The organism is Cupriavidus sp. 22TCCZM01-5 (assembly GCF_057798915.1).
This window is the reverse complement of the sequence record NZ_JBYOJR010000029.1, coordinates 1-56,071: the sequence shown is the minus strand read 5'-3', so window position 1 is coordinate 56,071 and position 56,071 is coordinate 1. Positions and strand designations below refer to the sequence as shown.

Sequence of the window (56,071 nt, the reverse complement as noted above, 5' to 3'; positions counted from 1 at the left end):
CACCAACACCAACTGGCAAGGCTACGCGGGCGAGTCAACCATGGGCTACCTGACGCAGATGCTGGCGCTCACGGTGCAGAACTTCTTTTCCGCGGCGACCGGCATCGCAGTGGTGTTCGCACTGATCCGCGGCTTCGCGCGCCAGAGCAGTGCGACCATCGGCAACTTCTGGGTCGACATGACGCGCAGCACCCTGTACGTGCTGGCGCCGATTGCCACCGTGATCGCGCTGGCGCTGGTCAGCCAGGGTGTGATCCAGAACTTCGACAGCTACAAGGAAGTCAGCCTGGTCACGCCGGTGGAGTACAGCCAGCCCAAGGTCGACGCGGCTGGCCAGCCGGTGCTTGATGCCCAGGGCAAGCCGGTCACCGAAGACCTGAAGACGGACAAGCAGACGCTGGCCATGGGCCCGGTGGCTTCGCAGGAAGCCATCAAGATGCTGGGCACCAACGGCGGAGGCTTCTTTAACGCGAACTCGGCGCACCCTTACGAGAACCCGACCGCGCTCGCCAACATGATCGAGATGCTGGCCATCTTCCTGATTCCGGCCGCGCTGTGCTTCACGTTCGGCGAGATGGTGAAGGACCGGCGCCAGGGCGTGGCGGTGCTCGCCTCGATGACGGTGATCTTCGTCGGCATGGCGTGCGTCGCCTCGCTGTCCGAGTTGCAGGCCAACGCGGCGCTGGCCGGACTGCCGATCGATCATGCCGCTTCCGCGTTGCAGGCCGGCGGCAACATGGAAGGCAAGGAGACGCGCTTCGGCACGGCGGCATCGGCGCTGTTCGCGACCATTACCACGGCGGCCTCATGCGGCGCGGTCAATGCGATGCATGACTCCTTCACGGCTATCGGCGGGCTGGTGCCGATGCTGCTGATCCAGCTTGGTGAAGTTGTGTTCGGCGGCGTCGGTTCCGGTCTCTACGGCATGCTCGTGTACGCGGTGCTGGCAGTGTTCATCGCCGGCCTGATGATCGGGCGCACGCCGGAGTACCTGGGCAAGAAGATCGAGGCGTACGAAATGAAGATGACCGCGGTGGCCATCCTCGTGACGCCGCTGCTCGTGCTGGTCGGCACTTCCATCGCGGTGATGACGGAAGCGGGCAGGGCGGGCGTGTTCAACCCGGGCACGCACGGCTTCTCCGAGATCCTCTATGCGCTGTCCTCGGCGGCCAACAACAACGGCAGCGCCTTTGCCGGCCTGTCCGCCAACACGCCGTTCTACAACACCCTGCTGGCGGCCGCCATGTGGTTCGGACGCTTCTGGATCATCATCCCGGTCCTCGCGCTGGCCGGCTCGCTGGCGGCGAAAAAGCGGCTGCCGGTTACGGGCGGCACCATGCCTACTCACGGCGCGCTGTTCGTGGTGCTGCTGGTCGGCTCGGTGCTGCTGGTCGGCGCACTGACCTATGTCCCGGCTCTGGCGCTGGGCCCCGTGGCCGAGCAGCTGCAGGGCGCGGTGACGGCGATTGCCAAGTAAGCGTATTGCGGAGAAACGCATGCAACAAGAATCCATGGCGACGCGCAGCAAGGCTGGTGGCGCTGCATCCAGAACCGATGCATCGACGGCGAATGCCCCCACGACGTCGGGCGGTGCGCCCCGTGCGCATGAGCACCACCATCGCTCGCCACGCAGCGGCATGTTCGCCCCCGAACTCGTCAAGCCGGCCCTGCTGGCCGCGCTGAAGAAGCTGTCACCACGCGAGCAGGTACGCAATCCGGTGATGTTTGTGGTGTACGTGGGTAGCATCCTCACTTCCATCCTGTTCCTCAAGGCCCTGGCTGCGCCCAAGGCTGCAGGCGGAGAGAGCGCCGGCTTCATCCTGGCCGTTTCGGTCTGGCTGTGGTTCACGGTGCTGTTCGCCAACTTTGCCGAAGCGCTCGCGGAAGGCCGCAGCAAGCAGCAGGCGGAATCGCTGCGGGGACTGAAGACGACCGCCACGGCGCGCGTGCTGCTCGACGGCAGGCGCGGTGGCGCGACGGAAACGCGGGCGGCCACCACCCTGCGGCGCGGCGATATCGTGCTGGCCCAGGCCGGTGACATGATCCCCGGCGACGGCGAAGTCATCGAAGGCGTGGCGTCGGTCGACGAGAGCGCGATCACGGGCGAATCCGCACCGGTGATCCGCGAATCGGGTGGCGACTTTTCGTCGGTCACCGGCGGCACGCGCGTGCTGTCGGACTGGATCGTGATACGCATCACCACCAATCCGGGCGAAAGCTTCATCGACCGCATGATCAGCATGGTCGAGGGCGCCAAGCGGCAGAAGACGCCCAATGAGCTGGCGCTGACGATCCTGCTGGTGGGCCTGACCATCGTGCTGCTGCTGGCGACCGCCACGCTGCTGCCGTTCTCGCTCTACAGCGTGCTCGTCACCAAGGCCGGGCTTCCGGTGACCATCACGGTGCTGGTGGCGCTGCTGGTGTGCCTGATCCCGACCACCATCGGCGGACTGCTGTCGGCCATCGGCGTGGCTGGCATGAGCCGCATGATGGAGGCGAACGTCATTGCCACCTCGGGCCGCGCGGTGGAAGCCGCGGGCGACGTGGATGTGCTGCTGCTCGACAAGACCGGCACCATCACCCACGGCAACCGCCAGGCCTCGCGCTTCGTGCCCGCGCCGGGCATTCCGGCCCAGCAGCTCGCACAGGCGGCATGGCTGTCGTCGCTGGCCGACGAGACGCCCGAAGGGCGCAGCATCGTGACGCTGGCGCGCCAGCAGCAGGGTGTTGCGGCACCGGACATGGCGGCGCTGCGGCCGGTGTTCATCCCGTTCACGGCGCAGACGCGCATGAGCGGCGTGGACCTGCGCAACGGCGAAGGCGAGCGCATCGTGCGCAAGGGTGCGGCCGATGCGGTGCGGCGCTTCGTGGCCGAACGCGCCGGCAAGTTTCCCGAGGCCGTGATGCAGGCGGTGGATGACGTGGCCCGTGCGGGCAGCACGCCGCTGGTGGTGGCGGAGGAAGCCGACGGCAGCGTGCGCGTGCTTGGCGTGGTGGAACTCAAGGACATCGTCAAGACCGGTATCCGCGAGCGCTTCACGGAGCTGCGCAAGATGGGCATCAAGACCGTGATGATCACCGGCGACAACCGGCTCACCGCGGCGACCATCGCGGCCGAAGCCGGCGTCGATGACTTCCTGGCCGAAGCGACGCCGGAAGCCAAGCTCAAGCTGATTCGCCAGTTCCAGGGCGAGGGCCGCCTCGTGGCAATGACTGGCGACGGCACCAACGATGCGCCGGCGCTGGCCCAGGCCGATGTCGCGGTGGCGATGAACAGTGGCACGCAGGCGGCGAAAGAGGCCGGCAATATGGTCGACCTGGACAGCAACCCGACCAAGCTCATCGAGATCGTCGAGATCGGCAAGCAGATGCTGATGACGCGCGGATCGCTCACGACGTTCAGCGTGGCCAACGACGTGGCCAAGTACTTCGCCATCATCCCGGCCGCGTTTGCCACCACCTACCCGCAGCTGAACCTGCTGAACGTGATGGGGTTGAGCACGCCGGCGTCGGCCATCATGTCGGCGGTGATCTTCAACGCGCTGATCATCGTGGCGCTGATACCGCTGGCGCTCAAGGGCGTGGCCTACCGGCCGCTCGGCGCGGCGGTGCTGCTGCGGCGCAACCTGCTGGTCTACGGCCTGGGCGGCATCCTGGTGCCGTTTGCCGGGATCAAGCTGATCGACATGGCGCTGGCCCTGCTGGGCTGGGTCTGACCGTACCTCCGCATAGAGAAGGCAATCATGAATACGCAAGTGCAATCCACGCAATCCGCACCCATCGTGCCGCAGCAGGGCGGGCTGCTGCGGCCGGCGCTGGTCGTCTTTGCCGCGCTGTCGCTGCTGACGGGTTTGCTCTATCCCGGCGTGATCACCGCAATTTCGAAGGCGGTGTTTCCACAGCAGGCAGCGGGCTCGCTGATCGTCAGGGACGGCAAGGTCGTGGGCTCTGCCCTGATCGGGCAGCCGTTCTCGGACCCGAAGTATTTCTGGGGCCGCCTGTCGGCCACGGCGCCCATGCCCTATAACGCGGCAGCATCGGCTGGTTCCAACCTTGGGCCAAGCAACCCGGCGCTGAGCGATGCGGCGCGCGCGCGCATCGAGGCACTGCGCGCGGCGGGCCCGGACAACAAGGCGGCGGTGCCGGTGGACCTGGTCACGGCTTCCGGCAGCGGGCTGGATCCGCACATCAGCATCGCGGCGGCCGACTACCAGGCGCCACGCGTGGCGCGGTTGCGCGGGCTGCCGCCGGAGAAGGTGCAGGAGCTGATCCAGGCGAACACCGAATCGCCGTCGCTGGCCATGCTGGGCGACCCTGGCGTCAATGTGCTCAAGCTGAACCTGGCGCTGGATGCGGTATCTGGTAAATAGGCAGGCCGGGCGGGCGTGCGGCGCCGCGCGCGTGGCACAATCTGACAGCGCCTGCCCCTGCGCCGGGCGGCGCCGCTGACCATGCCCGAATTGCGATCTCCCACTGAACGTCCCGACCCGGACAGCCTGCTGCAGCGCATGCAGGAGGAAGGCGCGCGTGCCGCGCGGGGCAAGCTGCGCGTCTACTTCGGCGCCTCGGCCGGCGTGGGCAAGACCTTCGCGATGCTGATCGCCGCACGGTCACTGAGGGAGCAGGGCGCGGACGTGGTCATCGGCGTGGTCGAGACGCATGGCCGCGCCGAGACCGAGGCACTGATCGACGGCATCGAGCGCCTGCCGATGAAGGACGTGCCGTATCGGGACCGCGTGCTCACGGAGTTCGACCTCGACGGCGCGCTGGCACGGCGACCGGCACTGGTGCTGGTCGACGAACTCGCCCATTCGAATGCGCCGGGCAGCCGGCACCCCAAGCGCTGGCAGGACATCCAGGAGCTGCAATCGTCCGGCATCGATGTCTGGACGACCGTCAATGTGCAGCACCTGGACAGCCTCAACGAGGCCGTGGGCGGCATCACCGGCATCCGTGTCTGGGAAACCGTGCCGGACGCCGTCTTCGACAGCGCCGATGAGGTGATCCTGGTCGACCTGCCCGCCGATGAGCTGCTGCGGCGCCTGCGCGAAGGCAAGGTCTACCTGCCGGAGCAGGCGCGCCACGCAGTGCGCAATTTCTTCCGCAAGGGCAACCTGATCGCGCTGCGCGAACTGGCCCTGCGGCGCACCGCGGACCGGGTCGACGATGATGTGCGCGCCTATCGCCGCGCCGAGTCGATCCAGTCGGTCTGGCGCACGCGCGAGGCCGTGCTGGCCTGCATCGGCACCGGCAGCGATGCCGAGCAGGTCGTCAGGAGCGCGCGCCGCCTGGCCGGCCAGCTCGATTGCGACTGCCACGTGATCACCGTGGCCGCGCCGCGGCTTGCGTCCGTGCCCGATGGCGAACGCGCGCGGCTGGAGTCGGCGATGCGCCTGGCCGAGGAACTGGGCGCGCGCACCGAGACACTGGCCGGCAGCGACATGGTGCAGGCCGTTGCCGGCTATGTCCGGCGCCATAACCTGACCAAGGTGGTGCTGGGCCGCACGCCGACGCGATGGCGGCGCATGGACGAGTCGCTCGTGAGTCAGGGGCGGTCGTTGCTGGTCTGGGCGCTTTCGCCGTTTCTTGGCGCGCGGGCCTGGCTGTTCGGGCGCAAGAGCTTTGCCGATGCGCTATCGGCCGCGTGCCCGGAGATCGACGTCATACGCGTGGCCGCGGATACCACGCGCATGGACGTCAAGCCCGCGAGCGTATCGGCACCGGCCGAGGAAAGCGAGGCCGTGCAGGCGCAGGAGCGCCGTGTGCGCATGCAGTCCTACCTGTGGGCGGTGGCGTGGTGCGCCGGCGCGACGGCGGTATCGACGCTGGCCCGGCCGTGGTTCGACCTGGTCAATATCGCCATGCTGTTTCTCGTGGCGGTGGTTGGCGTGGCCTTGCGCCATGGCCGCGCGGCGGCGGCGCTGGCCTCGGTGGTTGCCGTCGCTGCCTTCGACTTCTTCTTCGTGCCGCCCAGGCTCTCCTTTGCCGTGAGCGATGTGCAGTACCTGCTGACCTTCCTGGTGCTGCTCTCGGTCGGGCTGGTGATCGGCCAGCTCACCGCCGGCCTGCGCGAGCAGGCAGAAGTGGCGGTGCAGCGCGAGACCGATGCGCGCACGCTCTACGAGCTCGCGCGCGAGCTGTCGTCGACATTGATGCCCGAGCAGATCGTCTCGATCGGCAGCCGCTTCCTGCGCGCGGCCTTCGACGCGCGCTCCGCCTTCTTTCTGGTAGGGCCCGATGGCCGCCTGCTGCCGCCCGCGGTCGAGCAGGGGCAAACCGACGCGCACAGTGACGCGATCGACCGCGTGCTTGCACAATGGGTGTTCGACCACGGCCAGCCGGCGGGCACCGGCACGCACACGCTGCCCGCCGGCACCGTGCTGTACCTGCCGCTCAAGGCGCCCATGCAGACGCGCGGCGTGCTCGCGGTGGAACCGCGCGCGTGGCGCGCGTTCGCCCAGCCGGCACTGCGGCGCCAGGTCGACGTGTTCGCGACGCTGATCGCCATCACCATCGAGCGGCTGCATTATGTGGACGTCGCCCAGCAGGCCCTGCTGTCGATGGAATCGGAGCGGCTGCGCAGCTCGTTGCTGGCCGCGGTCTCGCACGACCTGCGCACGCCGCTGACCAGCCTGATCGGCATGGCCGAGACCTTGCAGCGCGGCGATCCGCCGCTCGCGCCGCGTGTTGCCGATACGGTCGCCGCGATGCGCGACCAGGCCAGGCGCATGAGCACCATGGTGGTCAACCTGCTCGACATGGCGCGGCTGCAGGGACGCGACGTGCGCGTGCAGAAGGAGTGGCAGTCCTTCGAGGAGCTGGTCGGCGCGGCGCTGGGTGCCTTGCGTGATGCGCTTGCCGGGCATCGTGTCATGGTGGCCGACCTGTCCGCGATGCCGCTGGTGGAATGCGATGCCGTGCTGATGGATCGCGTGCTGTGCAACCTGCTGGAGAATGCTGCCAAGTACACGCCGGCCGGGACCGAGATCCGCATCCGCGCCCAGGCCATGGATGACGAATTGCGCCTAGTGGTGGAAGACGATGGCCCCGGCGTGCCGGCCGGCAGCGAACGGCAGATTTTCGAGAAATTCACGCGGGGCGAGCGCGAATCGGTGACGACGGGCGTGGGCCTTGGGCTCGCGGTCTGCGATGCGATCGTGCAGGCCCATGGCGGACGCGTCTGGGTCGAGCCAGTGCGCGAAGCGGCCGTGGCGGGCGCAGGCATCGGTGCGCGCTTCGTGGTGGCCCTGCCGCGCGGCAATCCGCCGGTGATAGAGCCGGAGGCGGCGGACATCCCCGCGTAATCCCATTCAGACGGAGAGCAACAGATGCCTTTCGAGTTTTCGCCCACGGTGCTGCTGGTCGAGGACGAACCCCATATCCGCCGCTTCGTGCGCACGGCCCTGCAGGCCGAAGGCTGCACCGTGCACGAGGCGGAAACGCTCAAGCGCGGCCTGATCGAAGCGGGCACGCGCCAGCCGGACCTGGTGGTGCTTGACCTTGGCCTGCCCGACGGCGACGGCGTCAACCTGATCCGCGAAGTGCGCACCTGGACCGAGGTGCCGATCCTGGTGCTGTCCGCGCGCAGCGGCGAGGAGGACAAGATCGGCGCGCTCGATGCCGGTGCCGACGACTACCTGACCAAGCCGTTCGGCGTGGGTGAACTGGTGGCGCGCCTGCGCGTGCTGCTGCGCCGGCATGCGCGATCGAATCCGCATGGGTCGACGCAGATTGCCTTCGGCGAGGTGCAGGTCGACCTGGCCAACCGCATGGTCACGCGCGCCGGGGAGGCCGTGCACCTGACGCCGATCGAGTATCGCCTGCTGTCGGTGCTGATCGCGCATCGGGGCAAGGTGATGACCCATCGCGAACTGCTGCGCGAGGTATGGGGGCCTTCGCATTCCGAGAGCAGCCAGTATCTGCGGGTCTATATGGGCCACTTGCGGCACAAGCTCGAAGCAGATCCCGCGCAGCCCGTGCATCTGCTCACTGAAGTCGGGCTCGGCTACCGCTTTGCAGGGTAAGGCGCGGGGCAGGGCGGAATCTTTATTCCAATTCCCTCATCACGCGCAAGTTTCTTGATACCGAATTTAGGTGCTGGTCCTTATCGTGGCAGACAGTCCCGCGGGGTTCCGCGGGCAGTTCCTCAACTCCGCCTCGATAACAATGACAGCTTTGCGCAAACCGGCCGCGTGGATTGCGGCCGCGATTCCTTCCTTCGCCTTCTTCAGCGCGAGTCCGGTGCTCGCCCAGTCCGCGCCTGAATCAGCGGACGGGCCCGCATCGGCGTGGACGGTCACCGCGAATGTGGCGCTGGCTACCGAGTACCGCTACCGCGGCCTGATGCAGACCAACCGCCGTCCGGCAATCCAGGGCGGCTTCGACGTCAGTCACGAATCGGGCTTCTACCTGGGCAACTGGAACTCGAATATCAGCTGGCTCGGTGACAGCAATCCTGATGTCTCGGCGCCGATCGAGATGGACTTCTATGGCGGGTTCAAGAACACCTTCGGTGGCGGTGACTGGAACTACGACGTCGGCGTGCTGCAGTACTACTATCCGGGCGACTATCCGGCTGGCTATGTGCGGCCCTATACCACGGAGTTGTATGCGGGCATCGGCTATGGGCCGGTGTTCCTGAAGTACTCCTATGCGCCGACCAACCTGTTCGGCTTTGCCGACAGCAAGAACAGCTGGTATGCCGACCTGTCGGCGAACGTGCCGCTCAATGTCTGGGGCCTGACGTTGAACGCGCACGTGGGCTACCAGAAGGTGCAGTTCACCGATGCCTCCTACACGGACTGGAAGCTGGGCCTGACCAAGGACCTCGGCAAGGGTTTCGCAGTATCGGTGGCCTACATCGACACCAATGCCGACAAGGCGGTCTACACCAACGCAAAGGGACGCTACATGGGCAAGGCTACGGCCTGGGCGTCAATCAGCAAGACGTTCTGAGCCGTACCACCGTGATGGGGATTTAAGGCTTGGGCCTGGCATTGCCGCATTACATCCGGGCCGCCAGGCCAAGCCTGGGCGCTGCCGCGCAAAGAGATGCCGGAGCGAGAAAAAGAAAAAGGCCGATGCTTGCGCATCGGCCTTCGTCTTGTATCGGATGGCTCCCCGACCTGGGCTCGAACCAGGGACCTACGGATTAACAGTCCGGCGCTCTACCGACTGAGCTATCGGGGAACAGCAGAGAAAGAAATTATAGCCAGCTTCTCGATTCCTCGTCAATACCCTCCGCCAATTTTATTGCTGCCGGCGAGTCTGGCGAAGCGGTTGGCTGCCGTGGGCTGCGTAGCAGGCACGAACTGACTGGTGGCGCTCCGGGGCTTGGCGTTCAACAGGGAGGCCGAATAGATACGCTCCTTGTTCAAGCGGCTTTGGTCTCGCGAGGCTTGGTTGCCCGTTCGGACCTGCTACGCATAGTGATTCAGAACCAGTGCCTGCGATAACCGGCTCTTGTACGATCCCCATGTAGGGCTCGGGTACAGCGTTTCAAAAGCGTCAGTGGTGGGACGCCTACGGCTGCGCTGCGCGCGCGTCCTAGTCGGTTTGCGACGGGCATCATCATCGCCAGTGCCGACGGTTCGGTTTCTCTGGTTCGGTTTCTCTGCTTTGCTGTGGCGCGGTTTGCCTGCGGCCTGGGTGCTCAGACTTTTGTCGCTCGGACAAAAAGTGACTCGCCGGCTACGCCGGCGAAACAGCAGCGCCCGCCAAGCACGACAACCCCATCTTCCCCATCCCCCGCCGTCCGGCGAAGAACCAAGAAAAAGCCGCCATTCCGGCGGCTTTTCATTCGATCGCTATTGTCCGGACGATGATCAGTCGAACACCGGCGACTCCACGCCGAGCACCTTGTGCAGCTTCGGCGAGGTGGTGGTGTACTGCATGTGGATCTTCTTCTCGGGGAAGATATACGGCGCAGCACCGAACGCGGCCAGCGCGGCCTCGTGGAAGCCAGACAGGATCAGCTTCTTCTTGCCGGGGTAGGTGTTGATGTCGCCCACCGCGAAGATGCCAGGGATATTGGTCTGGAACTTCTCGGTGTCCACCTTGATCTGCTTGCGCTCGAGGTCCAGGCCCCATTCGGCGATCGGGCCGAGCTTGGGCGACAGGCCGAAGAACACCAGCAGGTCGTCCACCGGCAGGCGGCGGGTCACGCCGTCGGCGCCCGTCACCTTGATCTCGGTGAGCACGCCATCCTTTTCTTCATAGCCGCCAATCTGGCCGACCAGGAACTGCATTTCCATCTGTTCGCACAGGTCCTTCATCTTGGCGACCGAGGCCGGAGCCGCGCGGAAGCCATCGCGGCGGTGGATCATCACCACCGACTCGGCCTTGCCGACCAGGTCCAGCGTCCAGTCCAGCGCCGAGTCGCCGCCGCCCACGATCACCAGGTTGCGGCCGTGGAAGCGGCTCGGATCCTTGACGCGATAGAACAGCTGCTTGCCGTCGAACTTGTCGATGCCATCGACCTTCAGCGTGCGCGGCTGGAACGAGCCCACGCCCGCAGCGATGAAGATGGTCTTGGTGATGAAGCGGGTTCCGAGCGAGGTCTCGACGAAGAAGCGGCCATCTTCACGGCGCTCGACCACGGAGACTTCCTGGCCCAGGTGGAAGGTCGGCTCGAACGGCTCGATCTGCTTGAGCAGGTTGTCGGTCAGTTCCTGGCCAGTGCAGCTGGGCACCGCCGGGATGTCGTAGATGGGCTTGTCCGGATACAGCTCCACGCACTGGCCGCCAACTACCTTGAGGGAGTCGATGACGTGCGCCTTGATTTCGAGCAGGCCCAGCTCGAACACCTGGAACAGGCCGACCGGGCCGGCACCGACGATCAGTGCATCGATTTCCAGCGGCTGGCCGCCGGCGGTGTTGCTGGCGGCGGCTTTGGTCGTGTCGGCAACGGGATTGGGAATGCTCAAGTCCATATTCGTCCTGATACGTTGTGGGCATCGCGTGCCCGGCATTGCGGAAAGCGCGTGGGGACGGCTTTCTAGTCGGTTCAGCGCTGCAGGTACTGCAGCTTGTCGGTCGCGTCCTTCCACTCTTCGGCCTCGGCCAGCGGGGCCTTGGTCTTGGTGATGGACGGCCAGTTGCGCGCCAGCTCGGCATTCAGGTCAATGAACTGCTGCTGGTCGCCCGGAACGTCTTCCTCGGCGTAAATGGCGTTCACCGGGCATTCGGCCACGCACACCGCGCAGTCGATACACTCATCCGGGTCAATGGCCAGGAAATTCGGGCCTTCACGGAAACAATCCACCGGACATACGTCAACGCAGTCTGTGTAGCGGCAACGGATGCAGGATTCGGTGACAACGTGAGTCATTTCGGTTCCAGGAAAACGGGTCGGCTTTTGATGGGAAACTGGTTTCGGACACTTGTTTGCCTGCGCCGCAACGAGCATTTCCGCCAATGGCGGTCTGCAGGGGGCGAGCGCGGGCCGTGGCCTTTCAGAAACCGATATTGTATCTGAGCCTTCTGGCAAGGATAGCGGGTCTATATAGCCAGATCAGATAGTTTTCTTATTTCTTTATGTATATTTGATTGCGAACAGGTCTGTGCCATTCGGGCCGGCAATGGCACGATGCGATGTGCCGGACGCACTTTCCGTCGCAGGACCCGCCGCCTTCGACCAATCATGAGGAGATCGCCATGCCGTGCCAGCTGCGCTTTGGTCCGTGGGATTTCGGCAGGCGGGCGCGGCGCCGGGCGCTGTCCGGGCTGCTGGGGCTGTTCGGACTGCACATGCTGGCGGCTCTGCTGCCCGCTGGCGCGAGCGCGCAGACGCTGTCGGAGCCCGCCATGGCCGACAGCGTGGTGTCCCGCCTGGTGGCATGGCGCACGCGGTCCGACCAGCCTGTGACGCTGGCGGCACTGACTGGTTTCGATTGGGAGAGCTTCAGCGTCACCCGGGCCCCGGCCGGAGACGCCATGGCCAGCTGCGGCCGTGCCGGGCTGCTGCCTTGCGGCCCGGAACTGCAGCCCGAAGCCGGCCAGATGGTGCAGGTGCTGACCTTCCAGCGTGCGGGACGCGATGTCTACGCCGAGCGCATCATGGCGCAGAATGGCGCCTTTGCCGACCCGTTGCCGGTGCAAGTGCCGCGCGCGGCCGCCACGCTCGTATCGTGCCGGGCCGGCGATGGCCGTCCCTTGTGGTGTGTGCAGGGCATCCGGGCACTGCGGCGCCCGCAGCCTTTTCTCGATGGTGGCTGAGCGGGCTCTCGCCCGCCCGCCGGCAAGGGCGAACATCGGTTAGCATGTGTGCCTGAACCGGCATCGCCGTCTGGCCCGTTATGATCATCCCATCCCTGCTCGACACCGACCTGTACAAGTTCACGATGATGCAGGTGGTACTGCACCATTTTCCGCAGGCGCAGGTCGAGTATCGCTTCAAGTGCCGCAACGCCGGCGTCGACCTGACCCCGTATATCGAGGAGATCCGCGCGGAGGTGGCGCAGTTGTGCAGCCTGCGCTTCACGGAAGAGGAACTCGCCTACCTGCGCGGCATGCGCTTCATCAAGAGCGATTTCGTCGATTTCCTCGCGCTGTTCCACCTGAACCAGAGGTACGTGTCGGTCGAGCCCGCGCCACAGGGCAACGGCGAGATCGAGATCGCGATCCGTGGGCCGTGGCTGCACACCATCCTGTTCGAGGTGCCGCTGCTGGCCATCGTCAACGAGGTGTATTTCCGCCGCACGCAGCCCAAGCCTGACTTTGCCGAAGGCCGGCGCCGGCTGGAGCAGAAGCTCGCGCTGCTGCTGGCGCCGGAGTACCGCGACTGCGTGATTGCGGACTATGGCACCCGCCGGCGCTTCTCGCGTGACTGGCAGGAAGAGATTTTGCTGGCGATACGCAACACGCTGGGGCCGCAACTGGCTGGCACGAGCAACGTACATTTCGCGCGGCTGCACAATATGGTGCCGCTGGGCACCATGGCCCATGAATACGTGCAGGCGTGCCAGGCGCTGGGCCCGCGCCTGCGCGACTCGCAGGTCTTTGCGCTTGAGAACTGGGCGCGCGAATACCGCGGTGACCTGGGCATTGCGCTGTCGGATACCTACGGCTTCGACGCGTTCCTGCGTGATTTCGACCTGTATTTCTGCAAGCTGTTCGACGGCGTGCGGCACGATTCCGGCGACCCCTTCCTGTGGGGTGAGCGGATGCTGGCGCACTATGCGGCCAACCGCGTCGATCCGCTTGGCAAGACGCTGATCTTCAGCGACAGCCTCGATATCCCGCGCGTCATTGAACTGTATGAACGCTTTCACGGCCGCTGCCGGCTGGCCTTTGGCGTGGGCACGAACCTGACCAACGACCTTGGCTATACACCGCTGCAGATCGTCATCAAGATGGTCCGCTGCAACGGGCAGCCGGTGGCCAAGCTGTCGGATACGCCGGAAAAGACCATGTGCGACGATGCCGGCTACCTGGCCTACCTGCGCCAGGTGTTCGAGGTTCACGCGCCTGCGTAGCAATTTTCAACGTATTCGCGGCGGGAGCGGAGCAGGGTGCGCCACTATAATGGCGTGCATTGCCCCGCATTTTCGTGACGCCAGGCCCTATGGAAACCAACCAAGCCCGTGACCGCATCTTTGCCCGTATCCGCGCCGCGCAGGGGCGTTCGCCCAAGGTGACCAGCGGCGAGCGCGAAGCCGTGGCCGACTACCTTGCGCGTCATCCGCAGGGGCCCCGTCCGGGCGCCCAGCCGGACCGTACCGAAGCCTTCATGGCCCAGGCGCAGCGCATGGCGTCTACGGTCGATCGTGTTGCGCGGCTGGCGGATGTGCCTGCTGCAGCGGTGCGCTACCTGGACAGCCTGAATCTCGAGCATCGAGCCGTCGCCTGGGATGCATTGGGCGCGCTGCCCTGGCAGGACTGCGGCATGGCCGTCGAGTGCCGGCCCCCCGTGCGCGATCCGCAGGCCGACCGCGAGCACGGCGACCTGGTCGGCATCACGGGATGTTTCTGCGCCATTGCCGAGACCGGTTCGCTGATGCTGCTGTCGGGGCCGGAAACGTTCGCGTCGGCAGCGCTGTTGCCCGAGACGCATATCGCGGTGGTGCCGGTATCGCGCATCGTCGACAGCCTCGAAGATGCCTTTGCGCTGGTGCGCAGCGAACGCGGCGAACTGCCGCGCGCGACCAATATCATCAGCGGCCCGTCGCGTACCGGCGACATCGAGCAGACCATCGTGCTGGGGGCACACGGGCCGTACCGCGTCCACGTCATCCTGGTCGACCAGGCCTGACCGCGCGTTCCGGTCGTCGCCGCGCGGGACGCTGCGGCGCCTGCATTACACTGGCACGCTTACCGCGCGAGGCACGGAGCCTTGCTGCGAGTCTCATACCTGTGCGGCGGGTCTGTCCGTCCCGCCACTGCGCACACTGTCCAAGGAGAGTCCGTCTGATGCAACGCGCCCGCATGCTGTTGCCGCTGCCGGCCATGCTGGCTGTTTTTCCTTCGCTGTCCCACGCCGCCGACATCGATGGCGCAGCCCTTGCCGCATGGTGGGGGTTGCCATTCGCCGGCGTATTGCTGTCGATTGCGCTGTTGCCGCTGCTCGTGCCGCGTTTCTGGCATCACCACTACGGCAAGATCGCGGCGGGCTGGGGCCTGCTGTTCCTGCTGCCATTCGCGGCGGCGTTTGGCGTGCACGCGGCGCTGGCAGGAGCGGTGCATGCGTTGCTGGCCGAGTACATTCCGTTCATCGCGCTGATCGCAGCCCTCTACATCGTCGCGGGCGGCATCTGCGTGCGCGGCAACCTGCATGGAACGCCGCGGCTCAATACCGGCATCCTGGCACTGGGCACCGCTCTGGCCAGCTTCATGGGCACGACGGGCGCGGCCATGCTGCTGATCCGGCCGCTGCTGCGCGCCAACGACAACCGCCGCCATGTGGCCCACGTGGTGGTGTTCTTCATCTTCCTGGTGGCCAATGCCGGCGGCGCGCTGACGCCGCTCGGCGACCCGCCGCTGTTCCTCGGCTTCCTGCAGGGCGTGGACTTCTTCTGGACCATGCGCAAGATCCTGCCCGAGACCTTGTTCATCTGCGTGGCGCTGCTGGCCATCTTCTACGTGCTGGACCGGCACTACTACTACAACAAGGAGGAGGAACTGCCGGCGCGCGGCGATCCCACGCCGGACACGCGCGGCATCCGCATCGAAGGAAAGATCAACTTCGTCCTGTTGCTCGCAGTGGTGGGGCTGGTCCTGATGAGCGGATTGTGGAAGCCGGGCATTTCGTTCGATGTGCTTGGCACCGACGTGCCATTGCAGGCAGCCGTGCGCGACGTGATGCTGGTGGCGGTGGCCATCGTCTCGCTGCTCGTGACGCCGCATTCGGCGCGCAGCGGCAACGAGTTCAGCTGGGAACCGATCCTGGAGGTTGGCAAGCTTTTCGCCGGCATCTTCCTGACCATCATCCCGGTCATCGCGATGCTCAAGGCGGGCACCGATGGCGCGTTCGCGGTCGTGGTCCGGGCTGTGAGCGACGCCAACGGCCAGCCCGTCGACAGCATGTACTTCTGGGCGACCGGCCTGCTTTCGTCCTTCCTGGACAATGCCCCGACCTACCTGGTGTTTTTCAATACAGCAGGCGGAGATGCCGCCACGCTGATGACGCGTGACGCGTCGACGCTCGCGGCCATCTCTGCCGGCGCGGTCTTCATGGGCGCCAATACGTACATTGGCAATGCGCCGAACCTGATGGTGAAGGCTATCGCTGAAAACCGGGGCCTGCGCATGCCCAGTTTCTTCGGCTACATGCTATGGTCTGTCTCGATCCTGTTGCCGCTGTTCCTGGTGATGACGTTCCTCTTTTTCCATGTGTGATGCCATGAAGCCGTCTGTCCTTGTCACCCGCGCCATTTTTCCCGACGTCATTGAACATCTTTCCCGGTACTTCGACGTCGATGACAACCAGCAGGATGCCGTGCTCGACGCCGCCGCGCTCAGGTCACGCCTGGCCGGCAAGGCGGGCGTGCTGACCAATGCCGCGGACCGTATCGATGCTGGCCTGATCGCCGCCCTGCCTGGCCTGCGAGCCGTCTGCAATATGGCGGTCGGCTATAACAACCTCGACATTCCGGCGCTGACGGCGGCGGGCATCGTTGCGACCAACACGCCCGACGTACTGACCGAAACCACGGCCGATTTCGGCTGGGCGCTGCTGATGGCGACCGCGCGCCGCGTGACCGAGTCCGAGCATTACCTGCGCGATGGCAGGTGGCAGCGCTGGAGCTATGACATGATGGTCGGCATGGACGTGTACGGCAGCACGCTGGGTATCCTGGGCATGGGCCGCATCGGCCAGGCGCTGGCACGTCGCGCGGCCGGGTTTGGCATGACGGTGCTATACCACAACCGCAGCCGGCTGCCGGAGTCCACGGAGCAGTCGCTCAATGCGCGCTATGTCAGCAAGGCCGAGTTACTGCAGCAGTCGGATCATTTGGTGTTGGTGTTGCCGTACGGCCCGCATAGCCACCATGCCATCGGTGCCGCCGAACTGAATCAGATGAAGTCCACGGCCACGCTGATCAACCTGGCGCGCGGCGGTATCGTCGATGACGCCGCATTGGCGCAGGCGCTCAAGGCACGCCGTATCTTTGCCGCAGGCCTCGACGTGTTCGAAGGTGAGCCCGATGTCCACCCGGACCTGCTGACCGTGCCCAACGTGGTGCTGACGCCGCACATCGCCAGCGCATCGGAGAAAACGCGCCGTGCCATGGCCATGCTGGCCGCCGACAACCTGATCGCGGCGCTCGATGCCGGGCCCAGCGCCGGACATCCGCTGTCGGTCATCAATCCCGCGGTGATGGGGCACCGCCGCTGAAACGTTTCCCATGACCTGGATCCCCTTGCTCACGCTGGGCGTTGCGCTGCTGGCGCTCGCCCTGCTGCTGGTTCTCGTACTGCGCCAGCACGCTTCTCCCGCCGCCACCGGCGACCTGTATCGCCAGCTTGCCGATTCCCGCCACGAAAACCTGCGCGGCATGGAGCGGCTCGAGCGCGAACTGCGCAACGAGGTCGCCGAGGCCGCGCGTGGCAGCCGATCGGAGTCGGCCCAGCAGATGCTGCGCTTCCAGCAGACGCTGTCGTCGCAGCTCACGAGCATCGCCACGCTGCAGAACAACCAGATCGACACCTTTGCCCAGCAACTGGCCAAGCTGACCGAATCGAATACGCAGCAGCTCGAACATGTCAGGCAGAACCTGCTGCTGCAGGGCCAGCAGGCGCGCGACGAGCAGGCCGTGTCATTGCGGCGCTTCGGCGACGGCCTGCAGCAACAGCTTGCGCAGATGTCGGAGGCCAACGAGCGCCGGCTGGCCGAGGTGCGCGCCACGCTGGAGCAGAAGCTGCGCGACATCGAGGCCAACAACGCCGCCAAGCTCGACGAGATGCGCCGCACCGTCGACGAGAAGCTGCACGCCACGCTGGAGCAGCGTCTGGGCGAGTCGTTCCGGCTGGTCTCCGACCGGCTGGAGCAGGTGCATCGCGGACTCGGCGAAATGCAGATGCTGGCGCAGGGCGTGGGCGACCTGAAGAAGGTGCTTACCAATGTGAAGTCGCGCGGCACCTGGGGCGAGGTGCAGCTCGAGATGCTGCTCGAACAGATGCTGACGCCAGACCAGTACGGCAAGAACGTGGAAACCGTGCGCAATTCGGGCGCGCGCGTGGAGTTCGCCATCCGCCTGCCAGGCAAGGATGCCGCGCAGGGTGCGGTTTGGCTGCCGATCGATGCCAAGTTCCCCAAGGAGCAATACGAGCGGCTGCTCGACGCCCAGGAGCGTGGCGACGTCGACGGCGTGGCCGCGTTTGGCCGCGAACTGGAAATGGCGTTGCGGCGCGAGGCGCAGACCATCTCGGAGAAATACCTGTCGCCGCCTGCCACCACCGATTTCGCCATCCTGTTCCTGCCGACGGAGGGGCTCTACGCCGAGGCATTGCGCCGGCCGGGCCTGACCGACGTGATGCAGCGGAACTACCGCGTCACGGTGGCCGGGCCGACCACGCTGACGGCACTGCTCAACAGCTTGCAGATGGGCTTTCGCACGCTGGCGCTGGAAAAGCGTTCCAGCGAGGTCTGGGAGGTGCTGGGCGCCGTCAAGACAGAATTCGGGAAATTCGGGGAAGTGCTGGCCAAGACCCGCGACACGCTCGAGCGCGCGGCACGCAATATCGAGCAGGCCGAGGTTCGCACGCGCCAGATGGCGCGCAAGCTGCGAACGGTGGAAGCGTTGCCCGGCGAGGCGGCACGGCAGTTGCTGGGCACTGGTGTGCCGGAATTGCCGGAAGTGCCGGAAGTGTCGGAAGACGGGGTTGGCTGAAGCTGGCGGCGCAGCGCGCGCCAGCCCGAAACTGGATCAGTTCGGCTCTTCGGGAGCCAGTTCGCGCACGTGGACTTCGATGCCGCCGAAGCGCGCGGCTACCCAGTTATAGGCCTTGCAGGCCAGCCACAGCAGCCCGAATCCGATCAGCGCGTTCAGGATCAGCGCGGTGAATACGGTGATGCCGGGCAGGTCGCCGTAGCGCACGAACGCGACAAACAGGCCCAGCGAGACGATCGGTACCGAAAAGCACAGGTAGACCAGCACCAGCGCGCGCGCGGTCTTGACCGGGTGGAGGTAGGCAATCTCCTGATTCATGACTGGGGAGGGCAATGTTTCAAAATCGTGCGGCAAGTGTAGCGACTGCCCGGACCGACGCATAGCCCGACAGCGGCGTGGCGTGCATTTCACACGCAGCAGGCCCATGCCAGCCGCCAATATGCAGCGCAAAAACGACACATTGGCGCCGCCCGGGCCACCCGTTGGCAGGGGCTCAGACCAGTCCGTCGAACAGCATCACGTCGACCATGTCCCCGGCGCGGACCGAATCCTGCTCATGGGCCAGCACGATGAAGCAGTTGGCTTCGCTCATCGAGCGAAGCACGCCCGAGCCTTGCTGTCCCGTGACCCGCACCTCCCAGTCGCCGCCCTGGCCCGGCGCCAGGATGCCGCGCTGGTATTCGGTCCGGCCAGGCTTCTTGCGGATCGCCTGGGCGCTGCGTACGCGCATCAGCGGCAGCGGTGGCACGCTGGCCCCCATTTGACGGTGCAGCGCGGCGCGCACGAAGTGGTAGAAGGTCACCATGACGGCCACCGGATTGCCCGGCAGGCCGAACAGCAGCGCGTCGCGCCCGCCCGAGGCGATGCGCCCGAAAGCCATGGGCCGCCCGGGACGCATCGCGATTTTCCAGAACGTGACGTCGCCCAGGCTGGCCATGATCTGCTTGGTGTAATCCGCTTCGCCTACCGAGACGCCGCCCGAGGTGATGACCGCGTCGGCGTTCTCGCAGGCCGAGCGGAACGCGGCTTCCAGCGCGGCGGGGTCGTCGCGCACCACGCCCATGTCGATCAGCTCGACGTTCAGGCGTCGCAGCATACCGTGCAGGGTGTAGCGGTTCGAGTCGTAGACGCAGCCGGCATCGAGCGGCTCACCGATGGAGCGCAGCTCGTCGCCGGTGGAGAAGAAGGCCACGCGCAGGCGGCGGCGCACCCGCACTTCGGCAAAACCCAGCGAGGCCAGCAAGCCCAGGTCCGCCGGCTGGATGATGCGTCCGGCCGACAGCGCGGCCTGGCCGCGCGCCAGGTCTTCGCCACGCAGGCGGCGGTTGTCACCGGCGCGTACCGTGTCGGCGGCAAAGCGGATGCGGCTGCCGTCGGCTGACGCTTCCACAAACTCCTGCGGCACCACGGTGTCGCAGCCCTCTGGCATGACCGCGCCGGTCATGATGCGCACCGCCTTGCCCGCGCCCGGCTGGCTGCTGGCGCCGCCCCCTGCGAATGCGGTCCCTGCGATTTCGAGTTCCAGGTGCCCCGCAGCCGACTGCAGTGCGCTGCTGGCGAAGGCGTAGCCGTCCATCGCCGAGTTGTCGTGCGAGGGGACATCGATCGGCGAGATGATGTCCTCGGCCAGCACGCGATCCAGCGCGCTGCGGATGGGCACTTGCTCGATGCCGCGCACCGGTTCCACCACCTCGCCGATGATGCGGTTGGCGTGGGCCACGGGCAGGGCAGTGGGGTCGTAGTCGGAGAGACAGGAAATGACGGTTTGCAGGGATGGCATGGTGGGAACGGGCCGTTAGCGGGCTTCGTGCGTGCGCAGCTCGTCGAGGGTGTTGATATTGGCAAAGGCGCCGGCGTCATCGAACAGGACTTCCGCGAGCCGGTGCGAGGTCGCCCAGGTTTCGATCTTGCGGCCGCCGCCGTTCAGGTAGGCGACCATGCTGTCCAGCATGCTGACCGGCATCAGGCAGAAGACCGGCTGGAGCTGGCGGCGGCCGTTCTCGTCGAGCGTGACCGGGATCGCCAGTTCGGCGCCTTCAACCTCGATGGCGTCGCCGAGCCGCTGCACCAGATCGGTGGGCAGGAACGGTGAATCGCAGGGCGCGGTGACCATCCAGCCGGTTTGGCATTGCTCGAGCCCGGCCAGCATACCGGCCAGCGGCCCGGCAAAGTCGGGCACCGAATCGGTCACCACCGGCACGCCGAACGATTCGTAGGCCGACAGGTTCCGGTTGGCATTGATCATCAGCGCGCCGGTCTGCGGCGTCAGCCGCATCATGGTGTGCATGGCCATGGGCGTGCCGTGCAGGGGCTGCAGGCCCTTGTCGGTGCCGCCCATGCGGCTGCCCCTGCCGCCTGCCAGGACCAGGCCGGTAATGTCGTCGCGTGCAATCATCGGAAGGATTGGGTCCGGCGGGGTGTCATCCGCCGATGTATGACATTTCGATCTTGCGTTCGGCGCGAGCCTGCCGCACCGCGGGGTTGCTGCGCTGCTCGGAGTAGTTGTCGGTGCGGCCCTGCCATACCTGCGCGATGGCGTTCGACACCTGCAGGTCGCTGTAGCCACCGCGCAGCAGGGCGCGCAGGTCATAACCCTCGGTCGCGAACAGGCACAGGTAGAGGCGGCCTTCGGTCGACAGCCGGATGCGGCTGCAGTCGCCGCAGAAGGCGTGGGTCACGCTGGAGATCACGCCGATCTCGCCGCCGCCGTCGCGATAGCGCCAGCGCTCGGCGGTTTCGCCGGCGTAGTTGGCCTGTACCGGCTCCAGCGGAAAGGCCTCGTCGATGCGGCGCACGACTTCGGCGGACGGCAGCACTTCGTCCATCTGCCAGTGGTTGCTGGCGCCGACATCCATGAACTCGATATAGCGCACGATGATGCCGCTGCCGCGGAAGTGGCGGGCCATCGGCACGATCTCGGCATCGTTGGTGCCGCGCTTGACCACCATATTGACCTTGATCGGCGCAAGCCCCACGGCCTGGGCGGTCTCGATGCCGTGCAGCACGTCTGCCACGGCGAAGTCCACGTCGTTCATGCGGCGGAAGGTGGCGTCGTCGATGGCGTCAAGGCTCACGCTCACGCGGCTCAGGCCGGCATCGCGCAGCGAGCGCGCCTTGCGCGCCAGCAGCGAGGCATTGGTGGTCAGCGTCAGGTCCAGCGGCTTGCGAGAGGCGGTTTCGATGCGCGCCAGCATTTCCACCAGCTTTTCGATGTTCTTGCGCAGCAGCGGCTCGCCGCCGGTCAGGCGGATCTTCTCTACGCCGAGGCTGACGAACAGGCGCGCCGTACGCTCGATTTCCTCGAAGCTGAGCAGCTCCGAATGCGGCAGGAAGGTGTAGTCCTTGTCGAAGACTTCCTTCGGCATGCAATACACGCAGCGGAAGTTGCAGCGGTCCGTCACCGAGATGCGCAGGTCGTGCAGCGGGCGCGCCCGGGTATCGGCGACCAGCCCGGAAGGCTCAAGCAGCGTTTCGGGGATGCTGGGCGTCATCGAGCGGTAGCGATGATCGCGCAGATCGAAGATCGGAATGACGGTTTCGGTCATGGCCTGTGGGTGGGCGATGCGTCCGGAGAGCGGGGCTCGGGGACCGGACGCATTCTGTTGCCATTCTATCCGAGGCCGGCTGCCGGCATCCGGATTGACCATGCATGAAAAAAGGGGACGGCCTGAGCCGTCCCCTTCGATTCCTGCTGGCAGGAAATGTGGCGCTTACTGCTGTGCGGCCATTTCGACTTCGCGACCGCCGGTTTCGACCAGGATCATCGGGCCTTGCTGCATCGGCGGCAGCGGCTTGCGCTCACGCGGCACACGCGGAGCGGGCACGATGCGTGCGGCGGCCTCCTGGGCTGCGCGCAGCTTTTCGCTGTCCGTGTTGACCCATTCCAGGCCGGCCGTGGCCAGCATCGGTTGCAGGCTTTCCATCGCCAGCGGCGACGCGGCCGACGGGCTGGTCACCACGGCAGGAGCCGGTGTTGCCGGTGCAGCGGCCGCGGTGGCTACGGGCGCCACCGGCGCTTCAACCACCGCGGGTGCGATGGCGGCTTGCACGACCGGCGCGGCCGGCTCGGCTTGCGGGGCCTGTACGGGCTCGGCGGCCACGGCCACCGGCTGGACGACCACGGGCGCCGGCGTAGCTTCAATGGCCGGAGCCTCTGCAACCACAGGGGCAGGCGCCTGCGTCACAACCGGTTCGGCCGCGGCTTCGGCCACGACGGCGGCAACAGGTTCGACGGCCTGGGCGGGCACTTCAGCGACCGGCGCGGCGGCTTCCGTTTCACGTACATCGGCTACCGCAGCGGCCGGAGCCGGCGCGGAGACAGCCTCGGCGGCGACGGCCACGGTCGCCTCGGCGGCGATGTCCGAGGCCGTGGCGGCTTCGGCGTCATCCTGCGAGGCCTGCACCGAATCGTCGCGCTCGCGACGATAGCGGTTGCGGCCGCGACGGTTACGGCGGCGGCGTTCTTCGCCGTCTCCACCTTCGGTCGCGGCTTCAGCGCCTTCCGGCAGGTCGGCGCGCAATGCCTCGGCTTGCGTGTCCTCGAGCGCTGCCCGCGGCAGGCTGGCGGCGGCCTGGATCGCGGCAACAGCTTCTGCCGGTGCGGCTTCGCCGGCTTCGGCTTCACGCGTGTCGCCGCGTTCACGCTGGCGCTCGCGCTGCCGTTCACGGCGCTCCTGGTTGCGGTCGCGACGGCCTTCCTGGCGGCCTTCCGTGCGTTCGCCTTGAGCGGTGTCGGCCTGGCGGGCTACTGCGGGGGTGGCTTGTGCGTCACCCTGGCGCGGCTGGCGGCCCTGGCGTTCGCCGCGAGGCTCGCGTTGCTCAGGACGCTCGCCGGTCTGGCGCTCTGCACGTTCGCCGCGCGGACCGCGTTCGCCACGCTGGCGCTCACCACGCTCACCGCGCTCGCCGCGCTCGCCGCGCTCGCCGCGTTCACCACGGTCGGCGCGTTCGCCACGCTGACCCTGGCCGCGGCCTTCACCGCGCTGGCCACGTTCACGACGCCCATCGGCGCTGCGCGTTTCACTGGCTACAGGCTTGGCCGGCTCGACCACCACCGGTGCCGCCGGGCGGGCACCAAACAGGCCCTTCAGCCAGGCGATGAAGCCGCCACCTTCCACCGGCCTGGTTGCCGGGACAGGCGGGGCTGCGGGAGCGGCTTCCGGACGCGGGGCGCGCTCGGGGCGCGGTACCGACACCGGTGCCGGTTGTTCCGGCGTAATGCCCTTGACCGCGGCTTCCTGGCGCGGCTTGGCGTCTTCCTTCTTGCGACTGCTGTAGCTGGTGTCGGCTTCCAGCTCCTTGGCGGCGGCTTCCGCCATGCGGTAGCTGGCCACGCCTTCTTCCAGGCGCGGATCGTCGTGGCGCAGACGTTCCAGCTTGTAGTGCGGCGTTTCCAGGTGCTTGTTCGGAATCAGCAGCACATTGACCTTGAAGCGCAGCTCGATCAGGTTGATTTCCTGGCGCTTCTCGTTCAGCAGGAAAGCGGCAACCTCGACCGGCACCTGGCAGTGGATGGCGGCGGTGTTTTCCTTCATCGCCTCTTCCTGGATGATGCGCAGCACCTGCAGGGCGGACGATTCGGTATCGCGGATATGGCCGGTGCCATTGCAGCGCGGGCAGGTGATGTGCGAGCCCTCGGACAGGGACGGACGCAGGCGCTGGCGCGACAGCTCCATCAGGCCGAAACGGCTGATCTTGCCCATCTGCACGCGTGCGCGGTCGTGGCGCAGCGCATCCTTCAGACGGGTTTCTACATCTTTCTGGGCCTTGCCCGACTCCATGTCGATGAAGTCGATCACGATCAGGCCGCCCAGGTCGCGCAGGCGCAGCTGGCGGGCGATCTCGTCGGCAGCCTCAAGGTTGGTGCGCAGCGCGGTTTCCTCGATGTCGGCGCCCTTGGTGGCACGGGCCGAGTTCACGTCGACCGAGACCAGGGCCTCGGTGTGGTCGATCACGATGGCGCCGCCGGACGGCAGCATCACCATGCGGGAATAGGCCGACTCGATCTGGTGCTCGATCTGGAAACGCGAGAAGAGGGGCACGTCGTCCCGGTACTTCTTCACGCGGTTCATGTTGTCAGGCATCACCACGCTCATGAAGGCGCGGGCCTGTTCGTAGATCTCGTCGGTATCGATCAGAATCTCGCCGATATCCGGCTGGAAGTAATCGCGGATCGCGCGGATGACCAGGCTCGATTCCAGGTAGATCAGCAGCGGGGCCTTGTTGTCGCCGGCGGCGCCGTCGATGGCCTTCCACAGTTGCAGCAGGTAGTTCAGGTCCCACTGCAGTTCCTCGGCCGAGCGGCCGATGCCGGCGGTACGGGCGATGATGCTCATGCCATCGGGCACGGTCAGCTGCGCCATGGTTTCGCGCAGTTCCTGGCGGTCTTCGCCTTCGATACGGCGCGACACGCCGCCGCCGCGCGGGTTGTTCGGCATCAGTACCAGGTAGCGGCCGGCCAGCGAGATGAACGTGGTCAGGGCCGCGCCCTTGTTGCCGCGCTCTTCCTTCTCGACCTGGACGATCAGTTCCTGGCCTTCATGCAGGGCATCCTGGATGCGCGCATTGCGCACGTCGATGCCTTCCTTGAAGAAGGCGCGGGCGACTTCCTTGAAGGGCAGGAAGCCGTGGCGTTCCTCGCCGTAATTGACGAAGCAGGCTTCCAGCGAGGGTTCGATGCGGGTGATGACACCCTTGTAGATGTTGCCCTTGCGCTGTTCGCGCCCGGCGGTTTCGATGTCGATATCGATCAGTTTCTGACCGTCGACGATGGCGACGCGCAACTCCTCCTGTTGCGTCGCGTTGAACAGCATGCGTTTCATCGCAATACCTCACTCCAGTGTCGCGGATGGCACCGTCAAGCGATGTCCGCGGCGATCGATGAAGCACGCAAGGGAGCGAAGCGAGGCGCGAGAATTGCCGAAAAGCGCCAGATTGCGTCAAGACGCAACCGGCTGGGCGCGGGTGAAAGAAAGGCGACGACGCCTGCGAGGACGTCCGCATGGCGGGAGAGAACACCGGCTGCTGCTCTTGTCGCAGAAATCCGGCGTGTTCCCGGATGCCGGTGGCGATGCGGGGCCGGCGCAATGGGCGCCGGCGGCATCGCGGCCGGCCACGGAAGGCCTAGACGCGTCAAAGAGCAAGTTTTTCGGACGCGGCACGGCGATCCATTGCTACCTGACATCTCCTGGCGGGCGCACCTACTACTTCTTGGAGTTCTGCGACCGGGCGCCGGTATTTCTAGTCAGGTGGCAGGCTCGCCTGCCGGCCGGCACCGTTTCCTGGTGCGGCGGGACTTTCTCTCACCGAAGCGGATGCCACCTGGCATCCGCCTTCAAATTCTGTATTACCTGAACACTTTGTTCCCACGAAATTGCCGGCCTTGCCGAAGCCACCTATGGGCGACTTCCTGCGCGCCGGCAATTGCGCGCGTGCTGCTTTGCCGCCATTTGCCCGTCTGGCGCCTGCGGGTTACGCGAATAAGCGGGAGACGGAAGGGCTGACGGCAACCCCAAGTGTAAAATGCGATAAATCGCTTACACAGGCCTTGTGCTGCCGGTCATTGGCCGAAACAGCGAGGAAATTATATTGAAAATGAATGAGTTACGCCATCAAATTGAAACAGGGGCAAAGTCTGCGCCGGCGAGTCCCCAGGTGGCGTATGTCACGATCGACGAAGGCGCCGAAGGGCAGCGCATCGACAACTTCCTGCTGAAGATTTCCAAGGGGGTGCCGAAGAGCCATCTCTACCGGGTGCTGCGCTCTGGCGAGGTGCGTGTCAATAAAGGGCGCGTCGACGCCACTTATCGCCTGCAGATTGGCGACGTGGTACGCATTCCACCGATGCGGGTGGCGGAATCTTCACAGGCGGCCGGCCGGCAGCCCGTCCCGGCGGCCGATTTCCCGGTGCTGTTCGAGGACGCGCACCTGCTTGTCATCAACAAGCCGGCGGGCGTGGCCGTACATGGTGGATCCGGCGTGGCCTTCGGCGTGATCGAGCAACTTCGCAAGGCGCGGCCGCAGGCCAAGTTCCTGGAGCTGGTCCATCGCCTGGACCGCGAGACCTCCGGCATCCTGGTGCTGGCCAAGAAGCGTTCGGCGCTGGTCGACCTGCACGAGCAGATCCGCGGCAACAGCATGGACAAGCGCTACTTCGCTTGCGTGGCCGGGGCGTTCCCCAATAACCGCCAGCATGTCCGGTTGCCACTATATAAATACAGCACGCCGGACGGCGAGCGTCGCGTGCGCGTGCAGGCGGACGGCCTGGCGTCGCACACGGTATTCAGCCGGGTCGAGGCATTCCCCGGCTTCACGCTGCTGGAGGCCGAACTGAAGACCGGGCGCACGCACCAGATTCGCGTGCACCTGGCGCATTCCGGCTTTCCCATCGTCGGCGACGAGAAGTACGGAGACTTTACGCTCAACAAGCAGTTGGCCCGGGCGGGCGCGCGGCCGGGCATCAAGCGCATGTTCCTGCACGCGCACAAGCTGACGTTTGTCCATCCGGCGACGGGCGAGCCCCTTGTGGTGGTGGCGCCGCTGCCGGACGATTGCACCGGATTCCTGCAACAATTGCGCAGCCAGAAAAACCAGGACGCCCCGGAGTCGGGCGGCCGTCACGCCAACAAGGAAACCAATGGCCAGGCAACGATTTGACCTGATCGTGTTCGACTGGGACGGAACCCTGATGGATTCCACCCCGACCATCGCCAAGTGCATCCAGCTGGCCAGCCGGGATCTGGGGCTGCCGGTACCGGACGACAGCGCTGCCAGCCATGTCATCGGCCTGGGCCTGAAAGATGCCCTGTCCTATGCTGTCCCGACCCTGGATCCGGCCGATTATCCCCGCCTGGCCGAGCGCTACCGCTTCCACTTCCTCACGCGAGACGCCGAGCTGGTGCTGTTCGATGGTGTGCGCGAGATGCTCGAGGCGCTGCACGGGGAGCACTATTTCCTCGGCGTGGCGACCGGCAAGACTCGCGTCGGCCTGCAGCGTGCGCTGGCCACCAGCGGCCTGACGCAGCGATTCGACGCCACGCGCTGCGCGGACGAGAGCTTTTCCAAGCCGCATCCGGCAATGTTGCAGGAACTGACCCGTGAACTGGGTCAGGACATGGGTCGCACGGTCATGATCGGCGATACCACGCACGACTTGCAGATGGCTGCCAATGCCGGCGCCTACGGCATTGGTGTGTCGTACGGGGCGCATCCCGGGGATTCGCTGCGTGCCATGGCTCCCGTCCACTGCGCGGGTTCGATCGGCGACCTGACGGAATGGCTGCTGGCCAATGCCTGAGGCCATGATTGACGGCATCGCTGCGCAGTTCCTGTGCTCCGCAGAGGCATTGGTCGACGGCGGTGCCGGCGTGCGTTTCACCGTCGAGTTCAATGCGCGCCGGTTGGCAGCCTTTGCGGTGCGCTTTGATGGCGCGGTGCACGGCTACCTGAACCAGTGCGCCCACGTGCCCATGGAGCTGGACTGGCAGGAGGGACAGTTTTTTGAGTCCTCGGGCCTATACTTGATCTGCGCGACACATGGGGCGATGTACGAGCCCGACAGCGGCCTGTGCGTCGGCGGCCCGTGCCGGGGCGCCTCCCTGGCCAAGCTGCGTATCGAAGAGCGCGACGGCAAGGTATTCTGGGTGCCGGACGCGCCATACCGCCTGGCGGAGCCGGCGGATAATGCGTAAGCGGGTCACCTTGATCATTGCCTGACATCCGCCCCTTCCAAGAGCCTTTCCACGAGCCACTTGCATGACAGAACAGCAAAAGCCGCCTTTGGGCGAATCGGGTCAGCCGGATGAACAAGGGGGTGCCGGCCCTGCCGCAGCGCCAGGTCCGGCGAGCGGTACGGGCGAGGCGGAACGCCTCGAGACCGCGCAGAAGGCGGACTATCCGCTCGAGCGCGAACTGCGTGCCTCCGATGATGCGGCACGCCGCGAGGCCGGCGAGCGCAAGGCGCGCATAGAGGGCGGCAAGGGCAGCGGGCCGGTCGGCGGAGGTGCTGGCTGGGAGCGCGATGTGCTCGAAAAAGTGCTGATGGCGACATTGCGCGAACAGCGTGCCGCCCGCCGCTGGCGCATCTTCTTCCGGTTTGCCGGGCTGGCGGTCCTGCTGGTGATCTTCCTTGCCGTGTTTGATTTCAAGGGCGAGAGTGCCATCGGCACCGGCAAGCACACGGCCATGGTCTCCCTCGAGGGCGAGATCGCTGCCGGGACGCCAGCCAGTGCGGAATCGATCAACGCATCGCTGCAGGCGGCCTTTGCCGACAGCAATGCAGCCGGTGTGATCCTCAAGATCAACTCGCCCGGCGGCTCGCCGGTCCAGGCGGGCATCATCAATGACGAGATCCATCGTCTGCGTACGCTGTACCCGTCCAAGCCGTTCTACGTGGTCGTCGAGGAAATCTGCGCGTCTGGCGGCTACTACGTGGCCGCCGCCGCGGACAAGATCTACGTCGACAAGGCCAGTATTGTCGGCTCGATCGGTGTGCTGATGGATGGATTCGGCTTCACGGGGCTGATGGACAAGCTGGGTGTGGAGCGCCGCCTGTACACGGCAGGTGCCAACAAGGGCATGCTGGATCCGTTCTCGCCGCAGGTGCCCAGGCAGAAAGCCTATGCGGAAACCATGCTCAAGGAGATCCACCAGCAGTTCATCGACGTCGTGAAGGAAGGGCGCGGCGATCGCCTCAAGGATGATCCGGAGCTGTTCTCTGGCCTGTTCTGGTCGGGTGAGCGCAGCGTCGAACTGGGCCTTGCCGATGGTCTCGGGGGTGCCGACTACGTGGCGCGCGACCTGTTCAAGGCCGAGGACATCGTGGACTATACCGTCAAGGAGAACATCGCCGAACGTGTGGCCAAGCGCTTCGGCGCCGCGGTGGGCACGGCAGCGATGAAGACGATGCTCTGGAGCACCGGTCTGCAGGGTATGCGGTAAGCGCGTACTCGCGGACGGCCGGTATCCGCCAAGCGCTGGAGCCCGCCAGGAACCTGCGGGCCCGTTCCATCAAGGTCCTTCCCGTTTTTGCGCCGTTTCAGCCGGCGAGCAAGGAAAAGATGGCGGGGCGCTTGTGCAGGTCCAGCCGGTCCGGCCGCCACTGCGCAAGCGGCAGCGTGACGATAGTCTCGGTCGGCAGTGTGAGATCCACTGCCACGGACAGCAGTGTGGCGCCGGCACAGTGCTGGCGCAGCGCGTCGAGCAGGGCGCCGTTGCGATAAGGCGTTTCAATCCAGACCTGGGTCTGGCGGAACTTGCGCGAGTGCTGTTCCAGTTCGCGCAGCCGCTTCGCGCGCTCGTCGGGGTCCACCGGCAGATAGCCGTTGAAGGCGAAGCTCTGGCCGTTCAGCCCGGAGCCCATCACGGCGAGCAGGATCGAGCTGGGGCCGACCAGCGGGCGTACGCGGATGCCGCGTGCATGGGCCAGCCGCACCAGTTCGGCTCCCGGGTCTGCAACGGCGGGCACGCCGGCTTCGGACAGCAGCCCGCCGTCACGGCCGCCGGCCAGCGGCGCGAGCAGTTCAGCCAGCGCATCGGCGCGGGTGTTCACGTTCAGTTCACGAATTTCGATCTGCTGGATCGGCCGCGCCAGCGGGCATGTTTCGCCCAGCTTCTTGAGGAAGGCGCGTGCGGTCTTGGCGTTTTCGGCCACCAGGTAGTCCAGCCGCGCGGCGACCTGCTGGACGCCCGCCGGGATGACGTCGGGCAGCGGATCGGCGTCGTCGCGCTTGCCGAGTGTATTGGGGATCAGGTAAAGGGTGCCGCTCATCGTGTAGGTGCCGCTCATGCGGCAAAGAATGGGTAACCGGCCTGGCGCAGCATCGTCGTGAGCGCGATCAGCGGCAGGCCGACCAGCGCGGTGGGGTCATCGGACTCAACCCGCGACAGCAGCGCGATGCCCAGGCCTTCCGACTTGGCGCTGCCGGCGACATCGTACGGCTTTTCCAGGTGCAGGTAGGCATCGATCTCGGCGTCGCTGAGGTCGCGCATGGTGACGCGCGTCTGCACATCGGCAAGCTGCGACTGGCCGGTGCGTCCATCGAGCAGGCAGAGCGCGGAGTGGAAAGTGGCGGTACGGCCCCGCATCAGGCGCAGTTGCTCCCGCGCCTTGTCGTGGGAACCGGGCTTGCCCATCTGTCGGCCGTCGAGTGTCAGCACCTGGTCCGAACCGATGATCAGGGCTCCGGGCTGGCGTTGCGCGATGGCCTGGGCCTTGTTGAGCGACAGGCGCAGAGCGGTAGCCTCCGGCGTTTCGCTGTCCAGCGCGGTTTCGTCGATGTCGGGTACCGCCACCTCGAAAGGCAGGCGCAGCCGCTCCAGCAACTCGCGACGATAGGGCGAACTGGAGCCCAGGATCAGTCTGGGAAGCGGTTGTGAGTGCATAAGTGATTGAAGCGGAACAGGAATTCAAGGGGTAACGCACTCAAGGTCTTTGACCAGGGAGCAATTTTCATCTTATAATCCCGCGTTTCGCTGCATCCGAGCATGGCTTGCCATGCCGCCCGAGGGGCGAGTTGGTCCAGGATGTGGCGAGCCAAGCATGAGCAGCCATATGACCCAGTCGATCGACCTGCGCGAGCTAGATCTCTTTGCTTTCTGCCGCAAGGGCGGTAGCGCGGCTGGCGAGGTGGCGGTGCGGGATTTGCCGCGCATCTTAGCCGAGATGGCCGCGCAAGCGCCAGCTTCGGCGGCAGGTGAGGTTTTCGCCTATACGGCTACCGGGTTTGCGCGCGAAGAGGCTTCCGAGCCCGGTGCGCCGGTGGCGCAGCGCCTGTTCCTGGACCTTGCCGTGAATGGCCACGTCTGGCTGAACTGCCAGCGTTGCCTGGAGGTCTATGCGGAACCCGTCGCTACGTGCATGCGCTTTGAGGTGTTCGCCAGCGATGTGGCGGCCGACAGCGCGCCGATGGACGATGATGAGCTTGACGCGATTGTCGGCTCCAAGCGCTTTTCGTTGCTTGAACTGATTGAAGATGAGGTGTTGCTGGCGCTGCCTGCGGCCCCCAAGCATGCCGTCTGTCCGGTAGTGCACGAGAGTCTCGTGACTGGCGCCGACGGCGAGGTGGAGCCTGAGGCTGCACCGGAAGAAGAGGAAAAGCGGCCGTCGCCCTTTGCGGCGCTGGCCGGCCTGAAGACCAAGCATTGATGCCGCGCGGCGGTTCACGCAAAGTCTTGCGGGTAGTGGTTGAAGCATCCGGCCGGGCCCCGGCTACGCCTAGTGCAGGGTGCGTGTGTTAATATTGAAAAATTCTCGAAGGAGTCATCATGGCTGTTCAACAGAACAAGAAGTCGCCGTCCAAGCGCGGCATGCATCGCTCGCACGACCACCTGTCGGTCGCCCCGCTGGCAGTCGAGCCGACCACCGGCGAAACCCACCTGCGCCACCACGTGAGCCCGAACGGCTACTACCGTGGTCGCAAGGTCATCAAGACCAAGAACGACTGATCGCTTCGTTCGGCGTGACGTTTGCGTCTCGCTCGCGCATGCCTGTAGGTCAGAGACAAAAAAGCGGCAAGATCGTTGCCGCTTTTTTGTTGGGCGCTCGCGATGCGAACCGGCTTGTCGCCGGCGCCGATGCGTAATCCGTACCCGGAACAATGACGATCAAAATCGCTATCGACTGCATGGGCGGCGACCACGGCGTATCCGTGACTGTCCCGGCGGCGATCAGTTTTCTTTCCAGCCACGACGATGCCGAGGTGGTGCTGGTCGGCTTGCCCGATGCCATCCAGGCGCAGCTGAAGAAGCTGCACGCACAGGACCATGCGCGCGTCAGCATCGTGCCGGCGACCGAGGTCATCACCATGGATGACCCGGTGGAGGTGGCGCTTCGCAAGAAGAAGGATTCCTCGATGCGGGTCGCGGTGACCCAGGTCAAGGAAGGCCTGGCGGGTGCCTGCATTTCCGCCGGCAATACCGGCGCGCTGATGGCGGTGTCGCGCTACGTGCTCAAGACGCTCGAAGGCATCGAGCGCCCGGCCATTGCCACCACCATTCCCAACGAGAAGGGCTGGGGCACCACGGTGCTGGACCTCGGCGCCAACGCCGATTGCGAACCGGAGCACCTGCTGCAGTTCGCGCGCATGGCGGAGGCCATGGTCGCTGTGGTGGACCATAAGGAACACCCGACGGTAGGCCTGCTCAATATCGGCGAGGAAGTGATCAAGGGCAACGAGGTAGTCAAGCGCGCGGGTGAACTGCTGCGTGCCTCGGAGTTGAATTTCCATGGCAACGTGGAAGGCAACGACATCTTCAAGGGTACGACCGATATCGTCGTATGCGATGGCTTCGTCGGCAACGTAGCGCTCAAGAGCACCGAGGGCCTGGCGAAGATGATCGGTGGCATGATCAAGGAAGAATTCACCCGTTCCTGGTTCACCAAGCTGCTGGCGGGCATTGCCATGCCTGTGCTGTCCCGCCTGGCCAAGCGGCTGGATCCCGCGCGCTACAACGGCGCCTCGCTGCTCGGCCTGCGCGGGCTGGTGATCAAGAGTCACGGGTCGGCCGATGCCCATTCTTTTGAATGGGCGATCAAACGCGGGTATGATGCCGCCAAGAACGGCGTCATCGAACGCATAGCAAGGGCATTTGCCGACAAGACCAGCGCTGCGGGCGCTGCGCCGGCCAGCCCGGAGACCACACCGACCCCGCACCCCAGCACCCGCGCCGCCTGATGGACCGGGCCGGCGCCTGAGGCTGTCATACGGACAAATCGATCCGACACTACATGACCAAGTACGCAAAAATCATCGGTACCGGGAGCTACTTGCCTCCGCGGCGCGTGACCAACCATGATCTGGCGGTGCAGTTGGCCGAAAAGGGCATCGAGACCAGCGACGAGTGGATTTTCTCGCGCAGCGGCATTTCGGCCCGGCATTGGGCCGAGCCCGACGTGGCAAGCAGCGACCTGGCCGTCAAGGCTGCCGAGAAGGCGATCGAGGCGGCTGGCATTGACCGCCAGAGCATCGACCTGATCCTCGTGGCGACGTCGACGCCTGACTTCGTGTTCCCGAGCACTGCGTGCATCGTGCAGAACAAGCTTGGTATCGACAACCAGTGCGCAGCATTCGACCTGCAGGCGGTCTGCTCGGGCTTCGTGTATGCGCTGGCCACCGCTGACAAGTTCATCCGGAGTGGCTCGCATCGCAATGTGCTGGTGATCGGCACAGAAGTATTCTCGCGGATTCTCGACTTCAACGACCGCACGACATGTGTGCTGTTCGGCGATGGTGCAGGCGCGGTCGTGCTGACGGCCTCTGACGAACCGGGCATCCTGTCGACGGCCATGCACTCTGACGGCAGCCACGTGGGCATCCTGTGCGTGCCGGGCAACGTCGCCGGCGGCGCCGTCACCGGGAATGCTTTCCTGCACATGGACGGCCAGGCAGTGTTCAAGCTTGCCGTGAACGTGCTGGACAAGGTGGCGCGCGAGGCGATGGCCGCGGCGGAGATCCAGCCCGAGCAGGTCGACTGGCTGATTCCCCACCAGGCCAATATCCGCATCATGCAGGGCACCGCGCGCAAGCTCGGCTTGCCCGCCGAACGCATGGTGGCTGTCGTCCACGAGCACGGCAATACCTCCGCGGCATCGATTCCGCTGGCGCTTGATGCCGCCGTACGGGACGGCCGCATCCGCCCGGGACATACCGTGTTGCTGGAAGGCGTGGGTGGTGGATTCACCTGGGGTGCTGCGCTGCTGCGCATGTAACAACGGCTGGCGCGGCAGGCAAGGCCGGCCGCGCGGCTACCGGTATTCAAATTCTGGGATAGCACTTCGATGAAATTTGCTTTCGTATTTCCTGGCCAGGGCTCGCAATCGGTCGGCATGCTCAATGCGTTCGCCGATAACGCGGTGGTGCGTGCGACCCTGGAGGAAGCCTCGACCGCCCTGGGCCAGGACATCGGCCGCATGATCGCCGAAGGTCCGGCTGAAGAACTGAACCTGACCACGAACACGCAGCCGGTCATGCTGACGGCCGCCGTGGCGATTTACCGCGCCTGGCTCGACGCCGGTGGCCCGGTGCCTGCCCTGGTGGCCGGGCACAGCCTGGGCGAGTACTCGGCGTTGGTGGCGGCAGGCGTGATCCCGTTTGCGGATGCCGTGCCCCTGGTGCGCTTCCGCGCGCAGGCCATGCAGGAGGCCGTGCCGGTTGGCGAGGGTGGTATGGCTGCCATCCTGGGCCTGTCGGACGATGACGTACGCGCGGCGTGCGCCGAAGCATCGGTCGCCGGCGTGGTCGAGGCCGTCAATTTCAACGCGCCGTCGCAGGTCGTGATTGCCGGCAGCAAGGCGGGCGTCGAGAAGGCGTGCGAAGTCGCCAAGGCCAAGGGCGCCAAGCGTGCGCTGCCGCTGCCTGTGTCGGCACCGTTCCATTCGTCGCTGCTCAAGCCGGCGTCGGACCGCCTGCGTGAGCGCATGGCCGGCCTGACGTTCTCGGCCCCTGCCATTCCGCTGGTAAACAACGTGGATGTCGCCATCGTCAACGATCCGGACGCCATCAAGGACGCGCTGGTGCGCCAGGCCGCCGCGCCGGTGCGCTGGGTGGAATGCGTGCAGAAGATGGCCGCCGAAGGCGTCACGCACGTGATCGAATGCGGTCCGGGCAAGGTGCTGGCTGGCATGACCAAGCGCATCGACGGCAACCTGGTTGGCGGCGCGATCTTCGATCCTGCCTCGCTGCAGGAAACCCTGGCGCTGCTGAAGTAAGCGATCGCAAGAAAGGACAATTCGCATGACCAAACTCCTCGACAACCAGATCGCGCTCGTCACTGGCGCCTCGCGTGGCATCGGCCGCGCCATCGCGCTGGAGCTGGCCCGCCAGGGTGCCACTGTGATCGGCACCGCCACCAGCGAGTCTGGTGCTGCGGGCATCACCGAATACCTTGGCGCCGAAGGACTGAAGGGCAAGGGCGCGGTGCTGAATGTGAATGACGCTGCCGCCTGCGATGCCCTGATCGACGAGATCGTGAAGGGCCACGGCGGCATCAGCGTGCTGGTCAACAATGCCGGCATCACGCAGGACCAGCTCGCCATGCGCATGAAGGACGAGGACTGGCTGGCGGTCATCCAGACCAACCTGACCTCGGTTTTCCGCCTGTCGCGCGCAGTGCTGCGCCCGATGATGAAGGCGCGCCAGGGCCGCATCATCAATATCACTTCGGTAGTGGGCTCCGTGGGCAACCCGGGCCAGATGAACTACTCGGCTGCCAAGGCAGGCGTGGCGGGCATGACCCGGTCGTTGGCCGCCGAAATCGGCAGCCGAAACGTGACGGTCAATTGCGTCGCGCCGGGCTTTATCGATACCGACATGACCAAGGCGCTGTCCGAAGAGCAGCATGCTTCGCTCAAGCAGCAGATTCCGCTCGGCCGCCTGGGGCAGCCGGAAGATATCGCCAATGCGGTGGCCTTCCTGGCGGGTCCGCAGGCGGCCTATATCACCGGTACCACGCTGCATGTGAACGGCGGCATGTACATGAATTAATGGATTTTTGGGCGGCTTTTTCGGAGAAGAAGAAGGAAGAAGCTGCCTGAAGTAGTAGTTTTCCGAACCAATCGGGCGCGATTCTTGCAAAGCTTGGCAGGCGGCATTTCTGACGCCTCAAACCTGCTAAAATGCGCCCACTTTTTGTCGAACTTCCCTGGAGGGTTACATGGACAATATCGAACAACGCGTCAAGAAAATCGTGGCAGAACAGCTTGGCGTGGCCGAGGCAGACATCAAGAACGAATCGTCGTTCGTGAACGATCTCGGTGCGGACTCGCTCGACACGGTTGAACTCGTGATGGCGTTGGAAGATGAATTCGGCATGGAAATTCCTGATGAGGAAGCCGAGAAGATCACGACCGTGCAGCAGGCTATCGACTACGCCACCGCGCACGTCAAGGCCTGAGCCAGTCGTATCTGAATTCCGAGCCACAGAAGGCGGGTGGGCGCACCGTTGCGGTGGCGCCTTGCTGTTTTCTGTGGCTTTCGTCTGTTCGAAGACGCAGAATCAAGAAGCGCGCTGCGCGGCGCTGACCTGCTGGTCAGAGTTGCCGCCAGCATTTGTTTCTGATCCTGCATCACGCACCCGTAGGAAATCATAGTGAGCCGTCGTCGCGTCGTTGTCACTGGGCTTGGCCTTGTGTCTCCGGTCGGAAACACGGTTGCCGAAGGCTGGGCCAACCTGGTTGCCGGCAAGTCCGGCATCGCCACCGTCACCAAGTTCGATCATTCCGCGCTTTCCGTGCACTTTGCCGGTGAAGTGAAGGGCTTCAATGCCGAGGATTACATCCCCGCCAAGGAAGCCCGCAATATGGATACCTTCATCCACTTCGGCATCGCGGCCGGCGCACAGGCGCTGAAGGATAGCGGCCTGGAAGTGACCGACGCCAACGCCGAGCGAGTCGGCGTGCTGGTGGGCTCGGGCATTGGTGGCCTGCCGATGATCGAGGACACGCATGCCACGCTGACCGAGCGGGGTCCGCGCCGCATCTCGCCGTTCTTCGTGCCGGGCTCGATCATCAATATGATCTCGGGCCACCTGTCGATCATGCACGGGCTGAAGGGTCCGAACCTCGCCGTGGTGACGGCGTGCACGACCGGCCTGCACAGCATCGGCCTGGCCGCCCGCCTGATTCAGGCCGGCGATGCCGACGCCATGCTGGCTGGCGGCGCCGAGTCGACGGTGTCGCCGCTGGGCATTGGCGGCTTCGCTGCCGCGCGAGCCCTGTCGACGCGCAACGACGATCCGGCTGCGGCTTCGCGTCCGTGGGACAAGGACCGCGACGGCTTCGTGCTGGGCGAGGGCGCTGGCGTCATGATGCTGGAAGAGTACGAATCGGCTAAGGCGCGCGGTGCGCGTATCTATGCCGAACTCGTGGGCTTCGGCATGAGCGGCGACGCTTTCCACATGACCGCGCCGAACATGGACGGCCCGCGCCGCTGCATGGTCAACGCGCTCCGGGATGCCGGCATCAATGCGGACCAGGTCCAGTATCTGAACGCGCATGGCACGTCGACGCCGCTTGGCGACAAGAACGAGTCCGACGCCATCAAGGCGGCCTTTGGCGACCAAGCCTACAAGATGGTTGTGAATTCGACCAAGTCGATGACCGGCCACCTGTTGGGCGGCGCCGGCGGCCTGGAATCGGTCTTTACCGTGCTGGCCCTGCATCATCAGGTGTCGCCGCCGACCATCAACATCGATAACCAGGATCCGGAATGCGACCTGGATTACGTGGCCAACACGGCGCGTGAAATGAAGATCGATGTAGCCGTGAAGAACAACTTCGGCTTCGGTGGCACCAACGGCACGCTTGTCTTCCGCCGCGCCTGATTCGGTGCTACGAAAGCGCCTCGCCGGCCTTCGACCTGGCGGGCTCACTCGCTTGCAGTGGGCCTTGCTTGTTTTTTGGGCCGGCGAGGCAGTTGCACTGAGCCTGATGGCACGGCTGTGCCTGGGCGAGCCAGGCCGCTATGGGCCGGGCGGCGTTTTCTCCCTCTTGATTTGTGTGGCGTGGCTGGGCGCGCTCGTCCTGCTGATCCGGGCTTCGCGCGGCTGGTGGTCATGGACCGGGCAGTCATGTTCCGCGGTATTGCCGTCGCCACAGCGGTACGGCATGCCCCGCGTCGTAGTGCGCAGGCCCGGTGCCGGTAGCGAAACCGCCATCGTGACGGGCAGCTGGAATATCGGCGGCATTCTTTTGCTGTGCCTGGCATACGGCCCCGGCAGACGCCGCGGGCTGCTGATATTGCCTTTTCAGGCGCGTTCGTCGCGTGTGGTGCGCATGGCCAGGCTGGCGTTGGCGAGTGCGCGAGCGGTGCAGCCTGCGCAAAGTGATCGGGAACGTTATTGTTAGGCAGCGGTCACAGGATGCACTTTGAAGCACCGGACGCTCGGTGGTTCGTAGGTAAAATACAACGTTCGTCGTGACGACCAAACCAAGAGATACACTGCAGGTGAGCCATACGTGAGCGAACGCGAAGCCGATCAGCTCCTAGTTGAACGCGTCCAGCAGGGCGACAAGCGGGCCTTTGAGCTACTGGTGGCAAAGTACCACCGGAAGATCATCCGCCTGATTTCGCGCCTCGTGAGGGATCCCGCCGAGGTCGAGGATGTGGCGCAGGATGCCTTCATCAAGGCGTACCGTGCCTTGCCCCAGTTCCGCGGAGAATCCGCCTTCTACACGTGGCTGTACCGGATCGCCGTGAACACGGCGAAGAACTACCTGGCTACCCAGGGCCGGCGGCCCGAGGCGTCCAGCGACATCGATACGGAAGAGGCTGAAACTTTTGCGGACGGTGAGCAACTAAGGGATATCAATACGCCGGAGTCGATGCTTCACACGCGCCAGGTTGCCGAGACGGTGAACCGCGCCATGGAGGCACTACCGGAAGAATTGCGTACCGCCATCACCCTGCGCGAGATCGAAGGCCTCAGCTATGAGGAAATCGCCGAGGCGATGGGTTGCCCGATCGGGACGGTGCGGTCGCGCATCTTCCGTGCGCGCGAGGCGATTGCCGAGAAATTGCGCCCGCTGCTGGGAACGGCAGAGGGCAAGCGATGGTAGTGAGAAGAATGTCGTGCGGCCAGCGTTGCAGCCTATTCCTGCATCGATAAGCGACAGCAAGTGACGGGATTATCGGTGTTCAATGGAATTGGAATGTCTTGGGGTGGGAAATGGGTCAGGCTCATAAGCAGTCGGTTCATGTAGTCGAAGCGGCGGAGCAGATCTCCGTCCTGATGGATGGCGAGCTGTCGCCGCATGAGGTCGATGCCGTGGTGGCGCTCGCCAAGAGCGAAACCGGCATGGCGAACTGGACGGTGTTCCAGATGATCGGCGATACGCTGCGCTCGGAAGAACTGAGTCATGCGGGTTCGACCGACGATTTCCTTGCCCGCTTCTCCTCGCGTCTGGACGACGAACCTCATGTGCTAGTGCCGGCTGTGGCCCAGGCCGCGGGCATGCGTCAGCGCCTGTTGGTGCGTCCGTCCTGGGTGCGTCGTGTCATGCCCGGCACGGCCATCGCCGCGGCGGTGGCGGCAGTAAGCTGGGTCGTGGTGCCGCAACTGCGCGGACCGGCTGACCTGGGCACGCCTGATGCCGTGGTCGCGCGAGCCGAGCAGCCTGCGGCCGCCAAGCCCGCGAACCTCGTTACCGTCGCGGCGGAAAGCACCCAGATGATCCGCGATCCCCGACTGGACGAATACCTGCGTGCCCATCGCACCTCGGTCGCAACAGAGGCGTTCGTGCCGACCATGCGTACGGTCGCCAACGGCGCCAACTTCTCTCAGGACAATTCGCAGGAATAATGCCGGACATGCACAAAGGATGGTCGCCCGCCAACGTAGCGGGCGCACCGAGAATGAGGGCCCTGCGTAGGTCCTTTTTTCTGGCCTTGTGTCTGAGCGCGGCGGCGGCAACGGCCCAGCCCTCGGACAGTTCGCTGAACCGGCGCGATGCTTCCGCCTGGCTCAGCAAGATTCACCGCGCCGCGCAGCGCGAGAACTATGTTGGCACGCTGATCTACCAGCGCGGCAGCGTGATGCATGCGTCCAAGATCCAGCACTACAGCGATCTCGTGCACAACGAGTATGAACGCCTGGAAACGCTGGACGGCAAGCCGCGCGAAGTGCTGCGGCAGAATGACGTGGTCCACAGCCTGATTCCCGAAGCCAAGCTGGTGGTGGTGGAGAAGCAGGAGGCGAAGGACCGCTTCCCGGCGCTGCTGGCCACCAACAAGAGCGATGTGCTCGATCTCTACGACATGCGCAAGCTGCCCGGCGAACGTGTGGCCGGGGTGGAATGCGAGGTGTTTTCGCTGGAGCCGCACGACACGGCACGCTATGCCGTACGCTTGTGGGCCGAGAAGAATTCGGGCCTGCTGATGCGTGCGCAGACCATCGGCGAAGGCGGCAAGGTGCTGGAGCAGGTTGCCTTTTCGCAGGTCGATATCGGCGTGCCATCCGACAAGCAGCGCATTCTGGGGGCGATCAAGAATTCCAGCTCCTGGAATCACTATGAGGTCAATTATCAGCCGACCAACGTAGCGGACGAAGGCTGGAACATCACTGTGCCATTGAAGGGCTTTCAGAAGATCCGCGAAGTGCGCCGTCCGCTCGGCGAACTGCGCGCGCCTGCCCAGGGTAACGGGCGCGGGCAGGTATTCGAGGTGCTTCAGGTGGTGTACAGCGACGGGCTGACCGGATTGTCAGTGTTCATCGAACCCGTGTCCGAGCAGCGCGTACGCCGTGAAGGGGTCGCGTCGCTTGGCGCCACGCAGGTTGTGGTGCGCCGTATTTCGGATTACTGGATCACTGTGGTGGGCGAGGTGCCCGCCAGCACGGTACGGCAGTTCGCGTCGGCCGTGGAATATCGCCCTCCCAAGGCGTTACACTGAGTGCGTACAAGTGCCGGATGCGGGGCTTCTCTCGCCCTCGCTTCGGCCCGCCTAGTGGGCGGCTCCCGGCTTCTTGTCCCAATCAGTACCTCATCATTTGCTGAATCCCGGGAGTTGTCGATGACGTTCAGATCCCCAGCCCTGGCGCGTGCCGTGGTCATGGCTGCCATGTTGATTCTCGGCCCGGCCGTTGCCGAAGTGGGCCACGCCCAGGCCGCGGCTTCCAACTACAACCTGCCCGACTTCACCGACCTTGTGGAAAAGGCCAGCCCGGCCGTGGTCAATATCCGGACCACCGAACGCGTGCGCTCGCGCGGCGGCCAGGGCAGTGAAGACGATGAGATGGCCGAGTTCTTCCGGCGCTTCTTTGGCGTCCCGATGCCAGGTGCCCCGGCGCCGGGCGCGCCACGGCGCGGCCAGCCGCCGCAGGGTCAGCCGCCGCAGGGCGAGGAGCAGAGCCGCGGTGTCGGTTCAGGCTTCATCATCAGCCAGGACGGCTACGTGATGACCAATGCTCACGTGGTGGCGGATGCGGAAACCATTTACGTCACGCTGCCCGACAAGCGCGAATTCAAGGCCAAGCTGATCGGCGCCGACAAGCGCACGGACGTCGCACTGCTCAAGATCGATGCGACGGGTCTGCCTCGGCTGGTACTGGGAGACTCCGACAAGGTTCGCGCGGGCGAGTGGGTACTTGCGATCGGGTCGCCGTTCGGTCTGGATAACAGCGTGACGGCCGGCATTGTGTCGGCAAAGGGCCGGGATACCGGCGATTACCTGCCGTTCATCCAGACTGACGTGGCGGTCAACCCCGGCAACTCGGGTGGGCCGCTGATCAATCTGCGTGGCGAGGTCATTGGCATCAACTCGCAGATCTACAGCCGCAGCGGCGGCTACATGGGCATTTCGTTCGCCATTCCGATCGACGAGGCGATGCGCGTCACCGAACAGCTGAAGCTCTCGGGTCGCGTCACGCGCGGGCGGATTGCCGTGGCGATCGGCGATGTGACCAAGGAGGTGGCTGATTCGCTTGGCCTCGGCCGTGCGCGCGGCGCGCTGGTCGGCAGCGTCGAGCCGGGCGGTCCGGCGGAGAAAGCCGGCATCGAGCCGGGCGACATCATCCTGAAGTTCAACGGCCGCGAGATCGAAAAGGCGTCCGACCTGCCGCGCATGGTCGGCGATACCAAGCCGGGTACGAAGGTGCCGTTGCAGCTGTGGCGCAAGGGCGCTACGCGCGACGTAACGATCACGGTGACGGAGCTGGAGCCGGAAACCCGCGCGAAGGCCCGCAGCACGCCGTCGTCCAAGGACGAGAGTATCGCCCAGGCGCCCAAGCCCAATGCGCTGGGGCTGATCGTCAACGACATTCCGGATGCCCGCCTGAAGGAATTGAAGGTGAAGTCGGGGGTGGAGGTCGAAGTCGCGGATGGCCCGGCCATGCGTGCCGGTATTCGTCCGGGCGATATCATCCTGCGCCTGGGCGATACCGATGTGACCGGCGCGCGCCAGTTCAACGATCTGGTCAAAGGGCTGGACAAGAATCGTATTGCCGCCGTGTTCGTGCGCCGTGGCGACGCGACCCAGGTCCTGACGCTGCGTCCGGGAGCCACTGCCGCCCGCTGATCGTCCGACATGCTGCAGCTCACGTTGTACGGCAGGACGTATTGCCATCTGTGTGAGGATATGCGGGTCGCGCTGGAGCCGCTCCAGCGCGAATTCCCGTTTATCGTCCACGAAGTGGATGTGGACGCCGATCCGGACCTGGAGTCCCGTTTCGGCGAGCGCGTGCCTGTGCTGGTCGCAATGGGACCGGAAGGGCCCCGCGAACTTTGCCACTACTTCCTGGACGCCCTGGCGGTCCGCACATGGCTTGCGGCACAAGCGTGCGCCGGAACAGCCACATCCGGTCGCGCATAAGGGCCCGGCAATTCGCCCATTCACGGCCCGGAAGTCATTGAAAATCCGGTAAAATTCCAGTTTGGCGCAAAATCCGCGCCCCAAGACCCGCGGCCTTCCCACGGGCGTTTCCTATGAGAGCGCCCGCGGCGGGCCGTTCACGAATCCGCTGCTGCCAGGGCGAAGACACTGGCGCTTGCCCGAAGATTAGATGGACCATATTCGCAATTTCTCGATCATCGCCCATATCGACCATGGGAAATCCACCCTGGCCGACCGGATCATTCAGCTGTGTGGGGGGCTGTCCGATCGCGAAATGGAGGCCCAGGTCCTCGACTCGATGGATATCGAGAAGGAGCGCGGCATCACCATCAAGGCGCAGACGGCCGCGCTGACCTACAAGGCCCGTGACGGCAAGGTCTACAACCTGAACCTGATCGACACGCCGGGGCACGTCGACTTCAGTTACGAAGTGAGCCGATCGCTGTCGGCTTGCGAAGGCGCGTTGCTGGTGGTCGACGCTTCGCAGGGGGTCGAGGCGCAGACCGTGGCCAATTGCTACACCGCGATCGAGCTCGGCGTGGAAGTGGTGCCGGTGCTCAACAAGATCGACCTGCCGCAGGCCGACCCGGCCAATGCCATCCAGGAAATCGAGGACGTCATCGGCATCGACGCGCAGGATGCCACGCCGTGCTCGGCCAAGACCGGCCAGGGCGTGGAAGACGTGATCGAGGCGCTGATCGCCAAGGTACCGCCGCCCAAAGGCGATGCCGACGCGCCATTGCAGGCGCTGATCATCGATTCGTGGTTCGACAACTACGTCGGCGTGGTCATGCTCGTGCGCGTGGTCAATGGCACGGTGCGTCCGAAGGACAAGGCGCTGCTGATGGCCACCGGCGCCCAGCATCTCGTGGAGCAGGTCGGCGTGTTCTCGCCGAAGTCCGTGCAGCGCGACGCGCTGACCGCGGGCCAGGTGGGCTTCGTCATCGCCGGCATCAAGGAACTGAAGGCCGCCAAGGTCGGCGACACCATTACCACGGTCGCGCGCAAGGCCGAGGCGCCGCTGCCGGGTTTCAAGGAAGTCAAGCCACAGGTGTTCGCCGGCCTGTATCCGGTCGAGGCCAACCAGTATGAGGCGCTACGCGAATCGCTGGAAAAGCTGCGCCTGAACGATGCCTCGCTGATGTTCGAGCCGGAAGTGTCGCAGGCGCTGGGCTTCGGCTTCCGCTGCGGCTTCCTCGGCCTGCTGCACATGGAAATCGTGCAGGAGCGCCTGGAGCGCGAGTTCGACATGGACCTGATCACCACGGCGCCGACCGTGGTGTACCAGGTGCAGATGCGCGACGGCACCACGGTGACGGTGGAGAACCCGGCCAAGATGCCCGACCCGAGCCGGATCGAGGCCATCCTGGAGCCGATCGTCACGGTCAACCTGTATATGCCGCAAGAATATGTCGGCTCGGTGATTACGCTGTGCACGCAGAAGCGCGGTACGCAGATCAACATGAGCTACCACGGCAAGCAGGTGCAGTTGACCTATGAGATCCCGATGGCGGAAATCGTGATGGATTTCTTCGACCGCCTGAAGTCGGTATCGCGCGGTTATGCCTCGATGGACTACGAGTTCAAGGAATATCGCCCGTCCGACGTGGTCAAGGTCGATATCCTGATCAACAGCGACAAGGTCGATGCGCTGTCAGTCATCGTGCACCGTTCCAACTCGCAATACCGCGGCCGCGAAGTGGCGGCGAAAATGCGCGAGATCATTCCGCGCCAGATGTACGACGTGGCAATCCAGGCCGCGATCGGCTCCAACATCATTGCGCGCGAGAACGTCAAGGCGCTGCGCAAGAACGTGCTGGCCAAGTGCTACGGCGGCGATATTTCGCGCAAGAAGAAGCTGCTCGAAAAGCAGAAGGCCGGCAAGAAGCGCATGAAGCAGGTCGGCACCGTCGAGATTCCACAGGAGGCGTTCCTTGCCATCCTGCAGGTCGACGACAAGTAAGCGGCTGCACAGGCAGGAACGGGACCGCGGCGCAAATGGCGCAGTGGCAGAAGAAGAAGCTGTAGCAGGACATCCAAGAACCAGAAGCCGTCATGAATTTTGCACTGATCCTTTTTGTGCTGGTGGTGATCACGGGTATCGCGTGGATCGCGGACAAGCTTGTGTTTGAGCGGCAGCGGCGCGCTTCGGCGCGCCTGGCGCTGGCCGAATTCGATTCGCGCCAGTCGGACCTGCAGGGCCGTTTCGGATCCGGCGAGATCGATTCCACGCGCAAGCGCCTGGCGGAGGAAAAGCTGCGCCAGCCATGGTGGCTCGAATACTCTGCCAGCTTCTTCCCGGTCATCCTGGCAGTGTTCGTGCTGCGCTCCTTCGTGGTGGAGCCGTTCAAGATTCCGTCCGGTTCGATGATTCCCACTTTGCTGATCGGCGATTTCATCCTGGTCAACAAGTACGACTACGGTATTCGCCTGCCGGTGGTGAACAAGAAAGTCGTTGACGTTGGCGAGCCGCAGCGCGGCGACGTTATGGTGTTCCGTTACCCGAAAGATCCGTCGCTCGACTACATCAAGCGTGTCATCGGTGTGCCCGGCGACGTGGTCCAGTATTCGAACAAGCACCTGACCATCAATGGCAAGCCGGCCGACTACACGCCGCTGCCCGATTATCTCGACGAGGAGCGCCTGGCCTATTCCAAGCATTTCACCGAGAAGCTGCCGGGTGGCGTGGAGCATGGCATCCTGAACGACGTGGACCGGCCGGCGTTTGTTGCCGGCGCTGATCCTGATTTCCCGTTCCGGGAAAACTGCACTTACAATCAGCAGGGCGTGACCTGCAAGGTGCCCGCAGGTCACTATTTCGTGATGGGTGACAATCGCGATAACAGCCTGGATTCCCGCTATTGGGGATTTGTGCCGGACCAGAATATTGTCGGCAAGGCCTTCGTGATCTGGATGAACCTCGGTAATTTCGGGCGCGTCGGGGCATTCAAATAAAACACCCGCGCGGCGCAAGAACGCTCAACTAGAAGAGGGAAGCGCAAATGGGTCAGATGGGGCAATTGGGTCGGGTCAGGAATGATGGCCGGGGACGGGTTAGCCCGGGCCGACGGCGGGCGCAGGGGTTTTCCCTCTGGACGCTGCTGGTGGTGATTTTTTTCGTGATCGGCATTGCGCTGCCCGCACTGAGGGCAATACCGAGCCTGACGGAGTATTTTTCCGTCAAGCGCGCTGCCAGCTACGCCAAGCAGAAGGCCACCAACAAGCGTGAGGTGGTGGAGTATTTTGATAAGCAGGCAAGCATCGACCGGATTGCCGCGGTGCGAGGTGAAGACCTCCAGATCCGCGAAGACGAGAACGGAACGATCCAGTCGGTCGATTTTGCCTACCGGACCGAGGTCCCCGTCTACGGTCCATTGAGCCTACTGATTAGCTATTCGGGAACGCAGCATTGATATGAACCTCGACGCCTTGCAGCAACGTCTCGGCTACCGCTTCAGCAAGCCTGAGTTGCTGCAGCAGGCGCTGACGCACCGCAGCCACAGCGCCCAGCACAACGAACGCCTGGAATTCCTTGGGGATTCGGTGTTGAACTGCGCTGTGGCAGACATGCTGTTCGGCATGTTTGGCAAGCTGGATGAAGGCGACTTGTCCCGCGTGCGCGCCAATCTGGTCAAGCAGCAGGCGTTGTACGAGATCGCCCAGATGCTGCAACTCTCCGAGGCGCTGCGCCTGGGCGAAGGCGAGTTGAAGAGCGGCGGTTTCCGTCGTCCCTCGATCCTTGCCGATGCGCTGGAAGCCATCGTCGGCGCCGTGTTCCTGGACTCGGGCTTCGAGGCCGCGCGCTCGCTGATCCGCAAGCTGTATATCCCCATCCTGGAGCAGGTGGATCCACGCACGCTTGGCAAGGACGCCAAGACGCTGCTCCAGGAATACCTGCAAGGCCACAAGATTGCCTTGCCTCAATATAACGTAATCGCCACTCACGGCGCCGCGCACAGCCAGCAGTTTGAAGTCGAGTGCATGGTGCCTAAACTGGAAGTCCGGGTGTTCGGCACCGGTGCCTCGCGCCGTGCGGCGGAGCAGGCGGCGGCCAAGCTGGCGCTCGATGAAGTCCAGAAGCTGGTGCCGCAGCTGCTAAAGCGCAGCCGCGCCGAGCGTACCGGCAAGACGCGCAAGCAGCCGGTGCCGCAGGACCCACAGTTGTCTCTCAGGTTGAAGGAATGACCGAATCCAATCATCCGCAGCAGCCTGCCGCGGATACCCCAGCCGAGGCGTTTCGCTGCGGCACCGTGGCCATCGTCGGCCGTCCCAATGTCGGCAAGTCCACGCTGATGAACGCGCTGGTCGGCCAGAAGATCAGTATCACGTCGCGCAAGGCACAGACCACGCGCCATCGCATCGTCGGCATCCAGACCACCGAGGATGCGCAGTATGTGTTCGTCGACACGCCCGGCTTCCAGACTCGCCACGCCAGTGCGCTGAACCGCTCGCTCAACCGCGCGGTGACGTCCACGCTGTCGTCGGTGGACCTGGTGCTGTTCGTGGTCGAGGCCGGCTACTATGGCACGGATGATGAAAAGGTGCTGGCGCTGCTGCCGAAGAACACGCCAGTGCTGCTGGTGACGAACAAGCTCGACCGTGTGACCGGCGACGACCGTGCCGCGGTGATGATGCCCTTCCTGGAAAAGATGGGGCAGCTCTTTCCGTTCCGCGAGGTGGTGCCGATGTCGGCCAAGACGCGCGACCATATCGCGCGCCTGTTCGAGATCATCCGCCCCTACCTGCCGGAAGGCGAGCCGATGTACGACACGGATGCGATGACCGATCGCAGCGAGCGTTTCCTGGCCTCGGAGATCATCCGCGAGAAGGTGTTCCGCTGGACCGGTGACGAACTGCCGTACACGAGTACCGTCATCATCGACAAGTTCGAGACGGAAGGGCGCCTGCGCCGTGTGTTCGCCACCATCCTGGTCGAGCGCGACGCGCACAAGGCCATGATCATCGGCAACAAGGGCAGCAAGCTCAAGCAGATTTCCACCGAGGCGCGCCTCGACATGGAAAAGCTCTTCGACGGCAAGGTCTACCTGGAAATGTGGATCAAGGTGAAGAGCGGCTGGGCCGACAACGAAGCCGGACTGCGCGCCTACGGCTACGAGTGAGCAAGATGCCTGAGTTCGCGCGCGGGCCCGCCAAGGCCCGCCGCGCCGATCCGGTCGTGGACGAAGCCGCCGAGTTGCTCGACAACCGCGCGCTGCCCGGTATGGCCGATGCCGCCGGTCGTGCGATGATGGATCGGGCCATGCGGATCGTTCCGGCGCGCAGCGAATCCCGCGTGTCGGAGCAACCGGGCTTCGTGCTGCACGCGTGGCCGTATCGCGAGACCAGCCTGATTCTCGATGTATTCACCCGCGACCACGGCCGGCTGTCGATGGTTGCCAAGGGTGCCAAGCGGCCGCATTCCTCCCTGCGCCCGGTGCTGCAGCACTTTCATCCGATCTCCCTGTCCTGGAGCGGGCGTGGCGAGGTCAAGACGCTGACGCGCGCCGAATGGGTCGGCGGCATGCCGCCGCTGTCCGGCGACGCGCTGCTGTCGGCGTTCTACCTCAATGAACTGCTGATGCGGTTCTGCCCGCGCGAAGACGGCCATCCGGCGCTGTTCCGCCACTACATGGCCACGCTCACGCGCCTGGCGCATGGGGAGCCCGCGGGCCTGGTGCTGCGCAGTTTCGAGCGCGTGCTGCTGCAGGAAACGGGTTTCGCCGTGGCCTTCGACCAGTGCCTGAGCACCGGCGAGAGCGTGCAGCCTGGCCTGGACTATGTCTACCAGCCCGAGCGCGGCGTGCGCAGGGCCCAGCCGAGCGACCCGTCGTCGTGGCCCGTGGTCTCGGGCCAGACCTTGCTGGACATGTCGCAGGACGATTACGGGCGCGCGCAGACCGCGCTGCAAAGCCGCGCGCTGATGCGCTTCCTTCTGCATTATTATCTGCAGGGTGCGCCGCTCAAGACGCGGCAGATCCTGATCGACCTGCACTACCTCTGACCTGCCGGGCTACCGGCCCATTGCTGATTCCGCAAGCATGATCTTCCACGCAAATCCGGGCGTCATCGACCTTGGCGTCAACATCGACCACGTTGCCACGCTGCGCAATGCGCGCGGCACGGTGTATCCCGACCCGATCCAGGCTGCGCTGCAGGCCGAGGAGGCCGGCGCGGACCTGATCACGCTGCATCTGCGCGAAGACCGCCGCCATATCCGCGACGCCGATGTGCGCGCGCTGCGTCCGCAACTGACCACGCGCATGAATCTCGAATGCGCGATTACGCAGGAGATGCTCGACATTGCCTGCGAGATCCGTCCGCAGGACGTATGCCTCGTGCCCGAACGGCGCGAGGAGGTGACCACCGAAGGCGGCCTGGACGTGGCGGGGCGCTTCGAGCAGGTCAGTGCGGCATGCAGGCAACTGGCCGCGGCGGGTATCCGCGTGTCGCTTTTCATCGACGCCGATGCCGACCAGATCGCCGCGGCCGCAGCCTGCGGCGCACCGGTGATCGAACTGCACACCGGACGCTATGCCGATGCGCATACGCCCGACGAGCAGGCCGTCGAGTTCCGCCGCATTGCCGATGGCGTCGATGCCGGCATCCGTCATGGCCTGGTGGTGAATGCGGGCCACGGCCTGCACTACACGAACGTGCAGCCCATCGCCGCGCTACCGGGCATCAAGGAACTGAACATCGGCCACGCGATCGTTGCCCACGCCGTGTTCGCGGGCTGGCAGAACGCCGTGCGCGAGATGAAGGCCATCATGGTGGCCGCGCGCCTGGGTACCCGCTATCCCGCTGCAGGCAGCCCGGCGTGATCTACGGCGTCGGCACCGACATCATCGAGATCGCGCGCGTCCAGGGCGTGATGGAGCGCACGCGCGGCCGTTTCGCCGAGAAGGTGCTGGGGCCGGACGAGCTGGTCAAGTACCATGCGCGCAAGGCGCGCTCCGAGCGGCGCGGCCTGGCTTTCCTGGCAACGCGCTTTGCCGCCAAGGAAGCCTTCTCCAAGGCGATTGGACTCGGCATGCGCTGGCCGATGACCTGGCGCGCGATGGAACTGATGAACCTGCCATCGGGCGAGCCGACACCGATATGTCACGGCGAACTCGCCCAATGGGTCCGGGAACGCGGCCTGACGATACGTGTCAGTGTCAGTGATGAGCATGACTACGCGGTTGCCTTCGCAATCGCCGAGCGGGGCGGCCATGCGGCCACCCCGGAAAATCCAGCCTAGCCTCGAACCATATCCATGACCAAGAAGCTCTCCGGCAAACGGCCGGGACCGGTGGTGCTCGACGTCGTCGGCAAGCAGCTCGATGCCGAAGACGCGCGCCGCATTGCACACCCGCTGACCGGCGGCGTGATCCTGTTTGCGCGCAATTTCGAATCGCGTGCGCAACTGCTGGCGCTGACCCGCGCCATTCGCGCCATTCGCGACGACGTGCTGATCTGCATCGACCATGAAGGCGGGCGTGTGCAACGCTGCAAGACCGATGGTTTTACGCACCTGCCTGCCATGAGCAAGCTGGGCGCGCTCTGGGATCGCGACGTGCTCGCTGCCACCAAGGCCGCGGTGAGCTGCGGCTACGTGCTGGCCGCCGAGCTGCGCGCCTGCGATATCGACCTGAGCTTCACGCCGGTGCTGGACCTCGACTACGGCCGCAGCGCCGTGATCGGCGACCGTGCTTTCCACGCCGACCCGCGCGTGGTCACCATGCTGGCGGGCCACCTGAACCATGGGCTGTTGCTGGCGGGCATGAGCAACTGCGGCAAGCATTTCCCAGGCCATGGTTACGTCGAGGCCGACTCGCATGTCGCGATTCCCGTGGACGAGCGGCACCTGGAAGAGATCCTTGCACAGGACGCGCGCCCGTACGACTGGATGGGCCTGTCGCTGGCGTCGGTCATGCCCGCGCACGTGATCTACCCGAAGGTCGACCCCAATCCGGCGGGCTTCTCGCCGTTCTGGCTGCAGGACATCCTGCGCGCGCAGCTGGGCTTCGAGGGTGTCATCTTCAGTGACGACCTGAGCATGGAAGGGGCCAGCGTGGCCGGCAATGTCACGCAAGCCGCGCGTGCCGCGCTCGCCGCCGGTTGTGACATGGTGCTGATCTGCAACCACCCCGAGCGTGCCGATCAGTTGCTGGCCGAACTGGATGCCGGCATCGACAAGACTTCGCAGCGCCGCATCCGCAAGCTTTTCGCGCGCCGCAAGCCGCTCGACTGGAACAAGCTGCAGCAGGAGGGGGAGTATCGTGCCGCGCTGCGCCTGCTGAAGGAGCACGACCTGATCGCCTGAACGGGCGGCCGCGTTTGCGGCGGACAGCAAAAAAGGCAGCCGGGGCTGCCTTTTTCCGTTACCGGCCCCGCTGGTGCGGCGGGGGCGAGCCGTGCGCTTAGTTGGCGCGGCTGCGGTATTCGCCGGTGCGGGTGTCGATTTCGATCTTGTCGCCGATGTTGCAGAACAGCGGCACTTGCAGTTCGAAACCGGTGTTGATCTTGGCGCCCTTCAGTACCTTGCCCGACGAAGTATCGCCCTTGACGGCCGGCTCGGTGTAGACGATTTCGCGCACCAGCGTGGTGGGCATTTCGACCGAGATCGCCTTGTCGTTGTAGAAGACCACTTCCACGGCCATGCCGTCTTCGAGGTAGTTCAGCGAGTCGCCCATGCTGTCCTGCTCGACTTCGTACTGGTTGTAGTCAGCGTCCATGAACACGTACATCGGGTCGGCGAAGTACGAGTAGGTGCATTCGCGGCGCTCGAGCACCACGACTTCGAACTTGTCATCAGCCTTGAACACCGATTCGCCCGGGGCTTCGGTGAGCAGGTTCTTGTACTTCATCTTGACCACGGCGGCGTTGCGGCCCGACTTGTTGTACTCGGCCTTCTGCACAACCATCGGGGCGCCGTTCATCATGAACACGTTGCCGACGCGGAGTTCCTGTGCGATTTTCATCTGAACTGTTTTCCTGAAAAAGAAAGTCTCGGAAATTGGTATGGCGAGGTGTGGCGGAGGCGCGGCCTGCAGGAAGCCCTGTCGCCTTGCCGTTTTGGCGCCTGTTGGGCCCGTGCCCACGCGCGCCTGACCCCGTGCTCAGTGTTCGCTCAGGTTCCCGCGCTGCGGCGCGCGTTGCAGCGCTGCCGGCTGGGAGCCTTGGTTACCCGGCCCGGTCGCCATCAAATCAACCCGCTATTTTACCCGATTTTCACAGAACGCCACGAGATTTGCCGCCAGGTCACCCAAGCCGAGCAGGCGCGTCTGCCATTGCCTGGCGGCTTGTGTCAGCACGGGCAGTTTGCTGCGCAAGGCGGCCCAGTCGGGTGCATTGCCATACGCATTCCAGGCGTGCCAGAAATCCGCCAGGGCCTGGGCTGCGGCGGTGTCCACGCCACTGCGGCTGAACAGCCCGAGCCACGCGTCCAGCTTGTCGCGGTGCGCGTTCTCATCCTGCGGGTAGATATGCCACACGAGCGGCCGCGCCGCCCACTGCGCACGGACGAACGAGTCTTCGCCGCGCACGAAATTCAGGTCGCAGGCCCACAGCATTTCATCGTAGTGCTCCTGCCGCACGAAGGGCACGATATTGACCTGCAGGTTGCCCCGCACCAGCGCCTTGCCGGGCGCGGCGGTTTCGCCCGACCATGCCGCCAGCTGCTCCGCCGCCATGCCGTGCGGAATCAGGCACTGGACCGGTTCCGCGCCATCGCGCCATTGCTCGAGCAGCGCGGGCAGCGCGGGGTTCTGGTAGGAAAACAGGCTGACCTTGAGCGCACTGGCATCGGGCGTCACTTGCAGCCGGTGCCACAGGGCGGCTTGCGCGGCTGGTCCGGCCAGGAACGTATCGCGCTGGTCGCCCAGCATCGACTCGCGCAGCAGGCCGCCAGTCCCATGCTCGAAGCCAGGAAAGAAGAAGTGCTTGATCAACGGCAGCCGCGGATGCGGCGAAGGCATGCCGTGGTGCTCGCGCACCCAGGGCTCGGCGCTCAGGTATTCCAGGTTGATCCATGCCGGTGCGTGCTCGCGCGCCACCATGCGTGCAAGGAACGCATCCGGCAAGTGGCAGGCAAACGCCTCGATGACGGCGTCGTTGACGGCAAGGTCGGCAAAGCGGGCTCGGTCATCGGCATCGCCACCGGGGCGCCACGTGAGGATTTCCACGCCGGACAGGTGCTGCTGGCGGGCCGTCGTGTCCAGCGCGGGCGCAAGCCGGGAAAAGCTATGCAGGTCATCGACCCACAGGCGCACCAGGTGGCCGTGTTCCTGTGCAAGCTGGCGCGCCAGCCGCCAGCAGACGCCGATATCGCCGAAATTGTCGATGACGGTGCAGAAGATGTCCCAGGAACGGATTGGCATGGCAGAGGTGGCAGGAAAGGCAGCGAGCGGGCAAAGCGGGGTGCGGCAGTGAATTGCTCTAAACTTCGGATTTTAGAGCCGTTGCCGCGAATCGCGAGCCGGCCACATCGATTTGGTCATCGTCCCTCATGTCCGACCAGCTTCCAGACGCTTCGGCCCAACCGCCTGAAGCGGCACCGGCAGAACCCTTCGACCCCAAGCCCGTCATTGCCCGCCTGCCGGGCCTGCCCGGCGTGTACCGCTATTTCGACAGCGCCGGCAACGTGCTGTATGTCGGCAAGGCGCGCGACCTCAAGAAGCGGGTATCGAGCTACTTCAACAAGACGCAGCTGTCGCCGCGCATCGCCATGATGGTGGCCAGGATCGCGCGGATCGAAACCACCGTGGTCCGCACGGAGGCCGAGGCGCTGCTGCTCGAAAACAACCTGATCAAGGCGCTGGCGCCGCGGTACAACATTCTGTTCCGCGACGACAAGTCCTATCCATTTCTCAAGCTGACCGGCCACCGCTTCCCGCGCATGGCCTATTACCGCGGCGCCACGGACCGCAAGCACCAGTACTTCGGGCCGTTCCCAAGCGCCTACGCGGTACGCGAGAGCATGCAGATCCTGCAGAAGGTGTTCCAGCTGCGCACCTGCGAAGACACGGTGTTCAACAACCGGACGCGACCCTGCCTCTTGCACCAGATCCACCGTTGCACGGGCCCGTGTGTCGGTGCGATCAGTGAGGCGGACTACGCGCGCGACGTCGGCAACGCGGCGCGTTTCCTGCAGGGCCGCGAGACCGAGGTGCTGGAGGGGCTGCAATCGAAGATGGAAGAGCATTCCATGCGGCTGGAGTTCGAGCAGGCGGCAGCGGTGCGCGACCAGATCGCCGCGCTGTCGACCGTGCTCAAACGGCAGGCGGTGGAGGAGGTTGGCCAGGCGCGCGACATCGACATCCTGGCGGTAGCCGTGGAAGGCGGGCGCGCGTGCGTCAACCTGGCCATGGTGCGTGGCGGCCGCCATCTGGGCGACAAGGCTTACTTCCCCGCGCATGCCGACGAAGCGGCAATGATCGTCGAGGACAGCGACGACAGTGCCGGGAGCACGGAAGGCGATCCGGCGTCGGCCGGGCCGCCGGGCGTGGAACGCATCGCGGCGCGCGTGCTGTCGGCCTTCATGGCGCAGCACTACCTGGATCAGGCGGCGCCGCCCATCATCGTCGTCAGCCACGTGCCCGACGATGCGGCGTTGCTTGACGCGCTCGCGCTCCATGCGGGGCGCAAGATTGCGCTTGTGCGGCAACCGCAGGGCCAGCGCAAGGCATGGCTGGAAATGGCGCAGCAGGGCGCGGCACTGGCACTCGCACGGCGGCTTGCGGAGCAGGGCAGCCAGGAGGCGCGCACCCGCGCGCTGGCGGAGACGATCGGCATCGACCTGGAAGACCTGGCGCTGCTGCGCGTGGAGTGTTTCGACATCAGCCATACCGCGGGCGAGGCGACGCAGGCGTCCTGCGTCGTGTTTCACCATCACGATATGCAGAACGGCGAGTACCGTCGCTACAACATCCAGGACATCACGCCGGGCGACGACTACGCGGCCATGCGCCAGGTGCTGACCCGCCGATACCAGAAGCTGGTCGAGCAGATGCAGGAGGAGGGCGGGCTTGACACTGCCGGCGAGGCGTCGTCGACGGTGCCGCACGTGGTGCTCATCGACGGCGGCAAGGGGCAGGTGGAAGTGGCGCGCCAGGTGTTCGAGGAGTTGGGTCTCGATATCGGACTGCTGGTCGGCGTGGCCAAGGGAGAGGGCCGCAAAGTCGGGCTCGAGACCCTGGTGTTCGCCGACGGCAGGCCGTCGCTTGAACTCGGTCAGGGCAGCGCGGCGCTGATGCTGGTCGCGCAAATCCGGGACGAGGCGCACCGCTTTGCCATCACAGGCATGCGCGCGCGCCGGGCCAAGGCCCGCACGACCTCGCGCCTGGAAGAGATCGAGGGCGTGGGCGCGCGCCGGCGGCAGAAGCTGCTGACCCGCTTCGGCGGCCTGCGCGGCGTGATGGCGGCCAGCATTGACGAACTGGCCAGCGTCGACGGCATTTCCCGTGTCCTCGCCGAAGAGATCTATCGCCAGCTTCATTGATGCTTCATTGATGCCTTAGACCCGGCGATTTAACCCGCCGGGCGTGCATTGGCGCCGAAATCGGCGACAATCGCGGAATTCGCCATTGCCCAGTCGGTCTTCCAGCCCCATGCCCTTCAATATCCCGATCCTGCTGACCTGGTTGCGCGTCGCCATGATTCCCCTCGTGGTGGGCGTGTACTACCTGCCGGAAGCATGGCTGCCGATGCACACGAAGAATGTCACCGCGGCGTCCTTCTTCATCATCGCCGCAGTCACGGATTGGCTGGACGGCTTCCTGGCGCGGCGCTGGAACCAGACTTCGGCGTTCGGCGCGTTCCTGGACCCCGTGGCGGACAAGCTGATGGTCACGGCCGCGTTGCTGTCCCTGCTGGCGCTGGGCCGCGTGGCGGACCTGGTTGCGCTGGTCATCATCGGCCGCGAGATAACGATCTCGGCCTTGCGGGAGTGGATGGCGCAGATCGGCGCTTCCAAAAGCGTGGCAGTGAACTTCCTCGGCAAGCTGAAGACCACGGTGCAGATGATTGCGATCCCGATGCTGCTCTACGGCGATCGCCTGTTCGGCATCGACGCGCAGGTAATGGGCACATGGATGATCTACGTGGCCGCGGTGCTGACGCTGTGGTCGATGTTCTATTACATGAAGCTTGCATGGCCGCAGATCCGCGAGCGTGCCGGTGTCCTCAATGAGGCGCGCGCGCAAAAATGATGCTGCGCGCAAAAAGGGGTTGACGAACGGAACCGTTCTTTGCAATAATCTCGTTCTCGCTGCTGACGACGCAAACGAAAGCAGCCAGATAAGCCGGTTTAGCGCAAGAAGCTGTTATTTGCAGTCAATTGCGTAGCTCATAGGGCTGATCGGCAGGAAGTATCTCCATGCGGGAGTAGCTCAGTTGGTAGAGCGCAACCTTGCCAAGGTTGAGGTCGCGAGTTCGAGACTC

At 65.0% G+C, this 56,071-nt stretch carries 52 protein-coding genes and 1 tRNA gene (1 of these 53 cut by a window edge); 41 read left to right on the top strand and 12 right to left on the bottom strand.

The features are described 5' to 3' along the window. The 6 genes from kdpA to AC3FNH_RS23540 form a co-directional block, all read left to right on the top strand. Positions 1-1,477: the 3' portion of a potassium-transporting ATPase subunit KdpA gene (gene kdpA, locus AC3FNH_RS23565; protein WP_488721751.1), read on the top strand. The gene continues 341 nt to the left of window position 1, outside the view; the window shows 1,477 of its 1,818 coding nt (coding positions 342-1,818); its start codon lies off the left edge, out of view; the stop codon is at positions 1,475-1,477. 19 nt (positions 1,478-1,496) lie between these two features. Further along, complete coding sequence (kdpB, locus tag AC3FNH_RS23560; protein ID WP_488721750.1) at positions 1,497-3,716, top strand: potassium-transporting ATPase subunit KdpB; 2,220 nt, start codon at positions 1,497-1,499, stop codon at positions 3,714-3,716. Positions 3,717-3,743: 27 nt separating this feature from the next. Further along, the gene (gene kdpC / locus AC3FNH_RS23555; protein ID WP_488721749.1) at positions 3,744-4,370 is read left to right on the top strand and encodes a potassium-transporting ATPase subunit KdpC; all 627 of its coding nucleotides are present in this window, start codon (positions 3,744-3,746) and stop codon (positions 4,368-4,370) included. 81 nt (positions 4,371-4,451) lie between these two features. After that, positions 4,452-7,304, top strand: a complete 2,853-nt coding sequence (locus tag AC3FNH_RS23550; protein ID WP_488721748.1) for a DUF4118 domain-containing protein — start codon at positions 4,452-4,454, stop codon at positions 7,302-7,304. A gap of 24 nt (positions 7,305-7,328) precedes the next feature. Further along, complete coding sequence (kdpE, locus tag AC3FNH_RS23545; protein ID WP_488721747.1) at positions 7,329-8,024, top strand: two-component system response regulator KdpE; 696 nt, start codon at positions 7,329-7,331, stop codon at positions 8,022-8,024. Positions 8,025-8,166: 142 nt separating this feature from the next. Next, complete coding sequence (locus AC3FNH_RS23540) at positions 8,167-8,955, top strand: TorF family putative porin (RefSeq protein ID WP_488721746.1); 789 nt, start codon at positions 8,167-8,169, stop codon at positions 8,953-8,955. A 158-nt stretch (positions 8,956-9,113) separates the two neighbouring features. Here the strand turns inward: AC3FNH_RS23540 and AC3FNH_RS23535 are convergent. From AC3FNH_RS23535 to fdxA, 3 genes are all read right to left on the bottom strand, one after another. After that, positions 9,114-9,189, bottom strand: a tRNA-Asn gene (locus AC3FNH_RS23535). A gap of 635 nt (positions 9,190-9,824) precedes the next feature. Beyond that, on the bottom strand, positions 9,825-10,931 hold the full coding sequence (locus AC3FNH_RS23530; protein WP_276099898.1) for an NAD(P)/FAD-dependent oxidoreductase: 1,107 nt from the start codon (positions 10,929-10,931) through the stop codon (positions 9,825-9,827). A gap of 74 nt (positions 10,932-11,005) precedes the next feature. Continuing rightward, positions 11,006-11,329, bottom strand: a complete 324-nt coding sequence (gene fdxA, locus AC3FNH_RS23525) for a ferredoxin FdxA (RefSeq protein ID WP_010814656.1) — start codon at positions 11,327-11,329, stop codon at positions 11,006-11,008. Between the two features lie 326 nt (positions 11,330-11,655). Here fdxA and AC3FNH_RS23520 point away from each other — a divergent pair, with 326 nt between their 5' ends. The 6 genes from AC3FNH_RS23520 to AC3FNH_RS23495 all read left to right on the top strand — a co-directional run bounded on the left by AC3FNH_RS23520 (position 11,656) and on the right by AC3FNH_RS23495 (position 18,329). Then, a complete protein-coding gene (locus tag AC3FNH_RS23520; protein ID WP_488721745.1) occupies positions 11,656-12,216 on the top strand; it encodes a hypothetical protein in 561 nt (186 codons plus the stop codon). 80 nt (positions 12,217-12,296) lie between these two features. Continuing rightward, positions 12,297-13,475, top strand: a complete 1,179-nt coding sequence (gene pncB / locus AC3FNH_RS23515; protein ID WP_276099900.1) for a nicotinate phosphoribosyltransferase — start codon at positions 12,297-12,299, stop codon at positions 13,473-13,475. Positions 13,476-13,564: 89 nt separating this feature from the next. Continuing rightward, on the top strand, positions 13,565-14,251 hold the full coding sequence (locus AC3FNH_RS23510; RefSeq protein WP_488721744.1) for a LutC/YkgG family protein: 687 nt from the start codon (positions 13,565-13,567) through the stop codon (positions 14,249-14,251). A 158-nt stretch (positions 14,252-14,409) separates the two neighbouring features. Further along, on the top strand, positions 14,410-15,834 hold the full coding sequence (locus AC3FNH_RS23505; protein WP_488721743.1) for a sodium:proton antiporter: 1,425 nt from the start codon (positions 14,410-14,412) through the stop codon (positions 15,832-15,834). Positions 15,835-15,838: 4 nt separating this feature from the next. After that, entirely contained in the window at positions 15,839-16,834 is a 996-nt protein-coding gene (locus AC3FNH_RS23500; protein WP_276099903.1) for a 2-hydroxyacid dehydrogenase, read from the top strand. A gap of 10 nt (positions 16,835-16,844) precedes the next feature. Next, complete coding sequence (locus AC3FNH_RS23495) at positions 16,845-18,329, top strand: DNA recombination protein RmuC (RefSeq protein WP_488721742.1); 1,485 nt, start codon at positions 16,845-16,847, stop codon at positions 18,327-18,329. A gap of 36 nt (positions 18,330-18,365) precedes the next feature. On the opposite strand, the gene AC3FNH_RS23490 is transcribed toward AC3FNH_RS23495, so the two are convergent. The 5 genes from AC3FNH_RS23490 to AC3FNH_RS23470 all read right to left on the bottom strand — a co-directional run bounded on the left by AC3FNH_RS23490 (position 18,366) and on the right by AC3FNH_RS23470 (position 25,150). Then, positions 18,366-18,647, bottom strand: a complete 282-nt coding sequence (locus tag AC3FNH_RS23490) for a hypothetical protein (RefSeq protein WP_276099905.1) — start codon at positions 18,645-18,647, stop codon at positions 18,366-18,368. A 175-nt stretch (positions 18,648-18,822) separates the two neighbouring features. After that, on the bottom strand, positions 18,823-20,109 hold the full coding sequence (gene moeA / locus AC3FNH_RS23485) for a molybdopterin molybdotransferase MoeA (RefSeq protein WP_488721741.1): 1,287 nt from the start codon (positions 20,107-20,109) through the stop codon (positions 18,823-18,825). Between the two features lie 15 nt (positions 20,110-20,124). Beyond that, the gene (mobA, locus tag AC3FNH_RS23480) at positions 20,125-20,724 is read right to left on the bottom strand and encodes a molybdenum cofactor guanylyltransferase MobA (RefSeq protein WP_488721740.1); all 600 of its coding nucleotides are present in this window, start codon (positions 20,722-20,724) and stop codon (positions 20,125-20,127) included. 25 nt (positions 20,725-20,749) lie between these two features. Continuing rightward, on the bottom strand, positions 20,750-21,874 hold the full coding sequence (gene moaA, locus AC3FNH_RS23475; RefSeq protein ID WP_276099908.1) for a GTP 3',8-cyclase MoaA: 1,125 nt from the start codon (positions 21,872-21,874) through the stop codon (positions 20,750-20,752). 165 nt (positions 21,875-22,039) lie between these two features. After that, positions 22,040-25,150 carry an Rne/Rng family ribonuclease gene (locus tag AC3FNH_RS23470; RefSeq protein ID WP_488721739.1) on the bottom strand — a complete coding sequence of 1,037 codons (3,111 nt, stop codon included), beginning with the start codon at positions 25,148-25,150 and terminating at the stop codon, positions 22,040-22,042. Between the two features lie 772 nt (positions 25,151-25,922). Here AC3FNH_RS23470 and AC3FNH_RS23465 point away from each other — a divergent pair. The 4 genes from AC3FNH_RS23465 to AC3FNH_RS23450 all read left to right on the top strand — a co-directional run bounded on the left by AC3FNH_RS23465 (position 25,923) and on the right by AC3FNH_RS23450 (position 29,267). Continuing rightward, complete coding sequence (locus tag AC3FNH_RS23465; protein ID WP_276099910.1) at positions 25,923-26,984, top strand: RluA family pseudouridine synthase; 1,062 nt, start codon at positions 25,923-25,925, stop codon at positions 26,982-26,984. After that, complete coding sequence (locus tag AC3FNH_RS23460) at positions 26,965-27,624, top strand: HAD-IA family hydrolase (RefSeq protein ID WP_488721738.1); 660 nt, start codon at positions 26,965-26,967, stop codon at positions 27,622-27,624. The genes AC3FNH_RS23465 and AC3FNH_RS23460 overlap by 20 nt, the downstream gene beginning before the upstream one ends. Continuing rightward, positions 27,617-28,018, top strand: coding sequence for a Rieske (2Fe-2S) protein (locus AC3FNH_RS23455; RefSeq protein ID WP_488721737.1), 402 nt, complete (start codon positions 27,617-27,619; stop codon positions 28,016-28,018). Before AC3FNH_RS23460 ends, AC3FNH_RS23455 begins: the two co-directional genes overlap by 8 nt. A gap of 64 nt (positions 28,019-28,082) precedes the next feature. After that, positions 28,083-29,267 carry a S49 family peptidase gene (locus AC3FNH_RS23450; RefSeq protein ID WP_488721736.1) on the top strand — a complete coding sequence of 395 codons (1,185 nt, stop codon included), beginning with the start codon at positions 28,083-28,085 and terminating at the stop codon, positions 29,265-29,267. A gap of 97 nt (positions 29,268-29,364) precedes the next feature. Here the strand turns inward: AC3FNH_RS23450 and AC3FNH_RS23445 are convergent, their stop codons facing one another. Both AC3FNH_RS23445 and AC3FNH_RS23440 read right to left on the bottom strand, forming a co-directional pair. Next, a complete protein-coding gene (locus tag AC3FNH_RS23445) occupies positions 29,365-30,096 on the bottom strand; it encodes an SAM-dependent methyltransferase (RefSeq protein ID WP_276100669.1) in 732 nt (243 codons plus the stop codon). Between the two features lie 14 nt (positions 30,097-30,110). Next, positions 30,111-30,710, bottom strand: a complete 600-nt coding sequence (locus tag AC3FNH_RS23440) for a Maf-like protein (RefSeq protein ID WP_488721735.1) — start codon at positions 30,708-30,710, stop codon at positions 30,111-30,113. Positions 30,711-30,879: 169 nt separating this feature from the next. Here AC3FNH_RS23440 and AC3FNH_RS23435 point away from each other — a divergent pair, with 169 nt between their 5' ends. The 23 genes from AC3FNH_RS23435 to nagZ all read left to right on the top strand — a co-directional run bounded on the left by AC3FNH_RS23435 (position 30,880) and on the right by nagZ (position 50,954). Further along, a complete protein-coding gene (locus AC3FNH_RS23435; RefSeq protein ID WP_488721734.1) occupies positions 30,880-31,473 on the top strand; it encodes a DUF177 domain-containing protein in 594 nt (197 codons plus the stop codon). A 119-nt stretch (positions 31,474-31,592) separates the two neighbouring features. Continuing rightward, positions 31,593-31,772, top strand: a complete 180-nt coding sequence (gene rpmF / locus AC3FNH_RS23430; protein WP_008644820.1) for a 50S ribosomal protein L32 — start codon at positions 31,593-31,595, stop codon at positions 31,770-31,772. 152 nt (positions 31,773-31,924) lie between these two features. Next, entirely contained in the window at positions 31,925-33,001 is a 1,077-nt protein-coding gene (gene plsX, locus AC3FNH_RS23425) for a phosphate acyltransferase PlsX (RefSeq protein ID WP_488721733.1), read from the top strand. Between the two features lie 53 nt (positions 33,002-33,054). Beyond that, positions 33,055-34,035, top strand: a complete 981-nt coding sequence (locus AC3FNH_RS23420; protein ID WP_276099917.1) for a beta-ketoacyl-ACP synthase III — start codon at positions 33,055-33,057, stop codon at positions 34,033-34,035. 69 nt (positions 34,036-34,104) lie between these two features. Then, positions 34,105-35,034 carry an ACP S-malonyltransferase gene (gene fabD / locus AC3FNH_RS23415; RefSeq protein WP_276099918.1) on the top strand — a complete coding sequence of 310 codons (930 nt, stop codon included), beginning with the start codon at positions 34,105-34,107 and terminating at the stop codon, positions 35,032-35,034. 25 nt (positions 35,035-35,059) lie between these two features. Continuing rightward, positions 35,060-35,809 (top strand): 3-oxoacyl-ACP reductase FabG, encoded by a 750-nt coding sequence (fabG, locus tag AC3FNH_RS23410; RefSeq protein WP_276099919.1) that lies wholly within the window; start codon positions 35,060-35,062, stop codon positions 35,807-35,809. 169 nt (positions 35,810-35,978) lie between these two features. Next, positions 35,979-36,218, top strand: coding sequence for an acyl carrier protein (gene acpP, locus AC3FNH_RS23405; RefSeq protein ID WP_008644813.1), 240 nt, complete (start codon positions 35,979-35,981; stop codon positions 36,216-36,218). Between the two features lie 195 nt (positions 36,219-36,413). Then, positions 36,414-37,646: a beta-ketoacyl-ACP synthase II gene (gene fabF, locus AC3FNH_RS23400; protein ID WP_488721732.1), complete on the top strand. Its 1,233-nt coding sequence runs from the start codon at positions 36,414-36,416 to the stop codon at positions 37,644-37,646. Between the two features lie 64 nt (positions 37,647-37,710). Further along, a complete protein-coding gene (locus AC3FNH_RS23395) occupies positions 37,711-38,169 on the top strand; it encodes a hypothetical protein (protein WP_488721731.1) in 459 nt (152 codons plus the stop codon). 111 nt (positions 38,170-38,280) lie between these two features. Beyond that, a complete protein-coding gene (gene rpoE, locus AC3FNH_RS23390) occupies positions 38,281-38,880 on the top strand; it encodes an RNA polymerase sigma factor RpoE (RefSeq protein ID WP_211949023.1) in 600 nt (199 codons plus the stop codon). Positions 38,881-38,990: 110 nt separating this feature from the next. Continuing rightward, positions 38,991-39,623: a sigma-E factor negative regulatory protein gene (locus AC3FNH_RS23385; protein ID WP_488721730.1), complete on the top strand. Its 633-nt coding sequence runs from the start codon at positions 38,991-38,993 to the stop codon at positions 39,621-39,623. Positions 39,624-39,631: 8 nt separating this feature from the next. Beyond that, positions 39,632-40,711, top strand: coding sequence for a MucB/RseB C-terminal domain-containing protein (locus AC3FNH_RS23380; protein ID WP_276099924.1), 1,080 nt, complete (start codon positions 39,632-39,634; stop codon positions 40,709-40,711). A 120-nt stretch (positions 40,712-40,831) separates the two neighbouring features. Next, entirely contained in the window at positions 40,832-42,334 is a 1,503-nt protein-coding gene (locus tag AC3FNH_RS23375; RefSeq protein ID WP_276099925.1) for a DegQ family serine endoprotease, read from the top strand. 9 nt (positions 42,335-42,343) lie between these two features. Beyond that, a complete protein-coding gene (locus AC3FNH_RS23370; RefSeq protein ID WP_488721729.1) occupies positions 42,344-42,628 on the top strand; it encodes a glutaredoxin family protein in 285 nt (94 codons plus the stop codon). 190 nt (positions 42,629-42,818) lie between these two features. Next, a complete protein-coding gene (gene lepA, locus AC3FNH_RS23365) occupies positions 42,819-44,612 on the top strand; it encodes a translation elongation factor 4 (RefSeq protein ID WP_488721728.1) in 1,794 nt (597 codons plus the stop codon). 92 nt (positions 44,613-44,704) lie between these two features. Continuing rightward, the gene (gene lepB / locus AC3FNH_RS23360; RefSeq protein WP_276099928.1) at positions 44,705-45,604 is read left to right on the top strand and encodes a signal peptidase I; all 900 of its coding nucleotides are present in this window, start codon (positions 44,705-44,707) and stop codon (positions 45,602-45,604) included. Between the two features lie 56 nt (positions 45,605-45,660). Then, on the top strand, positions 45,661-46,062 hold the full coding sequence (locus tag AC3FNH_RS23355; RefSeq protein WP_276100670.1) for a DUF4845 domain-containing protein: 402 nt from the start codon (positions 45,661-45,663) through the stop codon (positions 46,060-46,062). A 1-nt stretch (position 46,063) separates the two neighbouring features. Then, complete coding sequence (rnc, locus tag AC3FNH_RS23350) at positions 46,064-46,834, top strand: ribonuclease III (protein ID WP_276099929.1); 771 nt, start codon at positions 46,064-46,066, stop codon at positions 46,832-46,834. Beyond that, entirely contained in the window at positions 46,831-47,769 is a 939-nt protein-coding gene (gene era, locus AC3FNH_RS23345; RefSeq protein ID WP_488721727.1) for a GTPase Era, read from the top strand. The genes rnc and era overlap by 4 nt, the downstream gene beginning before the upstream one ends. Positions 47,770-47,774: 5 nt before the next feature. Then, entirely contained in the window at positions 47,775-48,650 is an 876-nt protein-coding gene (gene recO, locus AC3FNH_RS23340) for a DNA repair protein RecO (protein ID WP_488721726.1), read from the top strand. A 37-nt stretch (positions 48,651-48,687) separates the two neighbouring features. Beyond that, entirely contained in the window at positions 48,688-49,470 is a 783-nt protein-coding gene (gene pdxJ / locus AC3FNH_RS23335; RefSeq protein WP_276099932.1) for a pyridoxine 5'-phosphate synthase, read from the top strand. Further along, positions 49,467-49,889: a holo-ACP synthase gene (gene acpS, locus AC3FNH_RS23330; protein ID WP_488721725.1), complete on the top strand. Its 423-nt coding sequence runs from the start codon at positions 49,467-49,469 to the stop codon at positions 49,887-49,889. The genes pdxJ and acpS overlap by 4 nt, the downstream gene beginning before the upstream one ends. A gap of 15 nt (positions 49,890-49,904) precedes the next feature. Next, positions 49,905-50,954 carry a beta-N-acetylhexosaminidase gene (gene nagZ, locus AC3FNH_RS23325; RefSeq protein WP_488721724.1) on the top strand — a complete coding sequence of 350 codons (1,050 nt, stop codon included), beginning with the start codon at positions 49,905-49,907 and terminating at the stop codon, positions 50,952-50,954. A gap of 97 nt (positions 50,955-51,051) precedes the next feature. On the opposite strand, the gene efp is transcribed toward nagZ, so the two are convergent. Both efp and earP read right to left on the bottom strand, forming a co-directional pair. Beyond that, the gene (gene efp, locus AC3FNH_RS23320; RefSeq protein WP_224003567.1) at positions 51,052-51,612 is read right to left on the bottom strand and encodes an elongation factor P; all 561 of its coding nucleotides are present in this window, start codon (positions 51,610-51,612) and stop codon (positions 51,052-51,054) included. Positions 51,613-51,846: 234 nt separating this feature from the next. Continuing rightward, a complete protein-coding gene (gene earP / locus AC3FNH_RS23315) occupies positions 51,847-53,010 on the bottom strand; it encodes an elongation factor P maturation arginine rhamnosyltransferase EarP (RefSeq protein ID WP_488721723.1) in 1,164 nt (387 codons plus the stop codon). Positions 53,011-53,138: 128 nt separating this feature from the next. On the opposite strand from earP, the gene uvrC reads away from it, so the two are divergent. Then, positions 53,139-55,130, top strand: coding sequence for an excinuclease ABC subunit UvrC (gene uvrC, locus AC3FNH_RS23310; protein ID WP_488721722.1), 1,992 nt, complete (start codon positions 53,139-53,141; stop codon positions 55,128-55,130). A 109-nt stretch (positions 55,131-55,239) separates the two neighbouring features. Continuing rightward, complete coding sequence (gene pgsA / locus AC3FNH_RS23305; protein WP_276099937.1) at positions 55,240-55,839, top strand: CDP-diacylglycerol--glycerol-3-phosphate 3-phosphatidyltransferase; 600 nt, start codon at positions 55,240-55,242, stop codon at positions 55,837-55,839. Positions 55,840-56,071: the final 232 nt, after the last annotated feature.

Excerpts from the sequence above, each read along its gene's own strand:
- efp (WP_224003567.1), bottom strand. The coding sequence starts at position 51,612 with ATGAAAATCGCACAGGAACTCCGCGTCGGCAACGTGTTCATGATGAAC.
- AC3FNH_RS23460 (WP_488721738.1), top strand. The coding sequence starts at position 26,965 with ATGGCCAGGCAACGATTTGACCTGATCGTGTTCGACTGGGACGGAACC.
- kdpE (WP_488721747.1), top strand. The coding sequence starts at position 7,329 with ATGCCTTTCGAGTTTTCGCCCACGGTGCTGCTGGTCGAGGACGAACCC.
- AC3FNH_RS23445 (WP_276100669.1), bottom strand. The coding sequence starts at position 30,096 with ATGAGCGGCACCCTTTACCTGATCCCCAATACACTCGGCAAGCGCGAC.
- AC3FNH_RS23470 (WP_488721739.1), bottom strand. The coding sequence starts at position 25,150 with ATGAAACGCATGCTGTTCAACGCGACGCAACAGGAGGAGTTGCGCGTC.
- nagZ (WP_488721724.1), top strand. The coding sequence starts at position 49,905 with ATGACCAAGAAGCTCTCCGGCAAACGGCCGGGACCGGTGGTGCTCGAC.
- era (WP_488721727.1), top strand. The coding sequence starts at position 46,831 with ATGACCGAATCCAATCATCCGCAGCAGCCTGCCGCGGATACCCCAGCC.
- lepB (WP_276099928.1), top strand. The coding sequence starts at position 44,705 with ATGAATTTTGCACTGATCCTTTTTGTGCTGGTGGTGATCACGGGTATC.
- AC3FNH_RS23385 (WP_488721730.1), top strand. The coding sequence starts at position 38,991 with ATGGGTCAGGCTCATAAGCAGTCGGTTCATGTAGTCGAAGCGGCGGAG.
- AC3FNH_RS23520 (WP_488721745.1), top strand. The coding sequence starts at position 11,656 with ATGCCGTGCCAGCTGCGCTTTGGTCCGTGGGATTTCGGCAGGCGGGCG.
- AC3FNH_RS23500 (WP_276099903.1), top strand. The coding sequence starts at position 15,839 with ATGAAGCCGTCTGTCCTTGTCACCCGCGCCATTTTTCCCGACGTCATT.
- AC3FNH_RS23495 (WP_488721742.1), top strand. The coding sequence starts at position 16,845 with ATGACCTGGATCCCCTTGCTCACGCTGGGCGTTGCGCTGCTGGCGCTC.
- acpP (WP_008644813.1), top strand. The coding sequence starts at position 35,979 with ATGGACAATATCGAACAACGCGTCAAGAAAATCGTGGCAGAACAGCTT.
- rpmF (WP_008644820.1), top strand. The coding sequence starts at position 31,593 with ATGGCTGTTCAACAGAACAAGAAGTCGCCGTCCAAGCGCGGCATGCAT.
- moeA (WP_488721741.1), bottom strand. The coding sequence starts at position 20,109 with ATGCCATCCCTGCAAACCGTCATTTCCTGTCTCTCCGACTACGACCCC.
- rnc (WP_276099929.1), top strand. The coding sequence starts at position 46,064 with ATGAACCTCGACGCCTTGCAGCAACGTCTCGGCTACCGCTTCAGCAAG.
- uvrC (WP_488721722.1), top strand. The coding sequence starts at position 53,139 with ATGTCCGACCAGCTTCCAGACGCTTCGGCCCAACCGCCTGAAGCGGCA.
- kdpC (WP_488721749.1), top strand. The coding sequence starts at position 3,744 with ATGAATACGCAAGTGCAATCCACGCAATCCGCACCCATCGTGCCGCAG.
- AC3FNH_RS23440 (WP_488721735.1), bottom strand. The coding sequence starts at position 30,710 with ATGCACTCACAACCGCTTCCCAGACTGATCCTGGGCTCCAGTTCGCCC.
- AC3FNH_RS23420 (WP_276099917.1), top strand. The coding sequence starts at position 33,055 with ATGACCAAGTACGCAAAAATCATCGGTACCGGGAGCTACTTGCCTCCG.
- pdxJ (WP_276099932.1), top strand. The coding sequence starts at position 48,688 with ATGATCTTCCACGCAAATCCGGGCGTCATCGACCTTGGCGTCAACATC.
- AC3FNH_RS23450 (WP_488721736.1), top strand. The coding sequence starts at position 28,083 with ATGACAGAACAGCAAAAGCCGCCTTTGGGCGAATCGGGTCAGCCGGAT.
- fdxA (WP_010814656.1), bottom strand. The coding sequence starts at position 11,329 with ATGACTCACGTTGTCACCGAATCCTGCATCCGTTGCCGCTACACAGAC.
- pgsA (WP_276099937.1), top strand. The coding sequence starts at position 55,240 with ATGCCCTTCAATATCCCGATCCTGCTGACCTGGTTGCGCGTCGCCATG.
- fabD (WP_276099918.1), top strand. The coding sequence starts at position 34,105 with ATGAAATTTGCTTTCGTATTTCCTGGCCAGGGCTCGCAATCGGTCGGC.
- earP (WP_488721723.1), bottom strand. The coding sequence starts at position 53,010 with ATGCCAATCCGTTCCTGGGACATCTTCTGCACCGTCATCGACAATTTC.
- moaA (WP_276099908.1), bottom strand. The coding sequence starts at position 21,874 with ATGACCGAAACCGTCATTCCGATCTTCGATCTGCGCGATCATCGCTAC.
- AC3FNH_RS23490 (WP_276099905.1), bottom strand. The coding sequence starts at position 18,647 with ATGAATCAGGAGATTGCCTACCTCCACCCGGTCAAGACCGCGCGCGCG.
- AC3FNH_RS23455 (WP_488721737.1), top strand. The coding sequence starts at position 27,617 with ATGCCTGAGGCCATGATTGACGGCATCGCTGCGCAGTTCCTGTGCTCC.
- pncB (WP_276099900.1), top strand. The coding sequence starts at position 12,297 with ATGATCATCCCATCCCTGCTCGACACCGACCTGTACAAGTTCACGATG.
- mobA (WP_488721740.1), bottom strand. The coding sequence starts at position 20,724 with ATGATTGCACGCGACGACATTACCGGCCTGGTCCTGGCAGGCGGCAGG.
- AC3FNH_RS23375 (WP_276099925.1), top strand. The coding sequence starts at position 40,832 with ATGACGTTCAGATCCCCAGCCCTGGCGCGTGCCGTGGTCATGGCTGCC.
- AC3FNH_RS23510 (WP_488721744.1), top strand. The coding sequence starts at position 13,565 with ATGGAAACCAACCAAGCCCGTGACCGCATCTTTGCCCGTATCCGCGCC.
- AC3FNH_RS23505 (WP_488721743.1), top strand. The coding sequence starts at position 14,410 with ATGCAACGCGCCCGCATGCTGTTGCCGCTGCCGGCCATGCTGGCTGTT.
- AC3FNH_RS23355 (WP_276100670.1), top strand. The coding sequence starts at position 45,661 with ATGGGGCAATTGGGTCGGGTCAGGAATGATGGCCGGGGACGGGTTAGC.
- recO (WP_488721726.1), top strand. The coding sequence starts at position 47,775 with ATGCCTGAGTTCGCGCGCGGGCCCGCCAAGGCCCGCCGCGCCGATCCG.
- fabG (WP_276099919.1), top strand. The coding sequence starts at position 35,060 with ATGACCAAACTCCTCGACAACCAGATCGCGCTCGTCACTGGCGCCTCG.
- lepA (WP_488721728.1), top strand. The coding sequence starts at position 42,819 with ATGGACCATATTCGCAATTTCTCGATCATCGCCCATATCGACCATGGG.
- AC3FNH_RS23540 (WP_488721746.1), top strand. The coding sequence starts at position 8,167 with ATGACAGCTTTGCGCAAACCGGCCGCGTGGATTGCGGCCGCGATTCCT.
- AC3FNH_RS23435 (WP_488721734.1), top strand. The coding sequence starts at position 30,880 with ATGACCCAGTCGATCGACCTGCGCGAGCTAGATCTCTTTGCTTTCTGC.
- plsX (WP_488721733.1), top strand. The coding sequence starts at position 31,925 with ATGACGATCAAAATCGCTATCGACTGCATGGGCGGCGACCACGGCGTA.
- AC3FNH_RS23380 (WP_276099924.1), top strand. The coding sequence starts at position 39,632 with ATGCACAAAGGATGGTCGCCCGCCAACGTAGCGGGCGCACCGAGAATG.
- kdpB (WP_488721750.1), top strand. The coding sequence starts at position 1,497 with ATGCAACAAGAATCCATGGCGACGCGCAGCAAGGCTGGTGGCGCTGCA.
- AC3FNH_RS23465 (WP_276099910.1), top strand. The coding sequence starts at position 25,923 with ATGAATGAGTTACGCCATCAAATTGAAACAGGGGCAAAGTCTGCGCCG.
- AC3FNH_RS23550 (WP_488721748.1), top strand. The coding sequence starts at position 4,452 with ATGCCCGAATTGCGATCTCCCACTGAACGTCCCGACCCGGACAGCCTG.
- AC3FNH_RS23530 (WP_276099898.1), bottom strand. The coding sequence starts at position 10,931 with ATGGACTTGAGCATTCCCAATCCCGTTGCCGACACGACCAAAGCCGCC.
- AC3FNH_RS23370 (WP_488721729.1), top strand. The coding sequence starts at position 42,344 with ATGCTGCAGCTCACGTTGTACGGCAGGACGTATTGCCATCTGTGTGAG.